Source organism: Bacillus sp. TH19 (assembly GCF_016651075.1).
GTDB classification, from domain to species: Bacteria; Bacillota; Bacilli; order Bacillales; family Bacillaceae_G; genus Bacillus_A; species Bacillus_A mycoides.
In genome coordinates, this window is sequence record NZ_JAEKEO010000007.1 from 2,310,788 (window position 1) to 2,368,458 (window position 57,671).

At 34.5% G+C, this 57,671-nt stretch carries 49 protein-coding genes, 6 pseudogenes and 1 riboswitch (1 of these 56 cut by a window edge); of the genes and pseudogenes, 40 read left to right on the forward strand and 15 right to left on the reverse strand.

Annotated features, from left to right (window positions below; genetic code table 11):
• Both JFU54_RS15685 and JFU54_RS15690 read left to right on the forward strand, forming a co-directional pair.
• Positions 1-33 carry the final stretch of a DUF1015 domain-containing protein gene (locus JFU54_RS15685; protein WP_201065174.1) on the forward strand. The gene continues 1,215 nt to the left of window position 1, outside the view, so only the last 33 of its 1,248 coding nucleotides appear in the window; its start codon lies beyond the left edge, outside the window; it ends in the stop codon at positions 31-33.
• An 85-nt stretch (positions 34-118) separates the two neighbouring features.
• The gene (locus JFU54_RS15690) at positions 119-496 is read left to right on the forward strand and encodes a hotdog family protein (RefSeq protein WP_113733534.1); all 378 of its coding nucleotides are present in this window, start codon (positions 119-121) and stop codon (positions 494-496) included.
• A 230-nt stretch (positions 497-726) separates the two neighbouring features.
• Here the strand turns inward: JFU54_RS15690 and JFU54_RS15695 are convergent, their stop codons facing one another.
• The gene (locus JFU54_RS15695) at positions 727-1,122 is read right to left on the reverse strand and encodes a DUF3224 domain-containing protein (protein ID WP_060749889.1); all 396 of its coding nucleotides are present in this window, start codon (positions 1,120-1,122) and stop codon (positions 727-729) included.
• Between the two features lie 196 nt (positions 1,123-1,318).
• A complete protein-coding gene (locus tag JFU54_RS15700; RefSeq protein ID WP_201065177.1) occupies positions 1,319-2,350 on the reverse strand; it encodes a S66 family peptidase in 1,032 nt (343 codons plus the stop codon).
• 274 nt (positions 2,351-2,624) lie between these two features.
• Here JFU54_RS15700 and JFU54_RS15705 point away from each other — a divergent pair, with 274 nt between their 5' ends.
• Together JFU54_RS15705 and JFU54_RS15710 are read left to right on the forward strand one after the other, a co-directional pair.
• The gene (locus tag JFU54_RS15705) at positions 2,625-3,266 is read left to right on the forward strand and encodes a hypothetical protein (RefSeq protein ID WP_201065180.1); all 642 of its coding nucleotides are present in this window, start codon (positions 2,625-2,627) and stop codon (positions 3,264-3,266) included.
• 178 nt (positions 3,267-3,444) lie between these two features.
• Positions 3,445-3,714 carry a 2TM domain-containing protein gene (locus JFU54_RS15710; RefSeq protein ID WP_002128109.1) on the forward strand — a complete coding sequence of 90 codons (270 nt, stop codon included), beginning with the start codon at positions 3,445-3,447 and terminating at the stop codon, positions 3,712-3,714.
• Positions 3,715-4,173: 459 nt separating this feature from the next.
• Here the strand turns inward: JFU54_RS15710 and JFU54_RS15715 are convergent, their stop codons facing one another.
• Entirely contained in the window at positions 4,174-5,529 is a 1,356-nt protein-coding gene (locus JFU54_RS15715) for an RNA-guided endonuclease TnpB family protein (protein WP_207192627.1), read from the reverse strand.
• A 471-nt stretch (positions 5,530-6,000) separates the two neighbouring features.
• Here JFU54_RS15715 and JFU54_RS15720 point away from each other — a divergent pair, with 471 nt between their 5' ends.
• The 3 genes from JFU54_RS15720 to JFU54_RS15730 all read left to right on the forward strand — a co-directional run bounded on the left by JFU54_RS15720 (position 6,001) and on the right by JFU54_RS15730 (position 9,182).
• Entirely contained in the window at positions 6,001-6,891 is an 891-nt protein-coding gene (locus JFU54_RS15720; RefSeq protein ID WP_201039085.1) for a YitT family protein, read from the forward strand.
• 235 nt (positions 6,892-7,126) lie between these two features.
• Positions 7,127-7,804, forward strand: a complete 678-nt coding sequence (locus JFU54_RS15725) for a response regulator transcription factor (RefSeq protein ID WP_002013739.1) — start codon at positions 7,127-7,129, stop codon at positions 7,802-7,804.
• Position 7,805: 1 nt separating this feature from the next.
• Positions 7,806-9,182, forward strand: a complete 1,377-nt coding sequence (locus tag JFU54_RS15730) for a sensor histidine kinase (RefSeq protein WP_002165422.1) — start codon at positions 7,806-7,808, stop codon at positions 9,180-9,182.
• 45 nt (positions 9,183-9,227) lie between these two features.
• On the opposite strand, the gene JFU54_RS15735 is transcribed toward JFU54_RS15730, so the two are convergent.
• A complete protein-coding gene (locus tag JFU54_RS15735; protein ID WP_201065183.1) occupies positions 9,228-10,487 on the reverse strand; it encodes an MFS transporter in 1,260 nt (419 codons plus the stop codon).
• Positions 10,488-10,555: 68 nt separating this feature from the next.
• The gene (locus JFU54_RS15740) at positions 10,556-11,179 is read right to left on the reverse strand and encodes an ArsR/SmtB family transcription factor (RefSeq protein WP_201065634.1); all 624 of its coding nucleotides are present in this window, start codon (positions 11,177-11,179) and stop codon (positions 10,556-10,558) included.
• A gap of 185 nt (positions 11,180-11,364) precedes the next feature.
• Between JFU54_RS15740 and JFU54_RS15745 the strand changes: the two genes are divergently transcribed.
• On the forward strand, positions 11,365-12,429 hold the full coding sequence (locus tag JFU54_RS15745) for an ABC transporter permease (protein WP_016101053.1): 1,065 nt from the start codon (positions 11,365-11,367) through the stop codon (positions 12,427-12,429).
• Positions 12,429-13,100, forward strand: coding sequence for an ABC transporter ATP-binding protein (locus tag JFU54_RS15750; RefSeq protein WP_012261244.1), 672 nt, complete (start codon positions 12,429-12,431; stop codon positions 13,098-13,100). The genes JFU54_RS15745 and JFU54_RS15750 overlap by 1 nt, the downstream gene beginning before the upstream one ends.
• 72 nt (positions 13,101-13,172) lie before the next feature.
• Here JFU54_RS15750 and JFU54_RS15755 read toward each other — a convergent pair.
• Positions 13,173-14,296 (reverse strand): annotated as a pseudogene (locus tag JFU54_RS15755) (LPXTG cell wall anchor domain-containing protein).
• Between the two features lie 525 nt (positions 14,297-14,821).
• On the opposite strand from JFU54_RS15755, the gene JFU54_RS15760 reads away from it, so the two are divergent.
• The 20 genes and pseudogenes from JFU54_RS15760 to JFU54_RS15855 all read left to right on the forward strand — a co-directional run bounded on the left by JFU54_RS15760 (position 14,822) and on the right by JFU54_RS15855 (position 34,948).
• Positions 14,822-15,295, forward strand: coding sequence for a DUF4188 domain-containing protein (locus tag JFU54_RS15760; protein ID WP_002128099.1), 474 nt, complete (start codon positions 14,822-14,824; stop codon positions 15,293-15,295).
• A 194-nt stretch (positions 15,296-15,489) separates the two neighbouring features.
• Positions 15,490-16,404 (forward strand): class I SAM-dependent methyltransferase, encoded by a 915-nt coding sequence (locus tag JFU54_RS15765; protein ID WP_201065185.1) that lies wholly within the window; start codon positions 15,490-15,492, stop codon positions 16,402-16,404.
• Positions 16,405-16,755: 351 nt separating this feature from the next.
• The gene (locus tag JFU54_RS15770) at positions 16,756-17,514 is read left to right on the forward strand and encodes a DUF975 family protein (protein ID WP_201065187.1); all 759 of its coding nucleotides are present in this window, start codon (positions 16,756-16,758) and stop codon (positions 17,512-17,514) included.
• A 171-nt stretch (positions 17,515-17,685) separates the two neighbouring features.
• Entirely contained in the window at positions 17,686-18,099 is a 414-nt protein-coding gene (locus JFU54_RS15775; RefSeq protein ID WP_201065189.1) for a DUF6892 domain-containing protein, read from the forward strand.
• 91 nt (positions 18,100-18,190) lie between these two features.
• A complete protein-coding gene (locus tag JFU54_RS15780; protein WP_201065191.1) occupies positions 18,191-18,835 on the forward strand; it encodes a hypothetical protein in 645 nt (214 codons plus the stop codon).
• A gap of 677 nt (positions 18,836-19,512) precedes the next feature.
• A complete protein-coding gene (locus tag JFU54_RS15785; protein ID WP_201065194.1) occupies positions 19,513-20,502 on the forward strand; it encodes a beta-ketoacyl-ACP synthase III in 990 nt (329 codons plus the stop codon).
• Entirely contained in the window at positions 20,492-21,655 is a 1,164-nt protein-coding gene (locus tag JFU54_RS15790; RefSeq protein WP_201065196.1) for an ATP-grasp domain-containing protein, read from the forward strand. Before JFU54_RS15785 ends, JFU54_RS15790 begins: the two co-directional genes overlap by 11 nt.
• A complete protein-coding gene (locus JFU54_RS15795; protein WP_201065199.1) occupies positions 21,652-22,638 on the forward strand; it encodes an NAD-dependent epimerase/dehydratase family protein in 987 nt (328 codons plus the stop codon). The genes JFU54_RS15790 and JFU54_RS15795 overlap by 4 nt, the downstream gene beginning before the upstream one ends.
• A complete protein-coding gene (locus tag JFU54_RS15800) occupies positions 22,635-23,486 on the forward strand; it encodes an MBL fold metallo-hydrolase (protein WP_201065202.1) in 852 nt (283 codons plus the stop codon). Before JFU54_RS15795 ends, JFU54_RS15800 begins: the two co-directional genes overlap by 4 nt.
• Positions 23,479-24,816, forward strand: coding sequence for a F390 synthetase-related protein (locus tag JFU54_RS15805; RefSeq protein ID WP_201065204.1), 1,338 nt, complete (start codon positions 23,479-23,481; stop codon positions 24,814-24,816). The genes JFU54_RS15800 and JFU54_RS15805 overlap by 8 nt, the downstream gene beginning before the upstream one ends.
• A complete protein-coding gene (locus JFU54_RS15810; protein WP_201065208.1) occupies positions 24,813-25,958 on the forward strand; it encodes a hypothetical protein in 1,146 nt (381 codons plus the stop codon). The genes JFU54_RS15805 and JFU54_RS15810 overlap by 4 nt, the downstream gene beginning before the upstream one ends.
• A 197-nt stretch (positions 25,959-26,155) precedes the next feature.
• Positions 26,156-27,268: an aminopeptidase gene (locus JFU54_RS15815; RefSeq protein WP_201065211.1), complete on the forward strand. Its 1,113-nt coding sequence runs from the start codon at positions 26,156-26,158 to the stop codon at positions 27,266-27,268.
• Positions 27,269-27,548: 280 nt separating this feature from the next.
• The gene (locus JFU54_RS15820; RefSeq protein ID WP_201065214.1) at positions 27,549-28,781 is read left to right on the forward strand and encodes a DUF4073 domain-containing protein; all 1,233 of its coding nucleotides are present in this window, start codon (positions 27,549-27,551) and stop codon (positions 28,779-28,781) included.
• 271 nt (positions 28,782-29,052) lie between these two features.
• Positions 29,053-30,047, forward strand: a pseudogene (cuyA, locus tag JFU54_RS15825) (D-cysteate sulfo-lyase).
• A gap of 130 nt (positions 30,048-30,177) precedes the next feature.
• Positions 30,178-30,807, forward strand: coding sequence for a class I SAM-dependent methyltransferase (locus tag JFU54_RS15830; protein ID WP_201065217.1), 630 nt, complete (start codon positions 30,178-30,180; stop codon positions 30,805-30,807).
• 319 nt (positions 30,808-31,126) lie between these two features.
• Positions 31,127-31,468, forward strand: a pseudogene (locus JFU54_RS15835) (YhfM domain-containing protein); the annotation flags it as partial.
• 215 nt (positions 31,469-31,683) lie between these two features.
• On the forward strand, positions 31,684-33,129 hold the full coding sequence (locus tag JFU54_RS15840) for a L,D-transpeptidase family protein (RefSeq protein WP_201065223.1): 1,446 nt from the start codon (positions 31,684-31,686) through the stop codon (positions 33,127-33,129).
• A gap of 350 nt (positions 33,130-33,479) precedes the next feature.
• Positions 33,480-33,695 (forward strand): hypothetical protein, encoded by a 216-nt coding sequence (locus JFU54_RS15845; protein ID WP_002017170.1) that lies wholly within the window; start codon positions 33,480-33,482, stop codon positions 33,693-33,695.
• Between the two features lie 365 nt (positions 33,696-34,060).
• Positions 34,061-34,222, forward strand: coding sequence for a hypothetical protein (locus tag JFU54_RS15850; protein WP_000441003.1), 162 nt, complete (start codon positions 34,061-34,063; stop codon positions 34,220-34,222).
• Between the two features lie 327 nt (positions 34,223-34,549).
• Positions 34,550-34,948, forward strand: coding sequence for a DUF1259 domain-containing protein (locus tag JFU54_RS15855; protein ID WP_201065227.1), 399 nt, complete (start codon positions 34,550-34,552; stop codon positions 34,946-34,948).
• A gap of 236 nt (positions 34,949-35,184) precedes the next feature.
• Here the strand turns inward: JFU54_RS15855 and JFU54_RS15860 are convergent, their stop codons facing one another.
• Positions 35,185-36,558 (reverse strand): sensor histidine kinase, encoded by a 1,374-nt coding sequence (locus JFU54_RS15860; RefSeq protein WP_201065229.1) that lies wholly within the window; start codon positions 36,556-36,558, stop codon positions 35,185-35,187.
• A complete protein-coding gene (locus tag JFU54_RS15865) occupies positions 36,555-37,229 on the reverse strand; it encodes a response regulator transcription factor (RefSeq protein ID WP_201065232.1) in 675 nt (224 codons plus the stop codon). Before JFU54_RS15865 ends, JFU54_RS15860 begins: the two co-directional genes overlap by 4 nt.
• Positions 37,230-37,405: 176 nt before the next feature.
• Between JFU54_RS15865 and JFU54_RS15870 the strand changes: the two genes are divergently transcribed.
• Both JFU54_RS15870 and JFU54_RS15875 read left to right on the forward strand, forming a co-directional pair.
• Positions 37,406-37,876, forward strand: coding sequence for a hypothetical protein (locus tag JFU54_RS15870; protein WP_201065235.1), 471 nt, complete (start codon positions 37,406-37,408; stop codon positions 37,874-37,876).
• A gap of 20 nt (positions 37,877-37,896) precedes the next feature.
• Positions 37,897-38,220: a PepSY domain-containing protein gene (locus JFU54_RS15875; RefSeq protein WP_201065238.1), complete on the forward strand. Its 324-nt coding sequence runs from the start codon at positions 37,897-37,899 to the stop codon at positions 38,218-38,220.
• 155 nt (positions 38,221-38,375) lie between these two features.
• On the opposite strand, the gene JFU54_RS15880 is transcribed toward JFU54_RS15875, so the two are convergent.
• Positions 38,376-38,972 carry a hypothetical protein gene (locus JFU54_RS15880; protein WP_201065241.1) on the reverse strand — a complete coding sequence of 199 codons (597 nt, stop codon included), beginning with the start codon at positions 38,970-38,972 and terminating at the stop codon, positions 38,376-38,378.
• Positions 38,973-39,495: 523 nt separating this feature from the next.
• Here JFU54_RS15880 and JFU54_RS15885 point away from each other — a divergent pair.
• The 4 genes and pseudogenes from JFU54_RS15885 (at position 39,496) to JFU54_RS15900 (ending at position 45,985) form a co-directional block, all read left to right on the forward strand.
• Positions 39,496-40,974, forward strand: coding sequence for a DHA2 family efflux MFS transporter permease subunit (locus JFU54_RS15885; protein WP_201065256.1), 1,479 nt, complete (start codon positions 39,496-39,498; stop codon positions 40,972-40,974).
• Positions 40,975-41,478: 504 nt separating this feature from the next.
• The gene (gene cypD / locus JFU54_RS15890) at positions 41,479-44,676 is read left to right on the forward strand and encodes a bifunctional P-450/NADPH--P450 reductase (protein ID WP_201065259.1); all 3,198 of its coding nucleotides are present in this window, start codon (positions 41,479-41,481) and stop codon (positions 44,674-44,676) included.
• A 409-nt stretch (positions 44,677-45,085) separates the two neighbouring features.
• Positions 45,086-45,229, forward strand: a pseudogene (locus tag JFU54_RS15895) (ABC transporter ATP-binding protein); the annotation flags it as partial.
• A 249-nt stretch (positions 45,230-45,478) separates the two neighbouring features.
• Positions 45,479-45,985 (forward strand): GNAT family N-acetyltransferase, encoded by a 507-nt coding sequence (locus JFU54_RS15900; RefSeq protein ID WP_000470557.1) that lies wholly within the window; start codon positions 45,479-45,481, stop codon positions 45,983-45,985.
• 183 nt (positions 45,986-46,168) lie between these two features.
• On the opposite strand, the pseudogene JFU54_RS15905 reads toward JFU54_RS15900, so the two are convergent.
• Positions 46,169-46,333 (reverse strand): annotated as a pseudogene (locus JFU54_RS15905) (IS4 family transposase); the annotation flags it as partial.
• Positions 46,334-46,567: 234 nt separating this feature from the next.
• Between JFU54_RS15905 and JFU54_RS15910 the strand changes: the two are divergent.
• Both JFU54_RS15910 and JFU54_RS15915 read left to right on the forward strand, forming a co-directional pair.
• Positions 46,568-47,317, forward strand: coding sequence for a class I SAM-dependent methyltransferase (locus JFU54_RS15910; RefSeq protein WP_201065262.1), 750 nt, complete (start codon positions 46,568-46,570; stop codon positions 47,315-47,317).
• Between the two features lie 367 nt (positions 47,318-47,684).
• The gene (locus JFU54_RS15915; protein WP_201065265.1) at positions 47,685-47,990 is read left to right on the forward strand and encodes a monooxygenase; all 306 of its coding nucleotides are present in this window, start codon (positions 47,685-47,687) and stop codon (positions 47,988-47,990) included.
• Positions 47,991-48,616: 626 nt separating this feature from the next.
• Here the strand turns inward: JFU54_RS15915 and JFU54_RS15920 are convergent.
• From JFU54_RS15920 to JFU54_RS15935, 4 genes and pseudogenes are all read right to left on the reverse strand, one after another.
• Positions 48,617-49,099 (reverse strand): PRK06770 family protein, encoded by a 483-nt coding sequence (locus tag JFU54_RS15920; RefSeq protein ID WP_201065268.1) that lies wholly within the window; start codon positions 49,097-49,099, stop codon positions 48,617-48,619.
• A 305-nt stretch (positions 49,100-49,404) separates the two neighbouring features.
• A complete protein-coding gene (locus JFU54_RS15925) occupies positions 49,405-50,421 on the reverse strand; it encodes a hypothetical protein (RefSeq protein ID WP_201065271.1) in 1,017 nt (338 codons plus the stop codon).
• 656 nt (positions 50,422-51,077) lie between these two features.
• A pseudogene (locus JFU54_RS15930) lies at positions 51,078-51,401 on the reverse strand (hypothetical protein).
• Between the two features lie 126 nt (positions 51,402-51,527).
• Positions 51,528-51,920: a VOC family protein gene (locus tag JFU54_RS15935; protein WP_201065274.1), complete on the reverse strand. Its 393-nt coding sequence runs from the start codon at positions 51,918-51,920 to the stop codon at positions 51,528-51,530.
• Between the two features lie 111 nt (positions 51,921-52,031).
• Between JFU54_RS15935 and JFU54_RS15940 the strand changes: the two genes are divergently transcribed.
• A complete protein-coding gene (locus JFU54_RS15940) occupies positions 52,032-54,341 on the forward strand; it encodes an AAA domain-containing protein (RefSeq protein ID WP_201065276.1) in 2,310 nt (769 codons plus the stop codon).
• A gap of 75 nt (positions 54,342-54,416) precedes the next feature.
• Positions 54,417-54,518: riboswitch (SAM riboswitch) on the forward strand.
• An 88-nt stretch (positions 54,519-54,606) separates the two neighbouring features.
• Positions 54,607-55,812: a M20 family metallopeptidase gene (locus JFU54_RS15945; RefSeq protein ID WP_201065279.1), complete on the forward strand. Its 1,206-nt coding sequence runs from the start codon at positions 54,607-54,609 to the stop codon at positions 55,810-55,812.
• 135 nt (positions 55,813-55,947) lie between these two features.
• On the opposite strand, the gene JFU54_RS15950 is transcribed toward JFU54_RS15945, so the two are convergent.
• The gene (locus JFU54_RS15950) at positions 55,948-56,388 is read right to left on the reverse strand and encodes an Lrp/AsnC family transcriptional regulator (RefSeq protein ID WP_001178569.1); all 441 of its coding nucleotides are present in this window, start codon (positions 56,386-56,388) and stop codon (positions 55,948-55,950) included.
• A gap of 226 nt (positions 56,389-56,614) precedes the next feature.
• Between JFU54_RS15950 and JFU54_RS15955 the strand changes: the two genes are divergently transcribed.
• The gene (locus tag JFU54_RS15955) at positions 56,615-57,379 is read left to right on the forward strand and encodes an SDR family oxidoreductase (RefSeq protein ID WP_078174774.1); all 765 of its coding nucleotides are present in this window, start codon (positions 56,615-56,617) and stop codon (positions 57,377-57,379) included.
• The last annotated feature ends 292 nt before the right edge of the window (positions 57,380-57,671 follow it).

The window sequence follows — 57,671 nt, forward strand, 5'->3', positions numbered from 1 at the left end:
CGCAGTGGGTTGTTTGTTCATTCGTTAAAATAAATATAGACTTCTTTAGATTGAAAAACCGAAATGATTATAGTTTCGGTTTTTCTTATGTTAAAAGTGTTTTTGAGGAGGGGTATCGATGAAATTGCAAGTAGGCGAAAAAATCACCTTCGAACGAACGTTTACAAAAGAAGATGTTGTTTTATTTACAGAAGTATCTAAAGATGAAGGTGTTCATCATGTTACACCAGATGAGCAGGGGAGATTTGTTGTACAAGGGCTGTTAACATCAACGCTGCCTACAAAAATTGGCGGTGACTATAACGTACTAGCTCGCAAGATGGATTTTGAATTTTTACGCCCTGTTTTTAGCGGTGATACAATTCGTTGTGACGTAACTATTGAACAATTTGAACCCGATGAAAAACATCGCACAAAAATTATTGCGATGTTTATATGTAGGAATCAACTGGAAAAGGAAGTGTTGAAGGGAAGTTTTTCGGGGATTATTCTTTAGTTAGTAGAAAAAGTAATGAATAGGTGGGGGGCCATGTCACTCGGGCTTAGATTTTTAATTCCCCCCATAACGAAAATTTTATGTATCATTGAATACTGATAATAAGACGTTATGTAATATACTCTGTTCTCTCTTAACTAATAGAAGAATAGTTGAATAAGCTCGTCAATAAAAAGGACATTCCCAGTATTACAAGAAATGTCCTTTCCACTAAATTATAAGGTATTTAGCTAAAATTCAAACTCTAAAATTAGTTTACTAGTTTGACCTGTAAACTGATAATGATAGGATCCTCTCAGACTTTCTAAGTTACCGGTAGCTTTAATAATTGTTCCTGGGGAATCTAGATTTCCTTTATCGAATATTCCTTGCTCTATAGCTGTAAATGTCCCTTGTTGCCCCTTATAAATTCCTTCAAAGTGTAAAAATCCAGAAATTTTAGCAGTAGCCAAGTGACCATCATTTATATTTGAGTCTAAATAATATAATAAGTATTCAACAAAAGCTTTTCCTTTTAATTCACCATCAATATCATATTCAACATGGGCAATATTAATAGGGAAATCTTTTCTAGTATCATCGATTAGTTTTTCATCCCATTTACTTACTGTAAATGTTACTTCCATAAACGTAATCTCCCTCCAATTATATACTTTTAAAAAGTATCAATTCACAGTCATATCTCATAGGAGTGATTTTATTTATTGGGGTCCTTTCATGTCGCTATCAAGCTAACCAAAATAAAATACTCTCTAAAATGAAAAAACACGCTATTTTTTCTGTAGGATCAGGAAAATGGCTATACTTATTTAAAGTTTTCCTTTATTCCACGCCACTCTCTAAAATAGAGAAAGACCCATTTTCACAATCAATTTCTGCCATCGCACCGTAAGGTAAAATAAACTTTGGTTCGGTATGGCCAAAATTTAAATTATAAAGAATCGGCAAATCTTCTAAGTTATGTTCTTTCATAACTTTCAGTAGTTCGTGTTTATATTCTTCATAATATGTTTCGTCTTTTGGTTTACCAAAAATAATGCCCTTTGCTTTTTGCAGAATGCCTTGCGCTGCGTAATTTCGTAACCAATACTTTATATAACTTGGTTCTGGATGATCTTCAGAGGTTTCAAAGAAAAGGATACTATTCTCCCAATGTTTTTTCTCAGGCCAAAGTTCCGTTCCTTTTGCAAATTCCAGTACTTCTATACAACCACCAATTAAACGCCCTTGTACAGTGATAGAGCCTTGAAGTAGCTCATATCCGTTGTTTTGTTGCATTGTACGCCTTTTATCTTTATTTATCTCTATCCATTCTAAACGCTCACTCGTCCATTCATGAGCTGGTTGAATCTCGCCAATATTCTCATTTGAAAAGAGAGTTCGATTTACCATTTCAATTGTATATGGATCCATCTCTACATTTTCGGCAAAATCGGTTAAAATTGCTGGACCGTAAAAAGAGGAGATTCCTGCTTTATGACAAAACAAATGTGAAACGGTAACGTCAGAGTAGCCCATAAAAATTTTCGGGTTTTCACGTATCACATTAAAATCTATATAAGGAAGTAAGCGAATGCTATCTTCACCGCCAATATTCGCAATAATGGCTTTCACGCGCGTATCTTTAAAAGCTGTCATTAAATCTTCCGCACGAGCCTGTGGGGTGTTATAAATGAATTCGCTACCTTTTAAACTATTTGGCATTGGGACAACCGTAAGACCGAAAACTTCTTCTAATCTTTTTACTCCTTGTTCATATCGCCATCTTATCTCAGAATCACCTGCTCCTCCCCACGAAGGACTTACTGTTGCCACAATATCTCCTGCCTGTAATCTCTTTGGTTTTATTAACATTTTAACTCCGCTCCTACATAATGTAATGGACTACGATTATACAAACTGTAGCATTGAAAAAATATGATGCATGACATTAGTTTCTTCATCATCAATCCGTTTACCTGCTGGTATTCAAGAATTCAGTCTTAGTGTTGAATTGCATTTGAGAATTACAGTATGAAACATTGCATGAGAAAGAGGGTTGCTATTTTCTATAACCCGTAACTATAATAGTTACAGGTTGGTCGTATCCAATCAAAAAATATAATCATCATGAATGGAGAGGTTACATATGGGTATGAAAAAAATAATTTTAGCAGGTGCTTTAGGGATCGCAGCATTATCAGGAACGAATTTACCAGGATTAGAACTGTCAAAAGCGAGTGCTGCTTCTATTAAATCGAATCTCTCGACGTTAGAAGGGCGAGTAGTAGAAGTAGATAACGGTGTAATTGTCGTAAAATCTAAGCAATATGAGGAACCTGTTAGTGTGTATATAGATTCCCTTTCAAATGTGAAAGTAGGGGATGAGGTTAAAGCTACTGGATCTATGATGCGTAATTTTACGGAATATATGATTGCAAATACAGTTGAAAATACGTCAAATAAATTAGGTATGCACATGAAAGAAGACGGTTCTCCTGATTATGTGATTGGGGAAGTATCAAAAGTAGGAACGATGAACGATGAGGGAGACGATTCCACTAAATATGTCATTGTTCAGTATCCATCAGTAAATGGAAAGAAATCTATTATTGATGTTTTCTTAACGAAGGGACAAGTATTTAATATGGGTGAGAAAGTGAAAATTGATATGAAGTATGTAGGTTGGGGCGGAATTTCTATTAACTACAACACAACGGATCATATTGAAAAGGTTTATGAGGTAAAGAGCAACGTTGAAAATAATGATGATGTTTGGATTTGGTCTTAATTAGACTTCTGTAAATAACAAATGTATCACGCAGTACCCATCAAATTATCATGTGTATGACAATTTGATGGGTATTTTTTATTTTGTGTTTTTTTGAGAATAAGGGATTTTAGATTAGAATATGATGTTTAAATCGGAGCGAGTTTAAAAAATACAATAATGAAAGAGGTGTTTAAGGATGGAGCGAGATGAGGTTTATTTACGAGCTAAAAAAAGGATGGAGAATTTAAAAGCTTTTTACATTCATTTAACGGTCTATATACTAGTGAACTTAATGCTTTTTTTTATAAATATAAGCTCTGATTCAAGCAAATTATGGTTTTTATATCCACTTGGAGGTTGGGGAATCGGTATCGTTATACACGGTTTGACAACTTTTCCATTTGGGATATTCGGAAAAGAGTGGGAAGAACGAAAGATTAAAGAATATATGGAGAAAGATAAGTAAATTTATTTCTGTAATGTATGAATATAAATCTCTGTGATCAAATGTTTGATGCGAAGTCTATTATATAGCTTCGCCTATTTGCTTTGTATTCGAAGTTTGTGCGAGTGAGTATTCATATTCATTTTTTTAGCAACAATTGCATGTGAAATCACAACTTTATTTGTAGTACATAGTCAACTACCCCCACTGAGATGAAGCGTTTCAGTTGGGGCTTGAGTTAGAACGCTAGGTCTTGTCGTCTATCGCTAGACAGTTGACGCTCTAACATTCATGCCACCTTACGGTAACACCCCAAGTAAGTTTTTGGTTGGTACCGGCAACGAACGATTGTTTTCCCACTTGCACCACCCTTTCGAAAAAGAGCAGTTCTTCCTTGTGGAAGAAGCCACCACTCAGATGACTCCGGCGTGTGCTACAAGCCCCGACAAGTCGAGTACACATGGATGGTTGACGCACCCACTAAGCTATGCGCGAAGCAACAGCCTTACGTTTTTGCACTTCTAATAGAATCGGCGTTTTCACTTTGAGGTTGTCATCCAATTCTACAACTCTTGATTTTTCCAATGTATTCAACGCACCATTAATTTCAGCATGGATACATGTTCCTGCTTTACTTTGGTACAGGCCACGAGTGATTCGTCTGCCACTAAAGCGATAATGCGCCCTATCATCCTTAGACCAAACTGGAATCGGATCTTTATCCAGAAAACTAGCTTTTGAAGTATAGCTTTCTTCTTGTTTCAAAAAACGGATGCCTTCTTTTATACATTTATTCTCAATCGCTGCAATCAGTTTATGAAATGGAATTTGAACAAACTTTTGATTATTCTTTTTTCCCATATCAGATTTTTGTTTCCAACCCGTGTTATACCCTACGACAATAGTATCTATATCGAATGCTTTCACTTTTTTGAACAACAAGCCTACAGTTTGTGAAATATAACCGTTTACTTGTCTTTCTCGTTTATGCCAAAGTGCGGCCATTCTATTCGTTACAACGCGTTTTGAAATTCCATTTTCTATATTTTTCTGCTGCAAATTACGTATCTTTTTGTGGAAGTATTGGTTAACGGATTTTAATTTTTTTCCATCAATTAGGAATGTATCACCTGTATTTGTTACGCAACTTAATAATCTATCTACACCTAAATCGCAACTCAAAGCTTTACTAATAGTCGTGGGTTGTTTCTTCATTTGAGAAACGTGCATTTCATATGTGTAATGCACCTCAAAGAACCGACCTTTTTGCTTCGGTACAATCTCAATGTAGGAGATTTTTTTATTTCTTAAGTTCTTTGGCATACGTATTTTAATGGAACCGAATTTTTTCCTGAATGCAACATTCATCGGAATCATCCAATACCCGTTATCATCCACTTTTGGAACTTGATAGATTTCAATAATTCGTTTGTCCGTTGAACGAGAATAATTTGGAAACTTAGGACGACCTGTGAAGGTTTCAGGATTTTTCTTCCACTGTTCCCATGCTTTAAAAAAGCTCTTCACTTCTGTAAATAAGGCTCTACGAATCGCTTGAACAGAGTTTGATTGAATGCCCCAGTAGTTCATATCAGCCTGCATGGCATTGTCCACTTCTTTTACAGTAGCCATTTTATTATGGTTCAAATAACTTTGTTTAATCGTGTACAATCCAACATTTCGCAATGCTTTTGAACTATGTGACATGCGTTGCAGTAAACGAAATTCTTTAGCTGTGAGGCAAGCCCGTCCGATATTCTGTTTCTGCGTGAATCGTTGTATGTTTTCTCTTTTCTTTTGTTTACGTAATACTTTCACTGCTTTCTTTTTAACCATCGTTTTCACCACCTTTCTTAGAGAGTTCATTAAAAATATTTTTGACAAATCAATATTTGGAACGAAACGGAACAAAATATGAACATGTTCTTCAGCGTAATTCCATTCTTCTACAGTAATTCCTTTTGGCTCAAGTGACCGAATGATTATTATTATCCAATTTCGTTGTCTTACGATATATTCCCTCTTTATCTACGACATATCGTAAGACAAAAAGAAACAAATATTCGTCCTCAAAAAATTGTTATGAAGGAAACAAAAGAGTTCAGTCTACCTTCTGACGGCAATTCATCACCACCTGAATTGTTGGGTTTCACCCCTAACACAATTCAGATGGAGTCTTCTTGCCGAAAAGGATAAATAAAGTTGTTACCCTTTTTAAATTACATGTGGATATAGGATGAAGTTGATTTATTACCCTATATTAAAATAAAAATAAACCACTGTTCGATTTGAATATTCCACGATATAATGGTGAGAGTTTATGACAGAATAAATATTTACATAAGAAGTGAGGTACTGTATGAAAAAAGAACGACAGACATTATTTTTATTATTATTGGTGCATTTCTTTTTGCGTTAGGTGTGAATTTGTTTGTTATCCCGAACGAGTTTGGTGAGGGTGGAGTAACTGGTATCACGATTATTACGTATTATTTATTTGAATGGTCACCAGGCTTAGTTAACTTAATTTTAAATGCGATTTTGTTAATAGCTGGTTATAAATTTTTGAATAAGATTACAACAATTTATACGATTATCGCTGTAGTTACGAACTCGCTATTCCTTCATTTGACAGAAGGTTGGACGATTGCTTCGGATGAAATGCTTGTAAATGCCATTTTCGGAGGAATATTTATTGGGTGCGGGATTGGTCTTATTATTCGTGTTGGCGGAACAACAGCAGGTACTACCATCTTAGCAAGGATGACGCATAAATATTTAGGATGGAGCATTAGCTATGGTTTACTGTTCTTCGATTTAATTGTTGCGTTTTCATCTTATTTCATCATTGGTGCAGAAAAACTGATGATAACAATTATTATGCTATATGTAGCAACGAAAGTGATGGAGTTTGTAATTGAAGGTTTAAATCCGAAGAAAGCCATTACGATTATTTCTGATAACCCGAATGAAATTGCCGGGAAGGTAACTACCTTAATGGGCAGAGGGGTTACCGTGTATTCAGGTCATGGCTATTATACGAAAACGCCGAAGGAAATTCTTTATATTGTTATTAATAAGCAAGAAGTAGTGAAGCTAAAACGGATTGTTCAAACTACGGATCCGGCTGCGTTCATCGCTATACACGATGTTCGTGATGTGTTCGGAGAAGGATTTGTTGATATTTCTAAAGCTTAGTAAGAGTAGAAATTGTTTTTATTAAAATAATCTTAATACTAAAACGAAAGAATCTATTTTGAATAATTTTTTTCAAAATAGATTCTTTTTATTTATCTTAAAATGTTGGCTTGTAGCGTATTATGTATCAACTCTTATTCAAAAAAACTAATAGCAGTTTGTTTTTCTTTTTCTTGCAAAAAGTACAATTGTTTCTTAATGTAAGAATGTAGAAGGATGAACAAGAGAGGGTTTAATGAAGATGATACATATTTTATTAGCTGATGATGATAAACATATTAGAGAGTTATTGCATTACCATTTACAAAAAGAGGGCTTTAAAGTTTTTGAAGCGGAAGATGGAAAGGTAGCGCAAGGCGTTTTAGAGAAAGAAAATATTCATCTTGCGATAGTAGACATTATGATGCCGTTTGTTGATGGCTATACGTTATGCGAAGAAATCCGGAAGTATCATGATATACCTGTTATTTTATTAACTGCAAAAGATCAGCTAGTCGATAAAGAAAAAGGATTCATTTCTGGTACGGACGATTATATTGTAAAACCATTTGAACCAGCTGAAGTAATTTTCCGTATGAAAGCTTTATTGCGCCGTTATCAAATGCTTAGTGCTGATATTATTACATTACATGGGACGATAATTGACCGAAAAGGGTTTGAAGTGAAGTGTAACGGTCAGACGATTTTGCTTCCATTAAAGGAATTTGAATTATTATCACAACTTGCTAGTTATCCTGGAAGAACCTTTTCAAGAGAAGAATTAATTGAATTAGTATGGGGAATGGATTTTGAAGGAGATGAACGAACAGTTGACGTTCATGTGAAGCGATTGAGAGATCGTTTTTCAAAACGAACAGATGATTTTCAAATTACGACAGTACGCGGACTCGGTTATAAGTTGGAGTTGAAATAAAATGAAATCACTATATTCTAGATTTGTTTTTATGACAGTCGGTATTATGCTTCTTAGTAGTATTATCGGTTTTTTATTAACGAACGTATATTATCAAGTGAAGTTAAAACCGTACAATAGTGAAAAGATTTTAATGTATGCTAAAGAAGTGAAATCATTATATGAAAAGCAAAGTGAAGAGAATAAAGAGGCATACTTACAGTCTATTGCGAAGTTAGGGTATGAAATTTATATTGTAGATGACGAAAATCATGGAAAGCGTATTGGGAATGCGTTTCGTAAGATAACAATTAGTGATGATACCGTTCATAAAGTATTGCAAGGTGAGACGTTTAATGGCGTTTCCACATATCCAACGCGCCTCTTTATTACAGGATTTTTCGATAATGAATTAATTAATAGTGTCGGTGTACCGCTAAAACACGATGATAAACAGTACGCTTTATTCATTCGCCCTGACATTCAGCAACAATTCGGCGAAATGAGAATTTTTCTAGCGGTATTACTCGGTTTCATCGTTGTATTAAGTATCATTTTTATAGCGATTGCAGCAGGGTATATTGTTCGTCCTATTCGAACATTTACGAAAGCGACTCAAAAGATTGCAAGTGGTGAATATGATATCGAATTAGATGAAAATCGAAAAGATGAAATTGGTACACTAGCAACTAATTTTCAAAAGATGACAAAGAGCATTAAAGAATTAGACCAAATGAGACAAGAGTTCGTTTCTAACGTTTCTCATGAATTCCAATCTCCACTTTCTTCGATACAAGGTTTTTCGAAAACATTACAATCGGAGAATATGAGTGAAGAGGAAAGAAAACGTTACTTGAAAATTATTGAGGGTGAAAGTAAGCGGATGTCTAGTTTATGTAAACAGTTACTTACGCTTGCTTCATTAGATAAAGAAGAGAAGGTTTTACAGATAAAAGAATTCAATCTGCAGAAGCAAATTAAAGACGTCATTTTTATGCTCGAATGGAAATGGCGTGAAAAAGATATAGCTGTTGAATTTGATGTACCGGACATATTTATAGAAGGTGATGAAAACCTACTCCATCAAGTATGGAGTAATATTTTTACGAATAGCATTAAGTTTTCAAACGATGGCGGGACGATTGAATTTGTTGTAGAAGAATTAGAATCCGGTATTGTCATTTCTATATCAGATAACGGAATTGGTATGGAACAAGAAGAAATGGATCGTATATTTGATCGTTTTTACAAAGTAGACACAGCAAGGGCAAGAAACGTAGAAGGAAGCGGCTTAGGATTATCTATCGTACAGAAAATTGTTGAACTGCATAATGGAACCGTTTCGGTATATAGTACGAAAGGGGAAGGGACCACTGTTCGGGTGGAGCTTCCGAAATAAACAAAAAAGAAGACAATTTCACAATGGAAATTGTCTTCTTTTTTGTTATAAAGCCGCACCTTTCCCACGTTCTTCCTTAAACCGAAGCTCAAAAGTATCCGCTGTAATTTCATCAGCTTTCGGCAAAGCCCGTAATTTCGGATGAAGTAGCCATACGAGAGAAATAAATAAAATACCGATGCTAGCGAGCGCGAAAATGAGTTGGCTACTAAATACATTCGCAGTGTATCCGCCAATTAAAGAACCAAGCGGCATAGCGATTGTACCTATGCTTCGTGTGACTGAGTTGATGCGCCCAAGATACTGGTTTGGAATTACAATTTGACCAATTGTCGCAAATAATATGTTGGTCGCACCAATTGGTATCCAAGCTAAGCCGAATAAAAAAATGGATAACCATTGAAACGGTACAAGCGTAGAGAGAAACCAAAAGAAAGCGCTAGTCGCAAAGCTAATAATGGAGACACGGCCAACGTTATGTTTACCAACCCATGAACTGAATAGTGCTCCAATTAAACTACCGCCGGATATAGCGGCTAAAAAGAAACCATATAATTTCACCCCTCCTAAAGAATCAGTGAAAGAAGGGAGTATTGCCATCATCATACCGATTGAAAAATTAGCGACAACTGAACCGATTAAGAAGACGCCCATTAATGAACGAAAGACGATGGAAAAGCCTTCTTTTAAATCAGAGAAATATTGCTTAGTTGACAGTGATGTGTTTGTTTCAGCTTGCTTTGGCATTTTCAATGAAAAGAACAAGAGGGCAGTAATCGCGAATGTTAAGGAGTCGACCACATATAAAGTAATTGCGCCAAGTAGTGCTACTAATATTCCAGAAAGAGTCGTAAAAATTAAATCGATGCCTTGATACGCAAATGAGAAGAGTGAGTTCCCTTTTAATAATTGTGTTTTATGCAGTAGAAGTGGTAAAGCTTTTGATTGTGCTGGATAGGCGAATTGTTCGATAAAGGCTACGATAGGCATAATGATGAGTAGTAGTTGAACGGTTAATAGGTCGAAGTAGTGTGTAATAGGAATGATTAATATAAGAATGCATTGCAGGACTTGTGTGATTACGAGGGTGCTTTTTATCGACCATCTATCAACGAATGGACCAGTAAGAAATTGAAGTGCAGAAGGTAATAATGTAAGAAAACCTGCTAATCCAGAATAAAAAGGATTACCACTCAGCTTATATACGAGCCACATCGCTGCTACATAATACAAGCTATCTCCTATGTTTGTAAAAATTCTCCCTAAAAATAATAAGAGGAAATTCCGGTTTTTTAATACGTCCACTTTATCTACTCCTTTATAATAAATTTATTCGGTAAAATAAATTTGACCGTCTCGGTAAAAAAATCGTATTACGATTTTTCTTCTTCTTTAACAAATTGCTGCATTGTTCTCTCAGCGATTTGAAGTGCAGTAGTAGAAATATAATAAGGTTTACTATTTGGATTTTTATCTGCATCTTTTGCGATATCATTTAATTCAGCCATTAATTCATGAAACTTTTTCACCCACACTTGAAATTGTTCTGGCGTAGCATCAAATTCCCAGCAGGATGAAACGTAATTCCACTCAGCTGGGTCTTCACTTGCATTTCGTAATGTAAAAGATTCTTCTGGTGCAGCGAGAATATGGCTTTTCGTTCTTTCAGTCATTTGTAAAAAGATTTGGCGACCTGATTCGCTTAATATTTCTAAATGAGGTAATAGGTCCGCGGCAGGGGTAAATCCTTTAGCGACAGATTGATAAAACTTTTGAACGATGCCATTCTTTTCTTCTGTATATACGATTTCTATAAGGCCATTCTTCTCTAATTCTTTTAAATGATAATGAATTTTCGCCCTTGAAATGCCGAATTTCTCAGATAGCAGTTGTCCTGTATAAGGACGTTCGCATAGACGCATCATCATTTCGACACGTAGTGGATCGCTTATTGCTTTTAGTTGGCTATAAGTAGTTAGTGTTAACATGGGCTTCAACATGATCAACTCCTTAAATAAAATTACTCGGTCAAGATTATTTGACTGAATTGTATCAAGGATTTTAATTGTTTTCAATACTTTCTGAAAATTAAATCTTACACTCTGTAATCTTCTGTTCATATTCCGTTCATATTTCTTTTTTATGATAAGTGCATAGAAAGAAAGAGGAAGGAGCGAGCGAAATGTTTTTAGCTCTGCGTGAATTAAAACAATCAAAATTAAGATATGGATTAATCGGACTGATTATGGTGTTACTATCATTTTTAGTTCTTGTTATTTCAGGATTAGCAAATGGACTATCATATGATAATGCTTCATCGATTCAAAATATGGAGGCAAATAAGTTCGTTTTAGCAGATGATGCGGAAAATAAATTACTCCGTTCACAAATTAAGAAAGACGATGTAGATAACGTAGTAAATCAAGTAGGTGAGAAAGAGGCCGTTCCGTTTCGTGTGAAAGTTTCAACGTATGAAAAGAAAGATAGTTCGAAAAAAGTGGATGTTGCTATTTTCTCAAGTGAACGTGATTCATTTTTAGAACCGAAAATTGTAAAAGGTGAGAAATTAGGTACAGCAAATAACGAAATGGTTGCTGATGAATCAATTAAAGAAAAAGGAATCGATATTGGAGATACAATTATCGACCCTGTTTCAAAGAAAGAATTTACAATCGTTGGATTTACGAAAGACCAAATGTTTAGCCATACACCAGTCGTGTATGTAAATGAAGACGTATGGGGCGCTATTTCACAACCAAACCAAAAAGATTATAGTGCAATTGCACTGAATACAGATAAAGAAATTAAAAATGCACATGTTATCGACAAAAAAGAAGTACTGCAAAGTATTCCAGGATTTAAAGAAGAGCAAGGAACATTAACGATGATCATTGCGTTCTTACTTGTTATCGCTGCGTTACTAATCGGTGTATTCTTCTACGTAATTACGTTGCAAAAAACACAGCAATTAGGTGTACTAAAAGCAATCGGTACGAAAAATTCTTATTTAGCAAATAGTTTAGTCGTGCAGGCGTTATTCTTATCAGTCGTTGCGATGATAATCAGTATTGTTCTTGTACAAGGATTAGAACAAATTTTACCAGCGGGTATGCCGTTCTTATTAACAACACCGATGATTGCACAATATGCAGCAATCTTTATCGTCATTAGTATTTTAGGAACACTTATTTCGTTATACCAAGTATTAAAAGTTGATGCATTAGAAGCAATTGGAGGCGGGATGTAATGACTTCATTATTAAAATTAGACAAAGTAAGTAAAGTGTACGGAGAAGGGAATACAGAAGTAACAGCCCTTCATCCGATGTCGCTTGATGTGAAAGCTGGAGAATTTATCGGAATCGTCGGTCCTTCTGGATCAGGGAAAAGTACGTTATTATCAATCGCGGGTGCTTTATTATCACCGTCAAAAGGGGATATTTACATTCGTGAGCAAAATATTACGAAGTTATCAGAAAAGGAAATGACAGACATTCGTTTGAAAAAAATCGGCTTCATTTTCCAGTTCGCAAATCTTGTTCCATATTTAAATGTAAAAGAACAATTGCTTTACATTGCAAAGTTAAAAAAAGACAACAAACAAGAATCGGAAAAGCGTGCGGATCACTTGCTAGCAGCATTTGGATTATCTGAAAGAAAAACTCATTATCCAAATCAACTATCGGGCGGGGAAAAACAAAGGGTAGCAATCACTCGTGCTTTCATGAACAACCCAGATTTAATATTAGCGGATGAACCAACGGCAAGCTTAGACTCAAAACGCGCACGTGAAGTCGTGGAAATGATGAAACGTGAAGTGAAAGAAAGTCAAAAAGCAGCAATTATGATTACGCATGATGAAAGAATGCTTGATGTATGTGATCGTATATTGACGCTTAGAGATGGGCAGTTAATATAAAGAAAAAAGGCCAACCGTACATATATGTGCAGTTGGCCTTTGTATGATTATTTTAAAATAGTTATAATAGCTTTATTTTGAGAAGAACGTTTTAATTTTATTTCGTGTTACTAATAAAATGCCGCCTAATACAGATAACATGCCTAAAGTCATATTATTTGATTGCTCACTACCAGCGTTAGGAAGTTCTCTAGCATTGTTGTTAGCTGGAACAGTAGTATTGTTATTGTCTGTTTGCGTTTGTTTCGATTGTGATACTTCATTAATTTTGTTATCTACATTTTGCTTTGTTGTATGTAACTCAGCTAATTTGTCATCAATTTTTTCTCAGTATGTTTAAAATCGTTTATTTTAATATCTAAGTCTTGTTTTTTCTTTGTTAAATCGTCTGAAACAGTTTGTTTCGCTTGTTTCATTTCGTTTATTTTATTTAGTAAATCTTGTCTAGCTTCTTGTAACTCAGCTAATTTGTTTTTCACATCTTGTTTAGCTAGTTCTAAGTTAGATGAAAGACTATCTAAATTGCCTTTAATTTTCTTAAGTTCTTCTAATGTGTTACCTGTATTCGGTTTATTTTCCTTAATTTCAGCAAGTTTGTCCTCAGCAGTTTGTTTCGCTTTCTTTAACTCAGCTAATTTGTCATCTACCTGTTTTTTTACTTCCTTAAGCTCATTAACCTTTGCATCGATATTTTCTTTATGCTGCTTAATTTCATTCACTTTTTCATCAACAGTTTGTTTATGTTCTTTAATCTCATTAACCTTTTCATCAACAGTTTGCTTATGCTCTTTAATTTCAGCAACTTTTTCATCTACTTGCTTTTTATGCTCTTTAATTTCAGCGATTTTATCTTCGGCGATTTGTTTGTCTTGCTGAAGTTTTGCATCTAACTCTTGTTTATGTTGTTTAATCTCGCCAATTTTTTCATCTGCAACTTGTTTACGTTCATGTAGTTCATTTACCTTTGTATCAACATTTTCCTTAACTTGGTTAAGTTCATTTAATGTTTGATCCACATTTTCTTTGTGCTGCTGCAATTTCGCATCTAACTCTTGTTTATGTTGCTTAATTTCAGCTAATCGATCTCCAGTACTTTGCTGGGGAGTAGCATCAGTTACTTCCGCATGAGCAGAGTTTGCGCCAGCAATCATCGCTAGAGCTAGTGTAGACGCAGCAATTGTTTGTTTTGTTTTCATATTTTTGTACCTCTTTTCTTTCATATACATGAGCTGTTTTGTGTAAAATTGAGCATATAGAAGTAGATTATTTTATTATTATATACCATGTTCGGCGCCTAGAGGAAGTATTTGCATAATAATCTATGATTATGTAATTTTTAAATTCGCTTATTTATTTCATAGAGTAGGGGAGTTGATTAGCTTTTGGGTGTTCCCTCAAGGTTGAAAGCTAGTCTTGCAAAAAATACGAAGGAGTGTGGTGTTGTCCTAACTCAAATGAACTAAAAAATATTCTGTTTAGAAAGGGGGCGACAATGCTATCGTTATTGAAATATATTATGGAAATGTTCCTGGTGAAAAGGAGGTTTAGAACAAATATTAAAAATAGCTGTTAATAATAAAAAGGTAGGAAACATATACCCTTTATTGTTAAGTACAGCCTTTCATAATCTATGTTGAATCAATTGGAAAATTCATGGAAAAGTGTTATGGTTTATTTGGGAGCTGCACATTATTTATGTTCAGTAAAAAAGGGGGATTAAAGTGGGAGCTAAAATTTTTAACGGCAGGCATATAGCCAATAGCAAGGATCAAGAATTTGTTGTTTTTATTATTGGTATGCGTATTAATAACCTATTAAAATTTTGGAAGTGGATACCAGTTTTTAATGCTATGGGACCTATGATTAAAGAATTGTATCAAAATCCACAATGGGGTTTCTTACATACAGAATTCTTATTTAGTTGGAGAAAAGTAATCCTAATTCAATACTGGAAGGGATTCGACGAATTAGTAAACTATGCTCACGGAAAAAATCATTCATATGCTTGGAAATCGTACAATAATAAGATTAAAGATAATGGGAGTGTCGGTGTTTTTCACGAAACCTATCAAATAGAAAAAGGTGCTTCTGAAGCAATCTATGTTAATATGCCAAAAACAGGTTTATCTAGAGCTACCGAACACATACCGGTATCTCAAGATACTAACACTGCTCAAAAAAGAATGAATAAATAATTCGGAAAATTATGTATATAATTTCGGTGTTCCTGCCGGAGAATATACAAAGTGTCGGAGTGTTAGTAGGCTGGAAACTTGACAAAAAAACTTATTTATGCTATAATTTACCAATATAAAAATAACGTGTATAATAGGGTTCTCCTGGCCAGGGGAACCCTATTTTTGTTGTGAAAATGAAGGAGTGTATGTGCATGAACAAAGGTGAAGCAAGTGTAACGTCGTTAGTATCAGCTTTTGGAAGGGCGTATCATAGTGAATTTGATAGTCCTAAAATCTTTGATGATTATGTAGCTAAAGATTTAATTTTACAAAAAGAGCGTAACAATATTGAAATGAACATGGTTCAAGGGATACATTTTTTCAATAAAGACATTGCACAGCAGTTTCAAGACAATCCGAAAGAAATTTTAAAATGGATTACACAAGTTCAGTTATCACCAACACCTTTGGCACGTGCAGCATATTGTGAAAGAGTGCTATTACATGAAATTACATTAGGCGCGAAGCAATACGTCATACTCGGTGCAGGCTTAGACACGTTTAGTTTTAGACACCGAGAATTAGAAAATAAAATAGAAATATTTGAAGTGGATCATCCTTCTACGCAAGAGTTTAAAATACAAAGAGTGAAAGAAGCAGAGCTTGAAATCCCAAGCAATCTTCATTTTGTTTCAATGGATTTTACTAAAGATTTCTCGGAGCAAAAATTAGTAAATGAAGGATTTGAAAATAAAAAGACTTTCTTTAGCCTATTAGGTGTTACGTATTATTTAATGAAAGAGGAACTTTCCAGTTTAATAGAATATTTATTCGAGATAGTTCCAGCAGGAAGTTCTATCGTTTTCGATTATCCTGATGAAAATTTATTTACGGAAAAAGGATTATCCAATCGAGTTGAAAATATGATAAAGATGGCTGAGATAGGCGGAGAACCGATGAAATCATGTTTTTCTTATACCGAAATGCAAGCACTATTAGAGAAGGCGGGCTTACTCATTTATGAGCACTTAGCACCAAAGGATATTCATACATTATATTTTGAAGGACGAAACGATTATTTAGAAGCTTTTGAGACGGTGCATTATGTACATGCGGTGAAGAAGTAGAGGATTAGTAGGCATGGGGAGAAATCTCTGTGTCTTTTTTTGTGGAAAACAAGAGGATGGGATTTATTGAGAAAGATAATGATAGATATATTGTTACATGAGTTACTACATCTAGATGAACATAAGGAAGAATGTGGGGTGTATTTGTCAAAAAAACAGAATGTTCAACGAAAATTCGCGATTATGTTATATAATGATTTTAATAAACCATATTTTAGAAATTACCCCCGATTATGTAGAAAGTATATTTTGTTTTGATAAGCTAAAAGAACTTGTAGTGGGGCTTGTTACAAGTTCTTTTATTTGTAAAATTTTTATTGACTAAAATATGGAAAAAAGGAGGGTGCAAGTTTGATAAGAAATTTAAAGAAAGCAGCACTTAATTCGTTAGATGGGAAATGGGGAGTAAGTATAGGGGTATCGGCGTTATACTATTTTGTACCAACTTTAAGTGTATCAGCGATTGCTAGTTTTATATATTTAATATTTGGCCTGTTTATTGGGGTAATTGGTTTGGATGTTTTCTTTATTTATTCAATTGGTGGGCAACCACAAGTAGATCCAACAGCACTAGTTTTACTTATTCTAAGTTATTTTTTTATAGGACTGATTTGTTTCTTAATTTACAGTGTCATACAAGGTATCTTTAATTATGGGTATTCTGTTTTCACCTTACGCTTAGGTAAAAATGAAGATGCTAAGGTGGACGATGTATTTGTGGGGTTTAGGAAGAACAATTTGTTTAAATCAATGAAATTAGGAGTGTTGCAGGCTATTTTTCTATTTTTATGGAGCCTGTTATTAATTGTTCCAGGTATTATTAAATATTTTTCTTATTCAATGGCATATTATATTTTAATAGAGAATCCGGATTATACAGCAAGTGAAGCACTAAGGGAGAGTAAAAGAATAATGAAAGGGCATAAGTTCAAGTTATTTGTTCTTTGGTTATCTTTTATTGGTTGGTTTTTATTAACAGCATTTATAGGTATGTTTACATTTAATCTGTCATTCATATTCATTTCCCCTTATTACAACACAACTGTCTCGCATTTTTACTTAGACTTAATTAAGAAACAGGATGCTAGAGAAGCGAAGGTAAGTATATAAAGAATATAATTAGTAAGAAAATATTTTTAATGTATATTTTCTCGATTGTGGTCATGCAATTAAGCATATCCCTTTTTAATATGATATTGAAAGAAATAAAGTAGCTGCAATTGGATATGTTTTACTTATAATAATTTGGGTAAGGATATTATAACATTGGAGGAATTTAAAATGGGGAAGAGTGAGATATTTCAGGATTTTAATTTTAAATTAGTAGTAATTGATGCTTTATTAGATAAAGAGCCATTATTTTTAAAAGAATTAAAAGACTTAATAGAAAAGTATACGAATAATTTCGAATGGTATTCAGGAGCTGGGCCAATTGTTGAAATTAGAGATTTTTTAGAAGAGTTAATTTTGGAAACAAGTGATTTGGAAAAGATGGAATCCCTTTGCTTTGATGGAGGAAATGAAATTTATCATATCTTAAAGCCAGATTGGGATGGTGAAGACAGTTTATTTGATGTAATATCTGTTGAAGGATTTCAAAATTTAAAAAATCTAAAAACAGTGGAATATATTTCAATGTGTTACCCAAAAGTATTAGAACCATTTAAACAAGCTGGAATTGAAATTGAGGATTAATGAGGGAAAAGTTATATAATAATGGAAGTGATTCTTATTAAGAAAGAGTCACTTTTTCTTATGCAACGAACAAAACAGAATGGAGGATATTATGATAATAATCGATAAAGATGGTGAAGGCTACTGGAGTAAAACTGTTGATTTGGGCATTTTAGGTAAATTCAATAGAATTTTTATAGATTTAGATGGATGCGATATAACAGGGGCGACGGATAATATGACTCAAGAAGAAAAGGTAGAAAAAGCTAAAAAATATTATGGTAATAGATTCAAAGAGTTAGAAACCAATGTTGGATTTATAAATGAGCAATTTCTAATGTGGATTATAACGCATTTATGTGATGTAGAATATCCATTTTGGGAATTTGGTGATGAAGATGAAAGTAGTGAAGATTATTCAGATTATATAGTAAAAGAAGAAATAAAAAAATTCGAAGATGAAAATGGACAATTGCAATATGATCCGTATAGTCCAAGTCCGATTTATAGAGAAATTCAGAAATATAATGCATATAATAATGAAGATAATTTATTAAGCTATGAAATCATAACGAAATATTTACCGGTTCTTGATTTCAAAAAACTTGTAGATACAATTAGACCTAATAGTATAGATACATTTGAAGATAACATAAACTTTCAAGTGAGTAGTGAGGTTTGTGGTGGAATGTTACTTTGTGCTACTTACGGAACAATTTATGCTAATAATGAGCTAGAAGTTACGCATAATTGTTAATACAAAGATTACTGATAGGTATATCGCTACACATCTATTAACTGAAAAATATTAATTGCAATCAAGCGTAAAAAAACGAGATTCTTATTAAAAAAATAGCGTTCTTTTACTATTCAAATATGATTACATCTGAATTTAATGAAGGTTTCTTCTGCAAAAGTAGTAGATTTTTTATTTGAATTTACTACCTCGGTTTGATTTATCATATTTCAATCTCAATAGAATAGTAAATAGGTATAAAAGATATGGAGATACATACTTTAGGTTTTAAATTACAGTAACTTTTGTGAAAACAAAAGGGGAAATAGAAGATGTTAAAATTACATGTATGTTCGTTCCGTATGTGTATATTTGCTGCTCAATAAACTATCCTCTCGCGTAAGTTTGTACCACATTTTCACTTTTATTCACAAAAAATACCATTAAATATTTTTTGATAATTGTTATAATATAATTAAATTGATATAAAAGTTTTTTCTAGAGTATGTATTTGAAGAATTTCATGCAAAAAGAGCAAGTTCTCAAGTAGAGAGCTTGCTCTTTTTTGAAGAAAAATAGGATTAGAAGTACATAAGGAGATAGCAGAATTTTATAAAAAGACTTTCTGTATGTATCCACAGCAATGTTTAGATGTAAAGGATTTTTAAATTTATAAAAAGATTAAGAGGCGATAGAGAATGAAAAGATATATTAGTATAAAAGGAATTGGCACATATCTTCCGAAAAGAAAGGTAGAATCTTTTGAAATAGATCGCATGCTACATGTGCCAGAAGGCTGGACATTAAAAAAAGCTGGGGTAAAAACAAGATATTTTGTTGATGGGGAAACGTCTTCTTATATGGGGGCGGAAGCTGCAAAAAAAGCTGTAGAAGATGCTAAGTTAACTTGGGATGATATCGATTGTATTATTTGCGGAAGCGGAACGATTCAACAGGCAATACCTTCTACAGCACCACTTATTCAAGAACAGCTTGGGCTACAGCATTCTGGTATTCCATGTTTTGATATCAATTCAACATGTCTAAGTTTCATAACAGCACTTGATACAATTTCTTACGCAATGGAATGCGGGAGATACAAAAATGTTGTTATTATTTCTTCTGAAATTTCTTCTGTTGGATTAAATTGGGGACAAAATGAAAGCAGCATTTTATTCGGTGACGGTGCGGCAGCTGTTGTCATAACAAAAGGTGATCATACATCTTCTATTATTGCTTCCCATATGGAAACATATAGCTCTGGTGCGCATTTATCAGAAATTCGTGGCGGTGGAACGATGATTCATCCTAGGGAGTATAGTGAGGAACGAAAAGAAGACTTCTTGTTCGATATGAATGGAAGAGCCATTTTTAAACTATCTTCTAAGTATTTGTTGAAGTTTATCGACAAGCTACTTATGGATACTGGTTATTCCCTGGCCGATATTGATTTAATTGTTCCTCACCAAGCAAGTGGGCCAGCTATGAGACTCATTCGTAAAAAATTAGGGGTTGATGAAGAGCGCTTTATGACCATTTTTGAAGACTACGGTAATATGATTTCCGCATCTATTCCAGTCGCTCTTTTCGAAGCGATTAAGCAAAAGAAAGTGCAACGTGGAAATAAAATACTATTATTAGGTACTTCTGCAGGACTTTCAATCGGGGGCATCCTTCTTGAATACTAAGAAAACAGTATTAATTACAGGGGCACGTGCACCAGCAACTCTGCATTTATGCAGACTGTTTCATAACGCTGGACATACCGTTATTATTGCAGATAGTATTCCTTATCCATTAAGTAAAGTTTCAAAGAGTACGGATTATTTTTATGAAATTCCTTCTCCAAAGTGGAAAACAAATGAAAGTATCCGTGCGCTACTATCCATTATTCAACGTCACAATGTGGATTTGCTTATTCCTACTTGTGAAGAAGTGTTTTATATATCTAAATATAGAGAAGAGTTAAGCGCATTTTGCCATGTATTAGTAGATGATTTTCAAAAACTTTCATTACTGCATAATAAGTGGGAATTTATTCAGTTCGTAGCGAATTTAGGGTGGCAAGTACCTGCAACATATAGAATAAATAATGAAGAAGCGATAAGTTCAATGATGCACAAAACACCAGCTAATACTCCTTTTGTACGAAAGCCGATTTTCTCCCGTTTTTCTGATAAAGTGGAATTTATTACAAAAGAGGATGCTCTAAAAGAAAGCATGATAGATAAGTCGAATTATATTATGCAAGAGTTTATACGAGGAACGCAGCACTGTTCCTACAGTATTGCACAATCTGGGGAAGTGTTAGCTCACTCTACGTATAAAACGGAATTCACGGCAGGCTTAGGCGCTACCATTGCATTTAAGCATATGAATCATCCTAAAATTGATCAGTTTGTTACGCATATTGTAAAAGAGCTGAATTTCTCAGGACAAATTGCTTTTGATTTTATCGTTACAGAGGATGGGGATGCGATTCCGATTGAATGTAATCCACGTACTACAAGTGGATTACATTTATTCGATGAGGAAATATTGCAGGTTTTCTTTCATGAAACAGTAAACAATACACTCATTCCAAGACCAAACTCTGAGTGCGCAATTCGGTTAGCGATGCTTCTATATGGATTTCCTTATTTAAAAAGTAAACAAAAACGTAAGCGATGGTTAAAAGTTCTATGCTCTTATCCAGATATCGTTTATCGTCACAATGATTGGAAACCATTTTTTTATCAGTTTTTTAGCATGTATAAATTATGGCGTGAAAGTTATAAACAGGAACGGACTATTTTAGAGCAAACAACATATGACATATCGTGGGATGGTGAAGATTTATGAAAATGCTAGTAACTGGTGGAACGGGCTTTCTAGGACAAAAACTCGCCTTTCGACTGAAAAATATGGGCTATGAAGTAACGGCAGCGGGAAGAAATAAAACAATCGGTAAGGTATTAGAACAAAATGGAATCGAGTTTGTTCATTGTCCTCTTGAAGACAGGGATCGTGTGCTACAAGTTTGTAAAGATAAGGATTATATCTTTCATAGCGGCGCACTTTCTTCCCCTTGGGGCAAATATGAAGATTTTTATAATGCGAATGTGTTAGGAACGAAACATATTATCGAGGGATGTCAAAAGTACGGTATAAAACGCCTTATCCACGTATCAACACCAAGTATTTATTTCTATTATGATGAGCGACAAAATGTAGTAGAAAACGCGAAACTTCCTGATACATTTGTAAATCATTATGCAACAACGAAGCACATGGCCGAACAATCTATTGATCAAGCTTTCATGCATGGTTTACCAGTTATCACAATACGTCCGCGCGCTTTATTCGGACCAGGAGATAACGCTATTCTTCCGCGTCTTATTAAAGTATGTGAAAAGGGTGCTTTACCGAGGATTGGTACTGAAAATGTTCTTGTTGATATTACGTATGTTGAGAATGTTGTAGATGCTTTACTTCTTTGTATGCATTCCCCAAAACATACATTAGGTCAAAAGTACAATATAACAAATGACGAGCGTGTAAATTTATATGAGGTCATAGAAAATGTAATGAAGCGTCTTGATAAGGAAGTAAAATATAAAAAAAATTCCTACAAAACTGCTTTTTCACTAGCTGCTATACTAGAAGGAATCTCAAAAACTATTTTATTCGGAAAAGAACCTATTCTCACAAAATATACTGTTAGTGTCCTTTCAAAAAGCCAGACATTAAATATTGATAAAGCTAAAGAAGAACTAGGATATGCTCCAAAGATCAGTATAGAAGAAGGAATTACAAAATTTGTAGACTGGTGGAAAATACAATGAAAATCAAATCTTTAAAGCTATATGATACAGGATATTGCACACATCCAGAAAAAATTGCATATTCCAAGGGCAGTTGGAAACAAATATGCTTTCCTGCTACAGTAGGGTTACTCCAGCATCCAGTATTAGGATATATTTTATTTGATACTGGATATGCGGGACATTTTAAAGAGGCGACAAAAAAATTCCCTTACTCTGTATATGCAAAACTTACGCCTGTTCATTTCACGGAAGAGCAATCTATTAAACAGCAACTTTTTCTTGATGGTATTCAGCCAGAAGAAATTAAATATATTATTCTTTCTCATTTCCATGGCGATCATACAGCTGGTTTACCTGACTTTCCAAAAGCGAAAATACTAACCTTCGCAAAAGCTTATGAGGATATTAAAAAGAGAAGTAAATTTGGTGCTCTATTAAAAGGGTGTCTAAAAGATACACTGCCGATAGATTTAGAGAAAAGAATGTCATTCATTGATCAAACTCCATCCCTTAACTTACCTTCTACATATGGAAAGTTTGAAGAGGGGTATGATGTATTTGATGATGGCTCATTATTTGCTGTTGACTTAACAGGACATGCAACGGGACAATTTGGTCTATTCGTTCATTTACAGAGTAATAAAATTGTCTTTCTTTGTGCAGACGCAGTGTGGCTAAGTAAAACTTATCAAAACCTTGTATTTCCTAGTAAGATTGCCAATCTTTTAACTAGCGATCCAAAATCTTATCGAAAGAATATTGAGAAGTTACACCATTTATCACAAACATCACCTGAGATTGAAATTGTACCAACTCATTGTGAACATACATGGGATAAAATTAAAGCAGGGGTGTACTATGAATAAACTACGAATTCTCAAGCAATACTTGAAAACAAAATATGTCTCGAGATTTTCAAATCGTAAACAGTTGGAACAGTTTCATAAACAACAAATAGAAAAGCAGCTTTTGTTCACGATAGAGGCGTCTCCTTTTTATCGCCAATTATATACGCCGTTTTTAAATGAAATTCAAAAGGGGAATTTGGCTGCACTCCCCATTATTGATAAAGAAGTAATGATGGAACATTTTGATACATTAAATACAGTTCATATTTCAAAGGAAGAAGCGTTTCATGTAGCAATTGAAGCAGAAAAGACCCGGAATTTCTCACCAACCATTCGTAATATAACTGTTGGTTTATCATCAGGTACTAGTGGAAATCGTGGGGTTTTTCTCGTTTCTGAGGAAGAACAAACGTTGTGGGCTGGCTCGATTATTGGAAAGGTGCTTCCATCTAGCATTTTACATAAACACACGATTGCTTTTTTCTTACGTGCAAATAGCAATTTATACGAAGCGACAAAAAATGAGCGAATCTCATTTCATTTTTTTGATTTACTAGATTCGTTTCAGCAGCATATCACGCGATTAAATGAAATACAGCCATCTATTTTAATTGCACCTCCGTCTATGTTACGGAAAATCGCTTACTGGCAGCAAGAAGGACTGATTACGATTTGTCCCCAAAAAATTATCTCTGTAGCAGAAGTGCTTGAAGATATTGATAGAGACTTTATTCGTGCAACTTTTAAGCAAACAGTACACCAAGTTTACCAATGTACAGAAGGTTTTCTTGCTACCACCTGCAAGGAGGGGACGTTACACATTAATGAAGACCTCGTTCATATTGAAAAAGAATACTTAGATCAAGAGAATGGGATATTCGTTCCTATTATTACTGATTTCATGAGGAAAACACAGCCTATTATACGCTATCGTCTCAATGACATATTAATTGCGAAAAAAACGCCGTGCAGCTGTGGCTCACCTTTTTTAGCATTAGAACGAATTGACGGTCGATGTGACGATATATTTATTGGAATAAGTGAATTGGATAATAGCGAAATATTTATTTTTCCAGATTTCATTAGAAGAGCAATTTTGTTTGCATCTAGTGACATTCAAGAATTTAAAGTGATACAACACAGCGTAGAAAAAATTGAAATTAAACTTAAAGCACTACCTGAAGACCTCGAATTATGTCAATCAAAGGTAATGCAAGAATTACATACACTGTGGGCTACTAAAAAGTGTGCGATACCACAGTTCTTCTTTTCGCATTACGATATTCAAGTATATGATGAAAAATTAAAAAGAATAGAAAGCCTTGTAAGACGTGGTGAACATAAATGATTCAGTTACATGATGTTCATTCCTTACATAGCATTGATTGGGAATCAAAAAAAGATGGGGCATATGTGCGAGATAGTTTCCTGCCTCTTTTTCAAAAGGGCGTTACAGCATTTATTGAAAATGTTAACACGGAGCTCTTTCTATTAGAAATCGATGATCTCATCTTGCCAGTTACTCTTAATAACGCAGAGTTCGAAAATTCATATGTATGTTCTCCTTATACACATTACGTATCTTATGCGTTAGAAGAGCTATGGGAGTTGAAAAAACCATGGCTAGAGAAGCTATTAACCTATCCAATTCATCTTATGGGAAGTTGGTTACGACGAACGAATATTAATAAAGTAATTGTCGTAAATAATTGGATGCTTTCAACAAATCTTTATCACTCTATCAACGAACGACAAATCGAACAAATTACGAATCTATTTGTTGAGGAATTTCCAGAGCATACAATTCTATTTCGCTCTTTAAATAATGAATTATATCCCGTAACGACAGAAGCACTATCTACAGTAGGTTACAAGAAAATTATGTCTCGTTCTATATACTTATTTGATCCGAAACACTATAAAAAAATGAATCGAAAAAAACGAAAAGACTTATTAAACGATAAAAGCTTATTAGAGAAAAGCAATTATGAAATCATTACGAATGAAGAATTAACAAAGGAGGATATTTTACAAATTTCCCAGCTATACAACCAACTATATATTGAAAAATATTCCGCCCATAACCCAATGTTTACACCCGCTTATTTATGGAATGCTCTTCAGCATCGTTTATTTGAGATAAAGGCCATAAAAAAAGGGGATACAATTGATGGTGTTATTGCTTATTTTATTCGGGATGGAGTTATGACAACGCCGATCCTTGGCTATAATACAAACTCTGACCAGCAACAAGGTTTATACCGTATACTTTCCCTCCTTATTACAATGGATTCTATCGAAAAAGATTTAATTTGTCATTGTAGTGCTGGGGCTGGAGAGTTCAAACGAAATCGTGGTGCAACACAGCAAATTGAATACAGTTATGTATATAACGATCATCTACCACCTAGCCAACAAAAGGTATGGAAAGTATTAATGTGGATATTAAATACATATATAGAACCGATGGCAAAAAAACATCGCTTTTAAACAAAAAGACTTTTATGATTGCTTGTTACCAGGAACTCTTTATTTAAGTGTAGCTGCAATACCCACGTTATGGAATTTATATAGTATATTTTTAATGATTTATTTTATATTTATCGTTTGGATGAAAAGAGAAATGCTTAAAAGAGTAGTTCTCTTTTTTCAGTTTTTGAAAAGGAAATGAAAGGGTGAGCGGTGTAGTGAAGCAAGGATTATCGAAATTAGCAGATATACTAGTCAATCATTCTACGAAAGTACAGCCTGGTGATCAAGTGTTGATCCAAAGTGTTACAGAAATAGATCACGCAGTCGTTCGTGAAATTATTAAGTCCGTAGAAAAAGCAGGTGGATATGCGCATGTATCAATGCGCGATGTTTCTGTTACGAGGCAATTGATTTTGTCAGGGTCTGAAGAACAATTTAAGTTATTTGCAGATTGGGAATGTTATCGCTTAAGTAAGATGCAAGTATATATTAATCTCCGTAGTCCTAGAAATGCATATGAATTAGCAGATGTACCATCAGAAAAAATGAAATTATATCAAAAGGTATTTGGAAAAGCTCATAGTGAAGCAGTGTATAAAACAAGATGGGTGACAACAAGAATCCCGAATGCGGCGTCTGCGCAAGAAGCGAATATGAGCACTGAGGCCTATGAAAAATTTTATTATGATGTATGTACGTTAGATTACAATAAAATGTCGAAAGCAATGGATCCGTTAAAAAAATTAATGGAAAAGACAAAGCAAGTTAGGATTATTGGAGAAGGTACGGATTTGAAGTTTTCAATTGAAGGAATTGGCGTTTTAAAAGGAGATGGAACGGATAATATACCTGATGGTGAAGTGTATACAGCACCTGTTAAAAATTCAGTAAATGGAGTAATAACATTTAACACGGTATCTGTTCAACAAGGTTATGCGTTTCAAAATATAAAGTTACATATTAAGCATGGAAAAATAATAGAGGTACACGCAAACGATACAGAGCGAATAAATCAAATTCTTAATACGGATGAGGGAGCAAGGTATATTGGAGAATTTGCACTAGCTTTTAATCCTTATATATTACACCCGATGAATAATACGTTATTTGATGAAAAAATAAATGGTAGTTATCATCTAGCGATTGGAGATTCGTTACAAGGTGCAGATAATGGGAATAAATCAGCGATACATTGGGATTTAGTAAACATTCAAAGACCGGAGTATGGCGGGGGTGAAATTTGGTTTGATGACGTACTGATAAGAAAAGATGGACGTTTTATTTTACAAGAGCTGTTCGGATTAAATGAAGAAAATTTGAAAGGGTAAATTATTTTATTGAGATTATGTAAAATAGATTAAAACACAACATATCAAACTACGAGATTAATCGTGTGATTTTACACTCATTTAATATTAATAGGTAAATAGAAAAATTGGCGCCTATTGTTAAATGAATAGTGTAAAAAAGAAAAACCCTCTTAAAAAACACTTAATTTTTTACTTCATCAATCTTTACAATCCCTCTCTATAATATGAATTGGACAAGCACCTAAGAGAAAGCAGAACATGTCAGATTATACATTCTATTATTAGGGAGAGAATTTGTATGAAAAAGACAGTAGCTTCATTGGCTGTTATGGCAGCTTTATTACCGACACTTTCGATGCATGCGGAAGGGAAAGAGCAAGTTCGAAAATCAGCTACAACTTTTAACGTTATTAGTGACATTCAAGGGGATTTATCGGATTTTGATCACGTATTAAAAGATATGAACAAAGTGACGCCGCTATCTAGAGCACTTATTATGAATGGGGATATAACGCCAGAAGGACAGCAGTCACAATATGATGATGTGAAGCGTGTGTTAAACAAAAATAAGCATCCGGAAAATGTATGGTTGGCTATTGGGAACCATGAGTTTTACGCTGGGAAATGGACAGCTGATGGAAAGTTATCTCAAAGTACATGGCCAAACGGTGTAGCAGAAGAATCGCTATTTAATCGATATTTGAAATTTAGTGGACAAGAAAAGGTGTACCATAAAAAAGAATTAGATGGTTATCCACTATTATTTTTAGGGACAGAAAAATATATGAGGTACCATGATTCAAAAATGTCAGATCAAGTGTACTTAAGTGAGGAACAATTAGGTTGGCTAAAACAAAATTTAGAAGACTACAGTCAAAAAGATAAAAATAAGCCGATTTTTATTTTTTCTCACCACGTTTTACCTGATTCTGTATCTGGTTCAAGACAATCACCGTATTTAAATGACTATTTAAACGTGGATAAATTGTACGATATATTAAAAGATTACTCGCAAGTTGTCTTTTTCACGAGCCATACGCACTGGGATTTAAATTTACCAGACTGGGCTGGTAAAAAGAAAATTGCAGGCGGAGATGAAAAAGGATTTACAGTTGTAAATACAGGAGGTATTGAAACAGGCTGGAGGTCAGCTGGTCCAAATGGCGGCGAGATTCATGCTCCGGATGGATCTTCTTTTAAACAAGGGTTGCAAGTGAAAGCATATGGTAACGATGTTGTCGTAACGGCTTACGATTATAAACGTGATAAAGGTATAAAGAACTTATTAATTAGTGATGCAAAAATTGCACAAATGGCACCAGATGTAACGGCTGATGATAGTAAAAACGTAATCGTTGGTGCAACAGAGTATATGGAGTACAATGTAGAAGGAACGAATGAGTGGTACACGTACAATAAAGCGAATCCTCCAAAATTTGATGGGAACAAAATTGTATACGTACGCCATAAAGGCGAAATGAATTTAGAGCCAGGATTAACGCAGCTTCTTCGTTTTTCGGTAAATAAGTGATTGGTAAGGGCCTACTTCTTAATGAGTGGGCTCTTTTTATTTTGTCGTTTTTTATCGGCAAGTCGATATATTTTAAGTATCGGTCGATATAATTTGAGAATCGCTGATATAAATTTCATGTACTGTATTGAAGTTAAAATCGTTAATGCAATTTCATGCACCGAAACGAAATTCCCTACATTTTTAATCCAGAAAGGTGACTTCATCATTTTTCCATGTAATAATAGTATGGTTACATTTACAGTGAAAGAGTATAAAAGGAGCGTTATTGATGAATTTAGCTAAATTCCCGAGAAAAAATATACAGAATCATATACACCAATTGAAAAGTTAAACAATTTTTCTGAAGCACTTGGTGGGCCGACTATTTATTTTAAACGAGATGATTTACTTGGTTTAACAGCTGGTGGTAATAAGACGAGAAAGTTAGAGTTTCTAGTTGCAGATGCACAGGCAAAAGGTGCAGATACATTAATTACAGCTGGTGGTATTCAGTCAAACCATTGTCGTCTAACACTTGCAGCTGCGGTAAAAGAAAAAATGAAATGTATTCTTGTGTTAGAGGAAGGGCTTGAGCCAGAAGAAAAGCCAGACTTTAACGGAAACTATTTCTTATATCATTTATTAGGTGCTGAAAACGTAATTGTTGTGCCAAACGGAACAGACCTTATGGAAGAGATGCATAAAGTAGCGAAGGAAGTAAGTGAAAAAGGAAATACACCATATGTCATTCCAGTTGGTGGATCGAACCCTACTGGCGCAATGGGATATATTGCTTGTGCGCAAGAAATTATGGCTCAGTCATTTGAGCAAGGAATTGATTTCAGTTCAGTTGTTTGTGTAAGTGGTAGCGCTGGTATGCATGCTGGTTTAATTACTGGCTTTTCTGGAACGCAAAGCAAAATTCCTGTAATCGGAATTAACGTAAGTAGAGGAAAAGCGGAGCAAGAAGAGAAAGTAGCAAAACTTGTAGATGAAACTTCAGCTCACGTTGGTATCCCAAACTCTATTTCACGCGAAGCAGTTACATGCTTTGATGAATATGTAGGACCAGGATACGCTTTACCAACGCCAGAAATGGTTGAAGCAGTACAGTTACTTGCAAAAACTGAAGGTATTTTACTTGACCCAGTTTATACAGGTAAAGCAGTAGCGGGACTAATCGATTTAATTAGAAAAGGTAAATTTAATAAAGAGGACAACATTTTATTCGTACATTCAGGTGGCTCACCAGCTTTATATGCGAATACGTCTTTATTTGCGTAAGTGTGAAAAAGCATTGGATATCCAATGCTTTTTGTTTTGAATTAATGTTGAAATTTGTTACAATTTCGTGAATATGCGATGATTTTTCAACATTCAACGGTAAACAACGATATATAAAGGAGATTGATGTATGACAGAATTTTGGGAAGCAAGTTTTATAGAAAATCAAATGATGTGGGGATTTGAACCTTCAGACTCTGCAATTTTGACGAAGGACTTTTTCCTTGAAAAGAAAGTGAAGGATATATTGATTCCTGGTATTGGGTACGGTAGAAATGCAAAGGTTTTTATTGATAACGAAATACAAGTAACAGGTATTGAAATTTCAAAAACAGCGATTGAATTGGCGAGGGAAAATGAACTTAATGCTGATTTCTTCCATGGTTCAGTAACGGATATGCCTTTTGATAACAAACTTTATGATGGTATATTTTGTTATGCACTTATTCATTTATTGAATAAGGATGAGAGAGAGAAGTTTATTAAAGATTGTTATAGTCAGTTAAAGCCAAACGGATATATGATTTTTACTACTATTTCAAAAGATGCCCCAATGTTTGGGAAGGGGAAACAACTTGGTAAAGACTACTTTGAAATAATGGAAGGGGTAAAAATGTATTTTTATGATGTTGACTCGGTAAAACAAGACTTTGGAAAATATGGACTGATAGAAACTACGGAGATTGTGGAGCCGCATAAAAATATGGAAAGTAAACCTCCATTTAAATTTATAATGATCAAATGTCAAAAAACACTATAATTACAATTGTGTAAAAAATAGTGAAAGGTTACTTAATAAGCTTGATGTGTAAGCTACTCACTAATTATTCTTTAAAGGCGAAGTAAGTGAAGTCAAATGGCATCCCTTACTTCGCTTAATTTAGTTTAAAACATGTTTTAAACTTCCAACGAATTATTTGTTATATAATGGAATTGTTGAAGCGTGAGATGGGTGATTATATGAGTACAACATTAAGAGGGGTCATATACACAATACTCAGTATTTCTATAATATTAATAATTTTTTTAGGTTACGGATTATATTTGTATTTTAAGTGAAATGATAACTGAACCAAAGGAAAGATCAAAGAATCGAAGTGCAAAAACGTGTTGGTGATGATAATTATGAGGATTTGAAAGTAGTTACAGACGATAATCAAGTGTTGCAAGTAAAGAAAATATTAAATGATATTCATTTTGAAAATAAAAAAGTGGAAATGTCTCGTTCAGCTGATTATCACTTTGTTTTTCAATTTAAAAATCCGAAAATAGAGGCGAAAGCTGTGTTGTATCAAATTTGGATAAGTCCTAATAAAGATAAAGTAGAAGTTATGGCGGGGGATAATCGCTATGCTCAATTAGAAGGGAAAAATGCAGCCACTTTGTTTGAGATTGTTACGGGAGAAAAGTTAGTTGAATAAAAGTATATGGTACTTAACTTTTTCAGATTTATTGTAATGATTCACTACTTGTAAGGGATTATTCTGTGTGTCTTTCTATTAAAAAGTCTAAATTTGATCAATTAAATGCGATAAAATCTTTTTAAAAATAATGAAATTTTAGGAAAAATAAGGTACACTAGTCAATGGTTTTAGTTTAAAATCGATTGACGTTAATGTATACGGGGGAAAGATTGATGAACAATAATCCAATAAATGAATCAGTTGAAGAAGTTGAGAGAAAACGAGTAAGATCAAGCAAACGTTTTACAAATTGGAAGCTTATTGCAGCGGGTGTTGGTGTAATTGTACTTCTCATTGGAGGAATGAGTTATTATCAGGCAACTCACTTCAATTCAAATGTTACGATTAATGACACAAAAGTCGGTGGTCTGAACGCTGATCAGGCAATACAGAAATTAAAAACATCTGGACTAGAAAACAAAGTCTATGTTGATCAACAACAAATTTTAGATGAAAAAGATACAAAAACGGAACTTACGGAAAAAGATTTTCCTCAAGTTAAGAAACTATTAAAAAGCCAGTGGACATTTTTCCCTTCCTCAAAGGAAAAAAATTATTCAGTGCTACCGGAAAAGGCGGATCAGTATCGTAGTGAAACGATGAAAAAACTTGTAGAAGAAAAGCTCATCTCTATGAATGAAAAATTACAAGCGCCTCAAGATGCTATGGCGAAGCTGGAACAAGGAAAAGTTGTTATTTCGAAGAGCGTTGATGGAAAACAGTATGACGTTACTAGTCTACTGAAAGATTACGACAAGCAGAAGTATAAAAGTGAAATTCATCTGAAGTCTACATACATACAGCCTATTAAAGAAGACGATCCGATTGTCAAAAAAGAGGAGAAAGCACTACAGAATCTTCTTGGGCAGTCTGTTGAGTATAAAGTGCAGAATGAAGTGTATCCTTTAAAAGCGAAAGATTTAATTCAAAATGCCTCTATGTCAAAGGATATGAAAGTTACAATCGATTCGAGCGACATTAAAAATAAGATTGCTGAAATTAATAACGCTAAATCAACATTAAATAAAGATTTCACATTTAAAACTCATTCCGGTTCGGTTATACAAGTAAAAGGACAAGGCTACGGCTGGGCACTAGATGTGGAAAAAGAAACAAAACAAGTTCAACAAGCCTTTGAGAAAGGCGAAAAATCGCTTTCTGCTTCTAATATTCACGGAAATGGTTGGGAGAAGGAAGGTATCGGTTATGAAACAACATCGAATAATGGTATCGGAGACACGTATGCGGAAGTTTCAATTGCGGATCAACAAATTTGGATTTACAAAGATGGAAAATTAGTAGTTACAACAAATGTAGTAACTGGTAAACATAGCACGAGTGAAGATACATCACCAGGTGTGTGGTACGTCTTATATAAACGAACACCATACACGCTCAAAGGCAGCGCAGTAGGTAAAGCTGATTATGCAGTTAAAGTAGATTACTGGGTTCCATTCACAAATAGCGGTCAAGGGTTCCATGATGCCGGCTGGCGAAAAGACTGGGCAAATAATGCTTATTTAACAGGGGGATCAGGCGGGTGTGTAAACCTTCTTCCTAATGTTGCAAAAACTGTATATGATAGTTTGAACACTAATGATCCAGTTATTGTGTACTAGAAAATAGCTACGTATCAAGAAATAAATAAAGCAGGAAATCTTATCTGATGGTACATGAAAAAACACCTCTTGAATTCGCATATTTAGTGTGCAGATTCAATGGAGGTGTTTTTTATTTGAAAACAAGAGTTCATTGCCTATAAGAAACGAAGTAGAAAGAGATTGAGATGATAAATAGATATTCAAATAGTCAATAAAATTGACACTGAATATCATTTTCATTTATTATGAAATCGTCGCATGTAATTGGACATGATTTTTGTGAAAAAGTTTACTTTTTTATTAATATAATAGATTTCTATTAAGGTGTCCCATTTAAGAATTTAAGCGTAGGAAAGGGTAAAATAAAAATGAACTGGAAAAAAGGCGGATTATGGATTATTATTTTTTTCATTGTAAAAGGTACGATTTCTACACTTTTAATAGTTACAGGTGCTAAATATTTTGATTTATCATTTATGCAACTTTTCGTACTAATACTGATCTTATTACTGATTTCTCTCATAAGTCGAAAATTGCTGCATAGACATAAACAAAACAAAAAGCAAAAAGAGCTAAATATATAATGAAGCCCCAGAGACCTTTGGATTTCTGGGGCTTCATTATATATTTAGCTTCTTACTATTTGTGGAAAGTAAAACTCCCAGCTCAAAATTTAGGTGGGTACAGAAGTTTGTTGGGAGCTGATTAAAGTTTCACTTTATTTCATAGTGCATGATCTATTTTGATTAATTGTCAGGTTTTTATGTATCCTCTAATGACAAGGTTAAATCCTTTCAAATCGGTCAATCACGCTTTTTTTGAATTCACTAAAAGTGGCTGAACCTATGCAGAATAACGATACCATCTCTAGCAAAATAATTAACTATCTCATGCAAGAAAGTTAGGCTAGTTAATCGCATATGTTTTATTGAAGGGATGTGATTGAATTATGGAACGGCCGAATTGGGGAATTGGAGGATTAGTATTCGTTGGCTGCATGTTTCTTGGCGGAGGAGTGGGATCTATATTAGGTGATACTCATGCTGGATGGCTAATAGGGATGGGTGCTGGATTTATTGGGATGGCTTTAACGAGACTGATCAGAAAGTAATATAACGGGATTCTTCTTCGGGTAAATAAGGAAATATGTATGTAAGTAATTCATGGTATAAGAGCTCTATAAGTTATAGTTAGAAGTTTCTCTTTTCTAAATTTCTCCATACATAGATATGATTCTCAAGTCGGAGGATGGCACCTTAGGGTGTCTTTTTTATGCTCTCTAAAAATGTCTTAACATATATAGCCGAGTTAATTCAAATAATCAAGAATAATTGAGCTAACAGTTTTCGTTGATTGCCATTATCTTTTTTGTAATAGAATAGATTCATTACCGTTTCAGACCGATGTATTCATTCATAACCTAACAGTAAAAGGGGGGATGATTAAAGGCATGGCGATTAATGATGAATTAATTTGTCAACAGTTTGCAAGAATTATCGGCGGCCAAGAAGGATTCGCCGGTGGAAAATGCGTGGCAACAATAAATCGAGATGAAATGCAAGCAACAATCTTGGGGAAACGTTTTAGAGTAACAACTTCCTTCTCATTCGAATCACGAGATAATAAAACTGGACGGGCATTATGTCTAGGGCGGGTAGCACTCTTACAAAAGGAAGTCACTGAATTTGTTGCTACGATTATTAAACAAGGAATAATTGTTTCGTCTATACACAATGAGTGGTTATGTGATGATCCAAATTTAATTTACGTTAATATCGAAGACGTTGATGATCCACTAATTTTTGCAAGGAAAGTCAGAAGAGCATTATGCAATTAACCAATTTTTTTAGTTAAATGAGTGATTGTGTTGATTAGAATATTTCAGATTGTTGAATGGTATACTTGGAAAATAGATTTAAGTAGATAGTTTTATAAAATCTCATATATAGCTAAAAAGAGTAACTCCATTTTGATCGCTTTTTTTCAAAATGGAGTTTTTGTATTTACTTTTAAATAATGACTGAAGAGAGCTTTTTAATCAATCTTTATTCTAAAGCTAAAACCGAGCATACATTATGCTCGGTTTTCAATAGGTAGTTTAAATGTAAAAGTACTGCCTTCTCCTAATTCACTTTCAACGGTAATTTCTCCTCCGTGTAGTTCTATAATCCATTTTACCATCGACAATCCTAAACCTGTGTTTCCATTGTTTGAAGATGTTCGTGCTGCGTCAACTCGATAGAAGCGGTCCCATATTTTCGCAATATGTTGCTCGCTGATGCCTATGCCATTATCGGAGACTTTACCTATTATGTTGGTTTCATCCCGGAACAGTTGCATATTCACAGTGCCGTTCGCTTTGCTATAAGCAATCGCATTCGTTAGTAAATTCATTAATAAACGCATCATCAATGTTTGATCTGCTTTAATAAACAGGTCTTCCTCTATATGTGTTGTTATATTAATCGAAGCTTCTTGAACCATTAATGAAAGCTCTTCTACAACGATTTCCGTTAATTCACTCATATTGATACATTCAAATTGAAAAGTATTATGCTTTTCTTGGTCAACTCGTGCTAATAATAAGAGTTGCGAGATTAAAGCGGACATTTTACGCGATTGCCTTAAAATTACTTCTAACGATTCTTCCATTTCTTTCGGATTATTCCTCTGCGATAAAGCGTATTCGCATTGCGAAATAATAACAGATGTTGGTGTTCTTAATTCATGAGATGCGTCAGATGTAAATTGTTTTTCACTTTCGAATGATGTCTCCAATCGCTCAAACATTTTGTCAAAGGTTTGTGCTAAATGATACATTTCGTCTTTCGATGAACCTTGTAAATTAATTCTCTTCGAAAGGTCTTTACCATCACCAATTTTACTGGCTGAATCACTCATTTGTTGCACAGGTCGAAACGCTCTTTGCGTAATAAAATATCCTCCCGCTGCTGCAATGAGAATAAGTAATGGAAATGAGATGAGTGTTACCACAATAAGCGTATTCATGGTCGATGATAATTGATTCATGGTCATTATTCCACGAACCCAGACTTGCTCATCGCCGCCTACATTATGGAGAAAATCATATACTATCCATTCCTTATTACCGTCTTTAATGGTTTGTATTTCATCGGATTTAAGCGATACCTTTTTATTAAAGGTTGTTGGATTATGTCCTGCCAGCAGCTCACCTTGTTTACTATAAATGATGATATTTACTCCATCTTCTAAGGCTTCAAATTCATCGTCAATCTTTAACTGCCCATGCTTATATTCGATATCTTCAACACTTTCTTTTACTGTGCTCTTCAATTGATTTTTCATATTAAAAAGCAAAACTTTATCTGAAGAAGTTAAAATAAAAGCTAACACGAGTGCCATAATAATTACAACTAGCCCCGTATACCATAGGGTCACTCTCATTTTTATGGATAGTCTTTTCATGATTCTACCCGCAATACGTAACCAGTTCCTCGTACTGTATGAATTAACTTCGTTTCAAACTGGCTATCAATTTTTTTGCGAAGATAGCGGACGTAAACATCAATAATATTCGAGCCACCTTCATAGTCGTAATTCCACACATGTTGCTCAATTTTATCTCGTGTCAACACAACTTCTTTATTACGAATCATATATTCTAAAATAGCAAATTCTTTACTGGAAAGATTGATAACTTGATCTCCTCTTGTTACTTTATGCATATTGCAATCCACCACTAGGTCAGCGATTTCAAACACATTAGATGTATTTCCTGTTTTTCTTCGCATCAACACTCGAATTCTTGCTAACAGCTCATCAAAAACAAAGGGCTTTACTAAATAATCGTCCGCACCTAAGTCGAGTCCTGTTACGCGATCATCAATTGTATCTTTAGCTGTTAGAAGCAAGACAGGAGTTGTATTATTGTCCGCACGTAATCTTTGTAATACTTGTAAACCATCTATTCCGGGAATCATAATGTCAAGCACAATCAAATCGTAGGTAGCCATGCTTATATAATCCAAAGCATCTTCTCCATTCCCACATCCATCGACACTATAATATTCTGCATTTAATCGTTTTACTAATATATTTTGTAAGTCTTTTTCATCTTCGACAATAAGAACCCGCATTAACATTCTCCTTTTCTTCTTATTTATATGTATCACTATAATTCCGAAACATTAAAGAAAGATTAGAAACTATTTAATTATATCATTTTATTTTTTTGCGCATTAATCTTCCTTTAATGTTTGTTCAGTAATATAAAGACATGGATCAGGTGCACATGTAAAGGGAGGAGAACATAATGGGAAAATGGATGATGATTGGAGCAATGTCTTGTTTATTCTTAACAGCTTGTTCGACTCAAGCTGATAAAGATACAGAAGTACAACAACTGAAAGTAGAAAACGATAAATCACAAAAAGAAGGTGCTCAACTACAACAAGAACCACACAAAACAGGGCCTGCTATGAATGATACTAAGCAAACACAAGATTTCAAAAACGAAGTCACATCTATTGTAGAAAAGGCAAATAATACGAAACCAGTTGGAGCAAAAGAAGATAACTTAAATACGTACTTAGCAGCAAAAAAAGAAATTGACCAATTAGATGACAAGATAGATCTATCTGATGATCAGCTAGAAGCAGATTTTCACGCTGGAACGATAACTGTTGAACAATATCAAATACAAGAAAGAGAACAAGATATACTTGAAGATCAATTAGAGCAAGCAGAAAATGCACTTGAAGCAAGATTTGGAATAGATGATTAATCATTAAGGAGTGGATGAAAATGTTAAAACATAAAAAGAAAATAATTATAAGTGTAATTGCTATTTTAGTAAGCGGTATTGCTATTGTTGGTGGATATTATGGTATGGGCTACAATTATGCGAAAAAGAATGAAAACTACACAGAGAAACAAGTTCGTGAAATTTCTTTAGCTCATACAAATGGAGAAATTATTAATGTGAAAAAAGAATTCGAATTAGAAGATGACAACTTAGCACAATCTAAATTTGAATATGAATTGGAAATCAAGACACCTGAGAATCTATTAAATATTTTAAAGGTTAGTGCTAGAACAGGTACAATAGAAATCAATAATGAAGATTAAAAAAATATCGACAAATAAAATATCACGTATTTGAAAAAATCCAATAAGCTGCCCATATGGGCAGCTTATTTACATAATTATCGTTAACGGAAGTTAATTATATTTTTCTACGTACTAAATAAAAAGCTAAGGACCTATCCTCCCGTTCTAATTAACTAAAAGAAGAACTTCCCCATACCGATTAGACTACTAAGCATTCCGATTCCATTCATGGTGCCTTTTCCTGCTGTCAGTAAGTTTCCAAGCATTCCTGGCTGCCCGTTATTCCCCCATCCCATGGGATTTATCTGTCCTCCCCATCCTGGAGAATTTCCAAAAACACCCCAGTTATTATTGGTATTAAAATTAAAAGCTTTGGCTGGCGGTGATAGTAAAGCGGCAATATGACCTTGTGCGAACATCCCTGTATGATTGAATGGTTGGGGCCAGGGGATGGGAGGTTTTTGAAAATTAAAACCTGCATGGCCTGGTAATGGAGCCCAATTAGCAGGATGTCCTTGGGGCATCATCCCTGCATAATGGATTGGCTGACCTAAAGGGAAGGGAGGGGGCTCGGGAGTGAAACCCGTATAATTGGCTGGTGAATCCCAACCAAATGGATAGACTTGACAACTCAAATTCTCAGGAACCTTCAGACCATCCATTCCCTGAGCTTTAGTTATTTGAGGTTGTGAATGTAATGATGACATTGAAATTTGGTTATTATATTGCTCCCCGTTTCCATTTGAATTCAAATACCAATATTGGTGCATAAGCTTATTCCCCTCACTTTAAAAATGTAATGTTAGACTTAGCCTATGTAATATTCCTTTTTATGGATGGTTACATAACTAGATTTACAAGCCCGTATTTAAAGGAATGGGTGTGTGGTCTTGTTGATTTATCCCGCTATTTGTGGGCAGTAAGACACCGCCACCTCAAAATTCAGCGAAAGCAAAGAAGTTTGGGGGGACTGCCTGTAAAAGTCCCACTGATTAAAGTTTCACTTTATTTTAGAAGGGTATTCTCAGTTGCTCCTTTTGTTTATTTCAGCCTAATTTAATTTCGGTTAACAAACGTGTTTAAATATTCATTCAAAATCTTATTTAAATGTTTATAAAGGTTTGATCAATAAAAAAGATTTTAAAATGTTATGTTGAGCAAATAGAATTGCTAAAAAGAGAATATCCATTCGAAGAGTTTGGCAAAATACTGCAAGGATAATGTATTCTTGTGCAGATATGCAAACGATTTAAACTAATCAATGAAATTTATAATGAAGGGGCAAATAAATATATGAGTGAAACATTACATAAAAGAAAACCACCATATTTAATGCTTGTAATCCTTTTTATTGGGGCATTTGTTTCATTTCTAAACAACTCGCTTTTAAATGTAGCCTTGCCATCAATAATGAAGGATTTAGACATTAAAGATTATTCAACGATCCAGTGGCTTTCTACAGGGTATATGCTTGTAAGTGGTATATTAATTCCGGCATCAGCATTTTTAATAACCCGCTTCTCCAATAGGAGCTTATTTATTACATCTATGGTGATTTTTATTCTTGGTACGGCCTTAGCGGCTTTAGCACCGAACTTTAGTTTATTACTTACTGGCCGGATGGTTCAAGCAGCAGGTTCTTCAGTCATGGGGCCTTTGTTAATGAATATTATGCTAGTAAGCTTTCCAAGAGAAAAAAGGGGAACGGCAATGGGGATTTTTGGATTAGTTATGATTACAGCTCCAGCAATTGGACCGACACTATCAGGTTATATTGTAGAGTATTATGACTGGCGTTTGCTTTTTGAAATGATTTTACCGTTAGCAATCATTAGTTTACTGTTAGGGATTTGGAAATCTGAGAACGTCATGAGACAAAACAAAAATGCAAAACTTGATTATCTCTCATTACTATTATCTTCTGTCGGTTTTGGCGGTTTGTTATATGGATTCAGTGCTGCAAGCTCCGACGGTTGGACGAATAAAGTTGTCTTAACAACCTTAATCATAGGCGCTATTGCACTAATTACTTTCATTATCCGTCAATTAAAAATGAATGAGCCGTTATTGGATTTACGTGTTTACAAGTACCCAATGTTTGCACTTGCGTCTGTAATTGCAATTGTTAACGCAGTGGCCATGTTTTCGGGTATGATTTTAACACCAGCTTATGTACAAAACGTCCGTGGTATTTCTCCACTGAGCTCTGGGCTGATGATGCTCCCAGGTGCGGTAATAATGGGGGTTATGTCACCCATTACAGGTAAACTATTTGATAAATATGGCCCTCGGATTCTTGGTATAGTAGGACTTTCCATTACAGCTGTTTCAACTTATATGCTCGCAAACCTGCAACTCGACTCTAGTCACACACATATTATTCTTATTTATACACTGCGGATGTTTGGGATGGCGATGGTGATGATGCCGCTTATGACAAATGGCCTTAATCAGTTGCCAACGCGCTTAAATCCGCATGGTACAGCTGTTAATAATACAGCTCAACAAGTGTCCGGTTCGATTGGTACTGCTATTCTTGTTACGATTATGAATTCTGTAACAAAAACAAAAGCTGAAAGTCTAATGGCTGATGTAGATCCAACAACATTCACAGAGGCTACGAAGGCAATGTTAACTCAGAAGGCTTTATTATCCGGAATTCAATATTCATTCTATGTAGCGCTTGGCATGAATGTTGTTGCACTACTATTAGTTTTTTTCGTGAAACGTGTAGATACAAGCGCGGAAGCTGTCGAGAGGTTAAATCGGTAGAGAAAAATAAAACTTTAGATCATGATTCCTACAAGTTTTTACTGTTTAGTTAGACTATGAAGAAATGCGAATTTCTGCTGCTAAGGCGCTGGTATTTAAATTTGGAAAAGAACCAGTGAAATAATTATATATAGTAAAAAGGATCTGATATTCATATCAGATCCTTTTTCATTAGCAACACAGTATACTTATTTATCGTATTTGTTTGAATTGACATTAGAAGCTACTGGTTTTCCTAATACTACAATCTTTAGCTCTCAATTTATGATAAACATTATCATAATACACTTCATTTTCATTTAGTATTTTTTCTGCAAGTTATAAATGTAATAACAACAAACAACTTAGATTACCAACCTTATAAGCAATATCATAATCGTGAATAGTTAGGGAAAAGATAAAATAAGGTAATCAATTACATATCTTTATCCCAGGCGATTCATTGCTATCTTCGTTTTATTGAATGGGATATTTTATTTCATGTTTTTTGAAAGGGTGTTTTTAATGGATAAAAAAGTATCTGCCATTCCTCAACCGAAAACATATGGATTGCTGGGGAATCTCCCATTAATCGATAAAGATAAACCCACCTTATCTTTTATCAAGATAGCGGAAGAGTATGGTCCCATTTTTCAAATTCAAACTTTAAGTGATACCATCATTGTCGTTTCTGGACATGAACTGGTAGCAGAAGTTTGTGACGAAACACGATTTGATAAAAGTATAGAGGGTGCTTTAGCGAAAGTTCGCGCCTTTGCTGGAGACGGATTATTTACAAGCGAGACTCATGAGCCTAACTGGAAAAAAGCGCATAATATTTTGATGCCTACATTCAGCCAACGAGCAATGAAAGATTATCATGCTATGATGGTCGATATTGCCGTACAACTCGTTCAAAAATGGGCACGGCTTAATCCGAATGAAAGCGTAGATGTACCGGAGGATATGACTCGCCTTACATTGGATACAATTGGTTTATGTGGTTTTAATTATCGATTTAATAGCTTTTATCGTGAGACCCCTCATCCTTTTATTACTAGCATGAGCCGTGCTCTAGATGAGGCGATGCACCAATTACAGCGGCTGGATATAGAAGACAAACTCATGTGGAGAACGAAACGTCAATTTCAGCATGATATTCAATCTATGTTTTCTTTAGTGGATAATATTATTGCTGAACGTAAAAGTAGTGGAAATCAGGAAGAAAATGATTTACTTTCCCGTATGTTAAATGTGCAGGATCCAGACACTGGTGAAAAATTAGATGATGAAAATATTCGTTTCCAAATTATCACTTTTTTAATAGCTGGGCATGAAACAACAAGTGGATTGTTATCTTTTGCAATCTATTTTTTATTAAAGAATCCGGATAAATTGAAAAAAGCCTATGAAGAAGTAGATCAGGTTTTAACAGATTCCACTCCAACATACCAACAAGTTATGAAACTTAAGTATATCCGGATGATTTTAAATGAATCGTTACGTCTATGGCCTACTGCTCCAGCATTCAGTCTCTATGCAAAAGAAGATACAGTGATTGGTGGGAAATATCCAATTAAGAAAGGAGAAGATCGTATTTCTGTTCTTATTCCACAACTACATAGGGATAAAGATGCATGGGGAGACAATGTGGAAGAATTCCAACCTGAACGATTTGAAGAGCTGGATAAGGTTCCTCATCATGCTTATAAGCCATTTGGAAATGGTCAACGAGCATGTATCGGTATGCAGTTTGCACTTCATGAAGCCACACTCGTAATGGGAATGCTTCTTCAACATTTTGAATTAATTGATTATCAAGACTATCAGTTGGACGTAAAACAAACATTAACGCTAAAGCCTGGTGATTTTAAAATTAGGATTCTACCCCGAAATCAAACTATTAGCCATACTACTGTTCTTGCGCCTATAGAGGAGAAACTGAAAAACCATGAAATCGAACAGCAAGTTCTGAAGACTCCTTCTATTATAGGAGCCGATAACCTTTCGCTTCTTGTTCTGTATGGATCGGATACAGGGGTAGCAGAAGGTATTGCAAGAGAACTAGCAGATACAGCTAGTTTAGAAGGTGTTCAAACGGAAGTGGTAGCTCTTAACGATCGAATTGGAAGTCTGCCAAAAGAAGGGGCGGTTCTTATTGTAACTTCTTCTTATAATGGAAAACCACCAAGTAATGCAGGACAGTTTGTGCAGTGGTTGGAGGAATTAAAACCGGATGAGCTAAAAGGTGTTCAATACGCAGTTTTTGGTTGTGGAGATCATAATTGGGTTAGTACCTATCAGCGAATTCCAAGATACATTGATGAGCAAATGGCTCAAAAAGGAGCAACACGATTTTCTACACGTGGAGAAGCGGATGCAAGTGGTGATTTCGAGGAACAGCTCGAGCAATGGAAACAAAGTATGTGGTCTGATGCGATGAAGGCATTTGGATTGGAACTTAACAAAAACATTGAGAAAGAACGCAGTACATTAAGTTTACAATTTGTTAGTCGTCTTGGAGGATCTCCTCTTGCGCGAACATATGAAGCAGTTTATGCATCTATACTAGAAAATCGTGAACTTCAATCATCTAGCAGTGAAAGAAGCACGCGACATATTGAGATATCCTTGCCAGAAGGCGCTACGTATCAAGAAGGTGACCACCTTGGGGTGCTGCCAATTAATAGTGAGAAAAATGTCAACCGAATTTTAAAACGCTTTGGATTAAATGGGAAGGATCAAGTCATATTGAGTGCAAGTGGACGAAGTGTAAATCACATACCTTTAGACAGTCCTGTTAGTTTATTTGACCTTCTTAGTTATAGTGTAGAAGTTCAAGAAGCAGCCACTCGAGCACAAATACGAGAAATGGTGACATTCACAGCATGCCCTCCTCATAAAAAGGAATTGGAATCATTATTGGAAGAGGGAGTTTATCATGAACAAATATTAAAGAAACGTATGTCAATGTTGGATCTTCTTGAAAAGTATGAGGCTTGTGAAATCCGATTTGAACACTTTTTAGAACTTCTTCCTGCGCTCAAACCGCGTTACTATTCCATTTCAAGCTCTCCACTCGTTGCACAGGATCGTCTGAGCATTACGGTTGGTGTTGTTAATGCACCTGCTTGGATTGGGGTAGGGACATATGAAGGAGTCGCTTCTAATTATTTAGCTCAGCGTCATAATAAAGATGAGATTATCTGTTTCATTCGAACGCCACAATCAAACTTTCAATTACCTGAAAATCCAGAAACACCAATTATCATGGTTGGACCAGGTACTGGAATTGCACCATTCCGTGGATTCTTGCAAGCGCGTCGTGTTCAAAAGCAAAAAGGTATTAACTTAGGACAAGCACATCTATATTTTGGTTGTCGTCATCCTGAAAAGGATTATCTCTATCGTACAGAACTAGAAAATGATGAAAGAGATGGATTAATCTCTTTACACACAGCTTTTTCTCGCCTAGAAGGATATCCTAAAACATATGTACAGCATTTAATAAAACAAGATAGAATCAATTTAATTTCGTTATTAGATAATGGGGCGCATCTTTATATATGTGGTGATGGAAGTAAAATGGCTCCTGACGTAGAAGACACCCTTTGTCAAGCCTATCAAGAAATTCATGAAGTCAGTGAACAAGAAGCAAGGAATTGGCTGGATCGTGTGCAAGAAGAAGGGCGATATGGAAAAGATGTTTGGGCCGGAATCTAAATTCTTCTTAATTAGATAAGTAATATTTAATTCACGAACTTCTTTCGACTAAGTATAACTGTAAACAAAATAAACTGCTTTATAAAAACCCTGTATTTTTTATTGAATATGGGTTTTTTTTATTTTTAAATAAAAGGGACGTATATGTTGATTCAAAATCCAATAGTTTTTATGCTTTATATACACAACATGGTAGATTTGACTTAATAAAAAGGGGAAACATCAGGGAGAAGTAGACTTTCATTTAAACGCAACAAAACCTTCGCACAAATCTGGGGGGATATGATTTGAAAATGGGTTAAGAAAAGATTCATTTATGAATGAATTAGTAAGAAAAGCAATATAACATTTTTATGTAAATGGAGCTGTAAATGAATATTTACTTAGGTGTGAAAATAAAGTTGGATTTATTGACCTGTTTCAGGAACTCGAACATAAAGAAGGTAAATGCGTAATTGTTGTTACTCATTCACAAGAAGTTGCAAAAAAATCAGATCGAGCATTTTATTTAAGTAAAATGAAGTTAGTATTAAACGAAATTAAGAATAGTTAAGAAAAAGCTATTTTTGCCCTTAATTAACATAATTTTTGAAATGTAAAAATGTTAATATTTGTTATATGATATATTTGTCAAAGTACTATTCCTGTAGTTTCTATGATGAATCTGTAAGATAGTTTGTTTGTCCCATATATTCACCTTAAACTAAAAAGAACTTGCAGAGATTCCTACAAGTTCTTTTTAGTTTAAGGATTGAATGTGGATTTGAAATAAAGAAACGATTTTTTGAGAGGAGAAAAGTAAATGTTTATAAGAGCAGAAAGATTATTAATACGAAATTTTGAGTTCAAAGATTGGCAAGCTGTCCATGAGTATACATCAGATAGCAATGTTATGAAATACATACCCGAAGGAGTTTTTACTGAAGAAGACACAAGAAACTTTGTAAATAGAAATATGGGTGAAAATGCAGAGAACTTTCCTGTGATACTGGTAGATGAAAATATTCTGATTGGTCATATTGTTTTTCATAAATATTTTGGTGAGCATACTTATGAGATTGGGTGGGTATTCAATCCTAAATATTTCAATAAAGGATATGCTTCTGAAGCAGCGCAAGCTACATTAAAATATGGGTTTAAGGAAATGAAATTACATAGAATTATAGCTACATGTCAGCCACAAAATACCCCATCATATCGATTGATGGAGAAAATTGGAATGAGAAGAGAAGGATATTTCAGGAAGTGTATACCCCATGGAAATGAATGGTGGGATGAATATTATTACGCTATTTTAGAAGAAGAGTAGTGTCTCAGAACGCATTATTTAAATCAAAATCATAATTATAATGTGGGTGGTGCTCTATGCCGATCAAGCTAACATTATATAAGTTTAATTTCATGTAAGATTTTTTCTTTTTTCTAAAGATCCAGTGCAAGTTCTTTAAAAATTTGCATACAAATAAACCCTATCAGACTTCAATTTTTTTGATTACGCTACATGATTGTGAGACATAGAAAAGTTATATAGGACGCCTAAGATATCAAAGACTGTTTCCCTCTCATATCTATGGGATTTTTGTCCGTTTTTCTGTAAGTGATTAAACAGACGAAACAATATCTTTGTTAATTCTTGGGTATCTTTTTGTAAGGCTCTTTTCGTAAAGATTGTTGCTTTTAATTAAAATAAAGGTTAATTTTCTTAATACGGTATAATATTTACAGCAGATTATTCAGCAAACGGGCAGGATTGTGAAAGTATTGAGTTCGAGATATCTTCCTAAAAAACATTACTATAATAAAAGGATGACAAAATTTTTATGGTTAGTATGATAATTTGGAAACAGAAGTCAGCTTAATCTATGAAAACCTTATCAGAGGAGTGATGTAAGTGAAACAAAATGTTTACGATAATCCGAATTTCTTCAAAAACTACACAGCGTTGCGTGAAAGTGGAATAAATGCTAATGACTTCATAGAACAGCCAGCAATCAAATCATTAATTCTGTGTTTGAAAGGAAAATCGGTATTAGACTTGGGTTGCGGTGATGGTCATTTTTCAAAGTATTGTATAGAAAATGGTGCAAAAAACGTAATAGGTGTAGACATATCCAAAAATATGATTGAACGTGCTAAAAAGTTAAATCAGGATGATAACATAGAATTTATGTGTCTTCCTATGGAGGATATGGGACTAGCCAATCAAAAGTTCGACCTGATTATAAGTTCCCTCTCTATACATTACATTGAAGATTACTCGGCAATGATTCAAAAGATTAATGCACTATTAAAAAGCAGTGGTGAATTTATCTTTTCAACAGAACATCCAATAGCAACAGCTCGCAAAGGAAGCAACCATTGGATAAAAACTGAGGATGGTAATAAATCACACTGGGCATTAGATAATTATCAAGAAGAAGGAATCAGAGTACACAACTGGTTTGTTGACGATAGTGTGGTTATTTATCATAGAACTGTTGCCACATTAATAAATACTTTAATTGAACACGGGCTTTCTCTGGATAAAATAATCGAACCACAATCAACTTTGGCAGGGATAGAGAAAATGCCAGATTTAATAAACGAATCGCGAAGTCCATCTTTTATTATAATCAAGTCAAAAAAACAAAATAATATTTAAAAATATCTACCGCAATCTGGGAGCTTTTATTGAATTACGAAAACAGCCGTTTCACTAAGGAATGGCTGTTTTTTTAAAACATAACCTAAAGCCGTTAAACTGTATGCGTTCAAGTTGCTATCATTTTTTAATTATTTTATCCCGCATTAACGGGCAGTAAGACTCCTACCTCAAAATTCGGCGAATGCGAGGGAGTTAGGTGGGAGTCGGGCTGCCCGTAAAAGCCCGATTGGTGAAGGCTAATAATCAGTGGGGGGTTGTGAAAATGCGGGTGAAATTTCAAATGAGTGCAGGAATAATAGCAGTACTCATTTAAGATATTACCATCATTCGAATTGAAAAATATTGAACATAGGAGTGAGTGAAAATGGCATATTTATTACAAGTTGACTTTCCGTTTGAAGGTCCTTTTGGAGAAGAAATGGAAAAAGCATTTTGGGATTTAGCAAAAAGTATTAATGAAGAAGAAGGATTCCATTGGAAAATATGGACGGAGAATCAAGAAACGAAAGAAGCTGGAGGCATCTATGTATTTGAAGAAAAACAAGATGCTGAAAAATATGGAGAAATGCACAAGAATAGACTTCAAACATTCGGTGTTAAAGATATTAGAGTAAGAATTTTTCACATCAATGAAAAGTTAACTAAACTGAATCATGGTTATAGTAAATAATAAAGGACACGTAATTCCACCAGTCGGAGCAATCGTAAAAAAGAGGGGATAATCCCTTCTTTTTTGAATTCTTCCTTTATAAAAAAATCCCTATATAAATAGGGATTCGTGTATCGGTATATAGTTCCTTGGAAAAGGTTGTACTAAGTCTAACATATGAGAGTTCTTACATTTGTGAAATTGACGTGAAAGTACTGCGAAAAAAGTTGTACTGAAATAGTTATTTATAAAAAGGTACGCCCCTTACTGGGAGGTAAGGGGCACAGGAAATGCAAATTTATTTGTAATTTGCTAAGTTGATTATAACATATATACCCATCTATACATGTTGCAAGATTATGAACATAACTATTATTTAGTAACTAGGAGTAACGGAAGTTGTATGAATTAAGTTATTTTTAAAGGAATATAACAGTAAAATGCGAGAAGAGACCTGATAACAGGTCCGTTTTTGTTATTGCTTTGGCGTATAATAAATAATATTGTTTCTCGCGTATCGATACGGGACAAATAGAGGGAATATCTCATCGCTATCCTTTCCTATCAATCTACAGAAAGAGTAGCGTGTTTTTTTATTTTAGGGGCATCTCTTTTTATTAGTTTGATACCGATGTGACAATACACCTTTATTGTTTTTCAGACTTCGCTTGTTCTAGAATGTATGCTTCTTCTTGTTCCGGTGTCGCTAATTTGTATGCTTTACCAGTGCTGTTATTGTCCCATTCCCATAATAAATTATGCTCCTCAACCGATTGAGAGAAATCGCCTTCATACCAGCGAACCAAAATCTTGAGGTACTGTTCTTTATGTTGTAAGGTTCCACTATTACTTTCATCAATTGCTCGACGTACTTTTTCGATGTTTTCTGGAGTCATTTTAATAAATCCTTGCTTTTCGTGAGATAGTACTTTTTGATGAGTCATTTTGTGCATTGCATTGATTATATGATGATCAGAATTGAGGTCAAGTATTACCTCGTCCCCTTTAATTCTCTCAGTCTGCTTGTCCTTAACGTCTGAACCTGCATACGTACCAACTTTGTAACCAGTAAAAATACCAACTGCTATAGCAATAACTAAGCTTGATGTGATTTTAATCCACTTTTTCAAACCTCGTCCCCCCTTTTATTGAAGTGTACCATAAAAGAAGAGCTGTATATCGCTATCTAACTGTGTGATCTACATTAAGCATCATTATCAGTAGTCAATGATGCTTAATGTTTTCGTTCTGGGGGGAATTAAAAATCATAGCTTGAGGGCGCTACCCCATCACCATCAAGCTATGAAAAGTAAATACTTCAAAACGAAAATATAAGCAGTTTTCTTTCAAAAATACATGTGATTTTTAGTCTGGGTTGAGACTTCGAAATATTGTGCATTCACATTAAATAACAAACATGAAAAGGACTTTAAATTTAATTGGCAGGATCTCTTTCTTTTACAAAATCTTCGATATTATTTGCTTCTTTGATTTCTTTTGACGATAACCAATTTTCATTTATTGTCCCTGTCTTATTGGTTAAATAGATGTTAAAGTTTTTATTATATAGTTCTTCTTTAAGGATTGTGGTTACTTTGATTAAATCCTCAATTAAAGGGGGATTGTTTTCAAATATATTATTGGTGGTATTAATAACTAAAGTCACTAAATATTTTCGACTATCCTCATCATCTGAACTTGAATAAGTAATACTTTGAAATGCAAATCGATCGTTTTGCATTTCATGTAATCTTTCTTCTACTTTGGTGTGCGTTCTAATCCAATTTCCCCAATATTTGTTTATGGCATCTGACATCGTAGATTTCATTGTTTGTAACAGTTCTTCTTTTGTTATTATTTTTTGTACATTTTTAAAAGGTCCGTCTAAAGATTCACCGTTTTGATCCTTAATCTCTAGTTCTGTTATCTTTTTATTATTCTCCTGAATGAGTTGAAATAGAGCATATAAACGATCTATTTCAACTGAATCCAATTGGCTAAAGTCAATCTCGTTACTCATTTGCAAAGTTAATAATAATTCATTAGTTGGTTTTCCTTCATCTGGATCTTTATTATCTAAAATATATTGAAGAGCATTTTCCGTTTCAGATTCCACGTAGCCTAATTTTTTCATTTCTTCTAGAGTTGGTTTGAATTTCTTATATTCCTCATATGTTTTTTTTCCATATTGGTATTCATCACCTACTGGATTTGAATAGAGGAGACCTTGTACCTTTACTCGGAATTTTAGATATTTGTTATTTTTTTCTTGCACAGTATGGTATGTATTACCACCGTTATTTTCATTTATAGAGCTCCAATCTGTTACAACAACATCAATACCGTGTTTTTCTTTTATATATTCTTGTACCTCAGCGCCATTTTCTTGGTTACAACCACTTAGACATAAGAAACATAATACTAGCAATATTACATGTTTCAAACTTTGCATATAAGCACTCCCTACGTAAGAATTAATTCTTGAATGTGCAGCACACTACAAAACCTTCTTTTCCTTAGTCGTATACTTTATCTTTTATATAGTTTGAATCTTAAAACATTTAAGTTCCTGACGTTTCCAACTATACTGCTTGAAGTATTACTATCTTAATATATATAACTTATTTGTTTTAAGGTCTTTCTCAATTCTATAAGCATATGGTTCATTGGGCTCATATCTAAAACGTACATTCATACCATGGTATCTATTTTACTATAAAATCTAGTTCTATTATTAAAATGTTCCTTTTTTGTTTCCTAGTATAGATGTTCCTTCTACTTCAATGAGGGAGGATTTATGGAAGGACATTATACAATTTCAAGTTATGCACCATATATAAGAAGAAAAAACATAGCTACAAGCTCAATGTAACTAAATTCTCATATATGAATAATTGTATTTAAAATCACTAATGATAATGTTATACTAATATCAACCAAGAAGAATCCAACAAACTATGATTAATCACTACATCTTCTTTCATAGCATGTCAACGTAAAAAAGACACTTTCCATTGTGTCTTTTTTTACGCTTTGAGATGAATACATTGACTCAATACTTATATTTGGGGTAGCACCACATTAAGAAAAGAAATAGAAGAGAACATCCTATTTCTTTTTATTAACATAATAAAATATAATTACTAAATCCAAAGTAATGATAATAATTAGAAGTAACAAGTGTATAAGTGCATCAGTTTTACCGTGTAATAAAGACTTTATAAAGAAATCCCATTCTGTTTCATAGGGAGGCTCTACCCACTCCCGTTGCAGACCTAACACTATTCCATTTATGAAAAAGATAATACTTAATAAAATTCTTCCAAAAAATACGGCAGCTACTTTTAAATTTCAATGCTTTATCTTAATTACATACAGGATTGGAAAGAGTATAAGTATCCAAAAGACAATAATATAGATTGTATTTATCATTCTTTACTCCTAATAAAATGATTGTTTTTAATATAGGTAAGCCTTCGGATTGAAGATATGTTTTATTGTTACTAGTTAAAAACAAGGGCCGGAATTCCGGCTCCTTTTCTATTTTAAAGTTTTACTTTATCTCTCCGTCTCAAAAAACTCAATCCACTCTCCGTCAGGACCAGCGAAGAATATGTAACGTGTTCCATCTGGTAATGTTTCAATTTCTTCTCCTAGTAAAAAGGTTACTTTGTGTTTCTGTATTCTTTCAATTTCATCCTCTAATGAATCCACTTTAAAGCAAATGTGATGTACTTTTCCTTCTGCCGGAAGAGAAGAGTTGTAGCCTTCAATGAGTTCAAGTATCGTTTCTTTTGATTCTTCTACGCCTAAAAATGCGAGCTTTAAGTTTGGGTTTGGATGTCCCATGCGCTTAATAAGTTGTAAGCCAACTACTTTTTCATAAAATGAAATAGATGTTTCTAAATTTGTGACCATAAGTCCGACGTGTTCGATTCTTCTAACTGGCATGTGCACTCCTTCTTTCTGAAAATTATATACAATATATTATTGAAAATTAAGAAAATAAGCAAGATAAAAACCTTACAAATTTTAGCGTGTTATATGGTATAGTGAGAAAGTATGTTTGGGGAGAAGGAAGGAGATTATACGATGAATACAACTACTCAAACTCCTTCATTATCGGAAACAATGAAAGAGTGGCATTATGCGTTAGCATATGAAATTAAACATTGGAAAACGATAGGTGGTAGTAAAATTTCTATCATGAACGGTCGTTTTTTATATACAGATTATGAAAGTACAGTATACGTATTTCAGCTTATTTCGGAAGTAAGCTTACCTGAAGGTTCACCAATTCGAATTGAGTTCGATGGTGAGGAAGCGACAGGGGAAGTATTATCTGTACATGGATTAGAAATAGAACTGAAATTAAATGATTATATACAAGGTGAAATACGAGAAGCGGTTTTATACAGTGAACCGTGGCAATTGTTAGAACAACTACAAGAGCGATTGAAAGAGGCACATAAAGATAAGCTAAAACGTAATCGTATAAAGCGTCTTGTTGATGGGACGAGCAGTCCGAAACATATTGAAAAGATGAAAAATACGAAAAATGAATTGGCGTATCGTTCTTTTTACAATCCAACAACGTACGTGTGGGGACCACCGGGAACAGGGAAGTCATACAATTTATCACGTATTATTTCGGCTCATTATCAAAAAGGAAAATCGGTACTTGTGTTAGCTCATAGTAATGCGGCAGTAGACGTATTAATGAGTGAAGTAACGAAGCAAATTGAGAAGAAAAAGAAATGGACGCCTGGCGAAATTGTTCGTTACGGTTATAGTCAACATGAACATATACGAAATCATGAAACGTTACTTGCATCGAAGTTAGTTGAAACGACGAATGGATCTTGGGGAGAAGAAAGACTCTATTTAGAAGAGACACGACAAGATCTTCGTGAAAAGATTTTATCATATAAAGCGACTTCTGCTGATAGGAAGCGTATACAAGAGATTGAAAGTGATCTTCGAAAGCAAAAAGCGAAAATTAAAGAAGTAGAAAAAGAATACATTGAAAATGCGAAAGTAATCGGTGCGACTTTATCGAAATGTGCAATTGATTCACTTATTTATGAGCGTACATTTGATTTAGTTGTCGTAGATGAAGTAAGTATGGCTTATGTTCCGCAAATCGCATTAGCTGCTTCACTTGGGAAACGTATTGTCGTTTGTGGTGACTTTTTACAGTTACCTCCGATTGCGATGGCGAACCATGAACTCGTTCGAAAATGGCTCGGTGAAGATATGTTTTATCATGCAGGGATTGTTGATTCTGTAAATAAATCAGAAGCACATCCGAACCTTTTTATGCTGCAGGAGCAAAGACGTATGCATACGGATATATCGAAGTTTACGAATTCATTTATTTATAAAAATAGAGTGTACGATCATCCATCTGTTTCAGAGCGTAAAGAACTTGCGAAACTGCAACCGTTCGCAAATGAGGCGAGTGTTTTATTTGATACGAGCTTAATGGGAGCCTTTTCTTTAAAAGACGCTGCTTCCGGTTCTCGTTTTAATATTATGTCTGGTTTAGTAGCGATGCAAATGATGTTAATTGGATTGTTAGACGGTGTTCAATCTATCGGTGTAGTTACGCCTTACAGGGCACAGTCCCGCTTTTTATCAACGTGCATTAGAGAAATGTTGCAGAGAACGAAATATCAAAACATACCAGTTTTAGCGGCGACGGTTCATAAATTCCAAGGTTCTGAAAGAGATATGATGATATTTGATACGGTTGATAGTTATCCGCAAGAACGACCTGGCGTGTTATTCTTTGACCATAAAAATCATCGCCTCGTCAACGTTGCAGTAACGAGAGCGAGAGGGAAGTTCATTCAATTATCAGATTGCCATTATATGCGTAAAAACCTTTCGAGAAAACAAGCGTTATCGCAATTAACAGCTCATATAGAACGTCACGGAGATGTGTATGATCGCACGACATCAAGACAATTGTGGGAGCGAAAAATCTCGAAACGTTTACGCTGGTTTATGGAAATGAATCTTGAAGAACCGAAAGGGTTATTGAAAGATATTTTAGCTGCAAAACGAAAAATTATCATTTCACTTCCAAGTACAAGGCAAGTAGATAAGCGAGTCTGGCAAGCGTTAATGCGTACAAATGCGCAAATAACAGTGTATAGTGATGGACCAGTTCCGTTAAAAAATGTAAAGTTACAAAGACAAAATAAAGCATTCCCGTTTATCGTAATCGATGATGAAATCTTTTGGGCAGGAGCACCTCTTACATCTCAAATGATGTTTGAAGGTAGTATGGAATTTCCGTACATATGTGCAAGATTACAAGCACCTGAAACAATTGGCGTATTAAAAGGTTTTTTAGATATTCGGTAAATTCAGATAGGAATTCCTTGACTTTTGCCTGGAATGAACTTAGAATGAAAATAATTTAATATGATTTTATGAAAATTCTTATCACGAGAGGTTGAGGGACTGGCCCTATGACACCTCGGCAGCGGATTCTTTATGAATACTGTGCCAATTCCAGCAAGGTAACTTGAAAGATAAGAAAGAAGCTCATTTTGACTGTATATACAGAAGCCTCTTTCTATCTTTTAGAAAGAGGCTTTTTTACGTGAAAATAAAAGGAGGAAGAAAAATGGGAGCGACAGGAGTAACGTCACAAAGAAAAACAATTGAAGAGAGTATAGAAAGAAATAAGGAAAAGTACATAGAAACAAGTCATAATATTCATGCGAATCCGGAGATTGGTAACCAAGAATTTTACGCATCAAGAACGTTAAGTTTGTTGTTAGGAAGCGCAGGATTTCAGTTGCAGCACAATATAGCTGGTCATGAAACAGGATTTATCGCGCGGAAAAGTTCCGGGAAACAAGGGCCAGTTATCGCATTTTTAGCTGAGTATGACGCTTTACCAGGACTCGGTCATGCGTGTGGTCACAATTTAATCGGAACAATTAGCGTTGCAGCAGCGATCGCGTTATCAGAAACGCTTGAGGAAATCGGCGGAGAAGTTGTCGTGTTCGGAACACCAGCAGAAGAGGGCGGGCCAAATGGTAGCGCAAAATCGAGTTATGTGAAAGCTGGCTTATTTAAAAACATTGATGCGGCGCTTATGATTCATCCGAGCGGAAAAACAGCTCCAACGAGTCCATCACTAGCGGTCGATCCACTTGATTTTCATTTTTACGGAAAAACAGCTCATGCAGCGGCCTCACCAGAAGAAGGAATTAACGCATTAGATGCGATTATCCAGCTTTATAACGGTATTAATGCACTTCGCCAACAACTTCCGTCAGATGTGAGAATTCATGGTGTTATTACTGAGGGCGGAAAAGCACCTAATATTATTCCTGACTACGCCGCAGCAAGGTTCTTCATCCGCGCAGCAACGAGAAAAAGATGTGCGGAAGTAACAGAGAAAGTAAGAAACATCGCACAAGGGGCAGCGTTAGCAACAGGCACAAAAGTGAAAATTCATCAATTCCAAAATGAAATCGATGAACTACTCGTAACAAAAACATTTAATGACGTCGTAGCGGAAGAGTTAGAACTACTAGGTGAAGATGTAAACCGTAAAGAAAGAGTAGGAATTGGCTCAACAGATGCAGGAAACGTAAGCCAAGTCGTACCGACAATTCATCCGTACATCAAAATCGGTCCAGACGATTTAATTGCGCATACGAATGAATTTAGAGAAGCAGCACGTTCAGAACTTGGAGATAAAGCGCTAATCACATCGGCAAAAGCACTAGCAAATACAGCGTATCGATTAATTATAGAAGAAGGTTTGTTAGAGAAGGTGAAGGAGGAGTTTAGGGAGGCGCGGAAGAATCAAGGATAGGGAAGAAGGAGAATTATACTCGGGATTTTTTAGTAGGAAATTGAATGAAAAAAGAACCAGCCTATGGCTGGTTTTATTATATTATAAAAGAATTTTTCCACATACACTTCATATTTCTACCTTAGTACCCTCTTATCAGAACGACAATTTCTCTTCAAATTCACTCTTTAAAACAATTAAAGGAGATGATAATCCAAATTGCATTAAAGAGTCTAAAAATGCAGCGAGAGAATCCATCGAATCGCTCATGACTTTCATCATATAATTAAATTCCCCGCTAATTCGATATAAATCTGTTACTTCAGGAGCGGCATTACAATATTGGATGAAATCAGAGCATTGACTCGTTTTGAACATAATAAATGCTTGGATGTTTTTATTAATTTTGGAAGGCTCAAATTTCGTTCGGTAAGCAGCTATAACCCCTTGATCTTCAAGCTTGTTAATGCGTTCTTTTACAGCAGGCTGCGTCATGGATATGATCCGTCCTATTTCTGAAACGGAAATTCTCGCATTTTCATATAACAAGTTCATAATTTTATGATCGATTTCATCCAGTTTTACTGCGTTTTGCATTGTGTAGCCTCCTTGTTATATTTTCTAAAGTAAATTACAAATTATAACTATAATATCATAAGTAAACGAACTAAATTACCTATAAATCTATATTTAAAATGATTGGTTTTTGCATGAAAATATAAGTATAGAATTTATCTCACATTAACTGCCCGTAAACGCCCGATTGGTGAGGGCTGATTAAAGTTTCACTTTATCAAACGGAAATTTAGGAAGGGTGGAAAAAATGAAGAATCTTGATGGGAAAGTAGCGTTAGTAACAGGGGCGAGTCGCGGTATTGGTCGTGCGATTGCGATGAGATTGGCAAACGACGGTGCATTAGTTGCAATTCACTATGGCCGAAATAAAGCAGCTGCAGATGAAACAATTAGTGAGATTGAATCTAATGGAGGAAAGGCATTCTTAATTGAAGCGGATTTCAATTCAATTGATGGTGTCAAAAAGATAGTAGAACAATTGAAGAATGAATTACAAATAAGAGTTGGTACATCAGAGATTGATATTTTAGTAAACAATGCAGGGATAGGTACACAAGGAACAATTGAAAATACGACAGAAGAAGTTTTTGATGAAATTATGTCTGTAAATATTAAAGCACCGTTCTTCTTAATTCAGCAAACATTACCGTTATTACGAGCGGAGGGGCGAGTTATTAACATTTCATCAGCTGAAGTAAGACTTGGTTTTACAGGGTCCATTGCATACGGTTTAAGTAAAGGTGCACTAAATACGATGACACTTCCTCTAGCTAAACATCTTGGAGAAAGGGGTATAACAGTGAATACAATTATGCCTGGATATACGAAGACAGATATAAATGCGAAATTGCTAGATAATCCGGAAATACGAAATTTTGCTACGAATTCATCTGTGTTCGGACGAATAGGGCAAGTTGAAGATATTGCAGATGCAGTCGCATTCCTTGCTTCTTCTGATAGCCGCTGGGTAACAGGGCAAATTTTAGATGTTTCTGGAGGATTTTGTTTATAGGGGCACTACTTCATACCCATCAAGCTAATATTTTCATATCCCCCTAAATTAAAATTTTCTTTCTCTACAGATAGCTATTTTGAGAAGCCGCTCATTTTTTCGTTTTGGGGGCATTTCTTTTTCTTAAGTTGATGGGTATGTATGGTGACCCCTATTAGACGATAGTGAATTAACAATTTCGGGGTTCAGTTCAACTTTATTCAAAATAAGATTTTTTTGCAGTAAAATCAATGTTAGTGGAACTTTTTTAATCAAACTTTTTTCTAAATTAACATAAATACTTGCAACATTT

Excerpts from the sequence above, each read along its gene's own strand:
- JFU54_RS15690 (WP_113733534.1), top strand. The coding sequence starts at position 119 with ATGAAATTGCAAGTAGGCGAAAAAATCACCTTCGAACGAACGTTTACA.
- JFU54_RS15695 (WP_060749889.1), bottom strand. The coding sequence starts at position 1,122 with ATGGAAGTAACATTTACAGTAAGTAAATGGGATGAAAAACTAATCGAT.
- JFU54_RS15700 (WP_201065177.1), bottom strand. The coding sequence starts at position 2,350 with ATGTTAATAAAACCAAAGAGATTACAGGCAGGAGATATTGTGGCAACA.
- JFU54_RS15705 (WP_201065180.1), top strand. The coding sequence starts at position 2,625 with ATGGGTATGAAAAAAATAATTTTAGCAGGTGCTTTAGGGATCGCAGCA.
- JFU54_RS15710 (WP_002128109.1), top strand. The coding sequence starts at position 3,445 with ATGGAGCGAGATGAGGTTTATTTACGAGCTAAAAAAAGGATGGAGAAT.
- JFU54_RS15715 (WP_207192627.1), bottom strand. The coding sequence starts at position 5,529 with ATGGTTAAAAAGAAAGCAGTGAAAGTATTACGTAAACAAAAGAAAAGA.
- JFU54_RS15720 (WP_201039085.1), top strand. The coding sequence starts at position 6,001 with ATGGTGAGAGTTTATGACAGAATAAATATTTACATAAGAAGTGAGGTA.
- JFU54_RS15725 (WP_002013739.1), top strand. The coding sequence starts at position 7,127 with ATGAAGATGATACATATTTTATTAGCTGATGATGATAAACATATTAGA.
- JFU54_RS15730 (WP_002165422.1), top strand. The coding sequence starts at position 7,806 with ATGAAATCACTATATTCTAGATTTGTTTTTATGACAGTCGGTATTATG.
- JFU54_RS15745 (WP_016101053.1), top strand. The coding sequence starts at position 11,365 with ATGTTTTTAGCTCTGCGTGAATTAAAACAATCAAAATTAAGATATGGA.
- JFU54_RS15750 (WP_012261244.1), top strand. The coding sequence starts at position 12,429 with ATGACTTCATTATTAAAATTAGACAAAGTAAGTAAAGTGTACGGAGAA.
- JFU54_RS15765 (WP_201065185.1), top strand. The coding sequence starts at position 15,490 with ATGAACAAAGGTGAAGCAAGTGTAACGTCGTTAGTATCAGCTTTTGGA.
- JFU54_RS15775 (WP_201065189.1), top strand. The coding sequence starts at position 17,686 with ATGGGGAAGAGTGAGATATTTCAGGATTTTAATTTTAAATTAGTAGTA.
- JFU54_RS15780 (WP_201065191.1), top strand. The coding sequence starts at position 18,191 with ATGATAATAATCGATAAAGATGGTGAAGGCTACTGGAGTAAAACTGTT.
- JFU54_RS15785 (WP_201065194.1), top strand. The coding sequence starts at position 19,513 with ATGAAAAGATATATTAGTATAAAAGGAATTGGCACATATCTTCCGAAA.
- JFU54_RS15795 (WP_201065199.1), top strand. The coding sequence starts at position 21,652 with ATGAAAATGCTAGTAACTGGTGGAACGGGCTTTCTAGGACAAAAACTC.
- JFU54_RS15800 (WP_201065202.1), top strand. The coding sequence starts at position 22,635 with ATGAAAATCAAATCTTTAAAGCTATATGATACAGGATATTGCACACAT.
- JFU54_RS15805 (WP_201065204.1), top strand. The coding sequence starts at position 23,479 with ATGAATAAACTACGAATTCTCAAGCAATACTTGAAAACAAAATATGTC.
- JFU54_RS15810 (WP_201065208.1), top strand. The coding sequence starts at position 24,813 with ATGATTCAGTTACATGATGTTCATTCCTTACATAGCATTGATTGGGAA.
- JFU54_RS15820 (WP_201065214.1), top strand. The coding sequence starts at position 27,549 with ATGAAAAAGACAGTAGCTTCATTGGCTGTTATGGCAGCTTTATTACCG.
- JFU54_RS15830 (WP_201065217.1), top strand. The coding sequence starts at position 30,178 with ATGACAGAATTTTGGGAAGCAAGTTTTATAGAAAATCAAATGATGTGG.
- JFU54_RS15840 (WP_201065223.1), top strand. The coding sequence starts at position 31,684 with ATGAACAATAATCCAATAAATGAATCAGTTGAAGAAGTTGAGAGAAAA.
- JFU54_RS15845 (WP_002017170.1), top strand. The coding sequence starts at position 33,480 with ATGAACTGGAAAAAAGGCGGATTATGGATTATTATTTTTTTCATTGTA.
- JFU54_RS15850 (WP_000441003.1), top strand. The coding sequence starts at position 34,061 with ATGGAACGGCCGAATTGGGGAATTGGAGGATTAGTATTCGTTGGCTGC.
- JFU54_RS15855 (WP_201065227.1), top strand. The coding sequence starts at position 34,550 with ATGATTAAAGGCATGGCGATTAATGATGAATTAATTTGTCAACAGTTT.
- JFU54_RS15860 (WP_201065229.1), bottom strand. The coding sequence starts at position 36,558 with ATGAAAAGACTATCCATAAAAATGAGAGTGACCCTATGGTATACGGGG.
- JFU54_RS15865 (WP_201065232.1), bottom strand. The coding sequence starts at position 37,229 with ATGCGGGTTCTTATTGTCGAAGATGAAAAAGACTTACAAAATATATTA.
- JFU54_RS15870 (WP_201065235.1), top strand. The coding sequence starts at position 37,406 with ATGGGAAAATGGATGATGATTGGAGCAATGTCTTGTTTATTCTTAACA.
- JFU54_RS15875 (WP_201065238.1), top strand. The coding sequence starts at position 37,897 with ATGTTAAAACATAAAAAGAAAATAATTATAAGTGTAATTGCTATTTTA.
- JFU54_RS15880 (WP_201065241.1), bottom strand. The coding sequence starts at position 38,972 with ATGCACCAATATTGGTATTTGAATTCAAATGGAAACGGGGAGCAATAT.
- JFU54_RS15885 (WP_201065256.1), top strand. The coding sequence starts at position 39,496 with ATGAGTGAAACATTACATAAAAGAAAACCACCATATTTAATGCTTGTA.
- cypD (WP_201065259.1), top strand. The coding sequence starts at position 41,479 with ATGGATAAAAAAGTATCTGCCATTCCTCAACCGAAAACATATGGATTG.
- JFU54_RS15900 (WP_000470557.1), top strand. The coding sequence starts at position 45,479 with ATGTTTATAAGAGCAGAAAGATTATTAATACGAAATTTTGAGTTCAAA.
- JFU54_RS15915 (WP_201065265.1), top strand. The coding sequence starts at position 47,685 with ATGGCATATTTATTACAAGTTGACTTTCCGTTTGAAGGTCCTTTTGGA.
- JFU54_RS15925 (WP_201065271.1), bottom strand. The coding sequence starts at position 50,421 with ATGCAAAGTTTGAAACATGTAATATTGCTAGTATTATGTTTCTTATGT.
- JFU54_RS15935 (WP_201065274.1), bottom strand. The coding sequence starts at position 51,920 with ATGCCAGTTAGAAGAATCGAACACGTCGGACTTATGGTCACAAATTTA.
- JFU54_RS15940 (WP_201065276.1), top strand. The coding sequence starts at position 52,032 with ATGTTTGGGGAGAAGGAAGGAGATTATACGATGAATACAACTACTCAA.
- JFU54_RS15945 (WP_201065279.1), top strand. The coding sequence starts at position 54,607 with ATGGGAGCGACAGGAGTAACGTCACAAAGAAAAACAATTGAAGAGAGT.
- JFU54_RS15950 (WP_001178569.1), bottom strand. The coding sequence starts at position 56,388 with ATGCAAAACGCAGTAAAACTGGATGAAATCGATCATAAAATTATGAAC.
- JFU54_RS15955 (WP_078174774.1), top strand. The coding sequence starts at position 56,615 with ATGAAGAATCTTGATGGGAAAGTAGCGTTAGTAACAGGGGCGAGTCGC.